The organism is Labrys okinawensis, from assembly GCF_002982075.1.
In the GTDB taxonomy this organism is placed as follows: domain Bacteria; phylum Pseudomonadota; class Alphaproteobacteria; order Rhizobiales; family Labraceae; genus Labrys; species Labrys okinawensis_A.
On record NZ_PUEJ01000002.1, the window covers coordinates 676,775 to 734,445 of the forward strand.

Sequence of the window (57,671 nt, forward strand, 5' to 3'; positions counted from 1 at the left end):
CCCCTGGAGGAACTGACTGAGCGCGTCGGCCGGCTCTGCGGTGGTACGCTCAGGCAGATGGTGTTCGTCTCCGGCGGTTCGGAGGCGGTCGAATCAGCCCTGAAGCTCGCCTTGCAATATTTCGCGGCCCGTGGCGAGATGAGCCGGCGGCGCTTCATTTCGCGCGAACGCTCGTGGCACGGCAACACGCTGGGCGCGCTGGCGCTTTCGGGTTTCCGCGAGCGCCGCCTCTCCTTCGAGGGCGCACTCGTCGATGTGCCGCGCCTATCTCCCGCCAACATCTATCGCCCGCCCGCCGGTGTGGCGCCGGAAGATGTCGGGGCGGCCTGCGCCCAAGAACTCGAAGACAAGATCCTGGAACTCGGCCCCGACAAGGTCGCCGCCTTCGTGTTCGAGCCGGTGGTGGGCGCGGCCGGCGGGGTGGTGCCGGCGCCGCCGGGCTATGCCAGGAAGGTGCGCGAGATCTGCGACCGCCATGGCGTTTTGATGATCGCCGACGAGGTGATGTGCGGGGCCGGGCGCTGCGGCACCTGGCGGGCGCTCGAGCATGACGGCGTCTTTCCCGACATCATGACGGTGGCCAAGGGTTTGGGCGGGGGCTATCTGCCGCTGGGGGCGGCCGTCTATTCCGACAGGGTGGCCGAGCCGATCAACGCGGTCGACGGCGGGCCGCAAACCGGACACACCTTCACCGGCCATACCACCGCCTGCGCGGCCGGGGTCGCCGTGCAGCGCATCGTCGAGCGCGAGGGGCTGGTTCAGCGCGTCGCGGTGAAGGGCGAGGAGTTCAAGCGCACTTTGGCCGATGCCCTCCATGGCATTCCCTATGTCGGCGACATCCGGGGGCGCGGCTTCTTCACCGGCATCGAGATCGTTGCCGATCGCGACAGCAAGGAACCTTTCCCGGCCGAGAAGGCGCTGTTCCTCAAGATCCGCGCGCGGGCCTTTGCCAATGGGCTGATCTGCTACCCTTCCGGCGGCAATGTCGACGGCATCAAGGGCGATACCGTGATCCTGGCGCCCCCCTACAACGCCACTGACGGCGAACTGAGCGAGATTGCCGGGCGCTTTGCCGTCTCCCTGCGGCAGGCGCTGGCGGATATCGGAGCGTAGCGGTGCGGTTTCGTCATTGCGGGCGTCGCGCAGCAATTCAGAGATTAGAGAGCGCGATGCTCCGGTCTCCGGGATTGCTGCGCGACGCTCGTAATGACGGATAAGTCGATTTCGATGCATGTTGATACCAAAACACTCACCATAGGAGCCGCCATGGCCAACAAAGTCATCATTTCCTGCGCGATCACCGGCTCGATCCATACGCCCTCCATGTCGCCGCATCTGCCGGTGACGCCGGACGAGATCGCCGCCTCGGCCATCGGGGCGGCGGAAGCCGGGGCGGCCGTTCTGCATCTGCATGCGCGCGATCCCAAGACGGGGGCGCCGACGCCCGACGTGACCGTCTTCGAGCAATTCGTGCCCCGCATCCGCGAGGCCACCAACGCCATTATCAACATCACCACCGGCGGCTCCGCCCGCATGAGCATCGAGGAACGCCTGAAAGGGCCGGCGAGCCTTCAGCCGGAAATGTGCTCGCTCAATCTCGGCACCATGAATTTCGGGCTCTATCCGATGCTGGACCGGCCGCGGGAATGGAAGCACGATTGGGAAGTCCCCTATCTGGAGGCGACGCGCGGCGGCATGTTCAAGAACACGCTGGCCGATATCGAGCACATCCTCACCACCATGGGCCCGCTCGGCACGCGCTTCGAGTTCGAATGCTATGATATCGGCCATCTCTATACGCTCGCCCATTTCCTCGACCGCAAGCTGGTGACGCCGCCGCTCTTCGTGCAGACCGTACTCGGCATTCTCGGCGGCATCGGCGCCAATCCCGACAGCGTGGTCGACATGCGCCGCACGGCCGACAAGTTGTTCGGCAAGGACTATCAGTGGTCGATGCTGGCGGCCGGCCGCAACCAGATGCCGCTCGGGACCATGGCGGCGGTGATGGGCGGCCATGTCCGCGTCGGGCTGGAAGACAATCTGTGGATCGGCAAGGGCGAGCTCTCCACCTCCAATGCCCAGCAGGTCACCAAGATCCGCACCATCCTGGAGGAACTGGGCCTGGCCATCGCCACCCCGGACGAGGCGCGTGCCATCATCGGCGTCCGGCCGCGCTGATGCTGATCCGCTCCGCCGCGCCGGGGGATTGCGATGCCGTCGCGGCGATGGTGGGCGAGCTTGCCGCCTTGTTCGGCGTGACGGCCGGCACGACGGGTGACATCCTGCGCGCCGAGGCCTTCGGGGAGGCGCCGCGCATCGGCATCGTCGTGGCCGAGGCGACCGAAGGCGGCCTGGCCGGCTATCTCGTCCACCAGGACAGCTTCTCGACCTGGCGCGGCGCCAATGGCGTTTTCGTGGTCGATCTTTATGTCGCGCCGCCATGGCGCAATGATCGCATCGGCATCCGCCTGCTGGCGGAGGCGGCCCGCCGCGGGCGTCGGCGCGGCGCCCGCTTCATGCGCCTCGACCTCGATGCCGGGAACGAGGCGGGACTGCGCTTCTACCGGCGGCACGGCTTCCGCACCCTCGACCATGATCGCTTCCTGGTGCTGGACGAGCCGGGTTTCATCGACCTGGCCGAGACGAGCGGAGCGTGAGCAATTCCGGGATTTCCGGTCTGCACGACCAGCCCCCATTTCCTCGAGATTTTCGAGTTGAGGGCCTCGGGGAATGATTTTGGTACCTAAAGAGGGCTATGCGCCATAATGCCGCCCGCAAATTCTTCCATCAGGCCGCAACAGCCTCTAGAGCAGAGCGTAAACAGTGAAACGTTCTTTGCTCCGATCCCTCGTTCGATGCGTGTTTGCGCGTCTTGATCATTCCACCGAAGCGTAAATCGCTCTAGTTTCGCGCCATGTTTCGTTCGCTTTCCCGTTTCCTGCTGCTGTACAGCCTGCTCCTTACGCTTGTAGCCGCCCCGATGGCAGCGAAGGCGCAGGACGCCGAGGCGCTGACCGGTTTCCAGGCGGGGCTGGCCCTCGACAAGAAATCCCTCGACGACATCGCCACCCAGCTCGCGACCATTACCGACAGCGGCGACGAGGCACTGAAGTCCCTGCAGGATCTGCGCGAGACGGTCAGCAAGAGGCGTGTCGATCTCGCCGCGCTGCTCGGCAGCATCATCCCGGCCCGCGACAAGGCCAAGGCGGCGCTCGACGCCTTTCCCCCGCAACCCAAGCCGGTCGACCCGCCTGAGGCCAAGGCCACGACCGATGCCCGCAAGGCCGCTACGGAGCTGCTCGCCAAGCTGAACGACGTGGCCGCCGAAACGCAAAAGCAGATCTCGCGCGCCGACCAGCTCGGCAACACCATCGTCGTGCGCCCCTTCAACAACGCGCTGGCCAAGGAACAAAAGTCCCTCGATGACGTGGAAGCGGCTCTGACCAGCTTCCCCGCCGACCAGGAGAAGGCCTCGAAGACCCTGGATGAGCTGCGTGGTGCGGTCGATACGGCCGTCACCAATCTGTCGGCACTGCAGGCGAAGGTCTCGCCCCTGCTGGATCAGTCCAAGGCGAGACTGGCGCAGCTCGGTGAGCCCGACCCGTCGGAAAGCGCCGATATCGCCGAGACGCGCGCGACACAGAACGATCTGCAACAACAGCTGAAGGATGTGATCAAGCGGGCGGGAGATCAGTCTTCGAGAGCGGCGGGCTTCTCCACCAGCATCATCGAGCTGCAGCGCGAACAACTCACGGGCCGCCTGCTCAAAAGCGGTAGCAGTCCCTTTTCGGCCGAGTTCTGGATTCCGGTCCTGAAAAACCTGCCGAGGGCAGGGGAGCTGGCGAGGAACGCCTTCTCGGATCACAGCAGCTATCTGGTGTCGAAGGTCAATTCCACCAGCATCGCGATCTTCCTGCTGACCATCGCCGCGGGCTATGCCGTCACGCAGTTCCTGCGCCTGCGCATCCTGCGCTGGCGCGCCCGCCTGCCCCGCAGCAAGCGAGCCTCGCGGCGCTATGTCGCCTCGCTCGATGCCGTGCTCGGCATTGTCCACATCATGCTCGGCGTGCCGGTCGGGATCGCCGTGACGGTGCTGGCTTTCGGTTTTTCCGGGCTCCTGCCGGAGAGGGTGCTCGCCGAATACGGCTCGAACCTGATCGTCGCCTCCTCGATCGGCTTCGGCCTGTGGGCCCTGGCGCAGGCGGTGCTGGCCGAGGGCCATGCCGAACTGCGGCTGTTGCCCCTGAGCGACTGGGCCGTCCGCCGCATCGGGCGGCGCATGGGATGGCTCGCGGTGGCGCTGGGCCTGTCCATTCTCCTGAACGGCATCATCGAGCATCTCCACGCCGATCCTTCTCTCAGCGTTGCTCGCGAAACGATTTCGGCCGTCCTCTATCTCGCCATCATCGTCTCCCTGCTCATCCGCATTCGCAACGCACCGCCGACGGTGGTGGACGGGCGTGCGCTGCCGCCTGACGAGGATCTGACGGGGCTCGACATTCTCCGGCCGATGGGCTGGCTCGCCGTGCTGGTGATGGCCGTGTGCCTTGCCATCGGCTACAGCACGCTCGCCGTGGCGGCGGCGATCTTCCCGTTGCTCGTCCTGTGCGTGGTGGCTGCAAGCTATCTGCTCACCACGCTGGTCGATTCGGCCCTGACCGAGCGGCTGATCTCGGATGTCGACCGCCGTCGCGCGGTGGCGAGCACCATCGGCGTCACCTCCAAGCAGGTCACCTTCGGGGCGACACTGCTTTCCGGTGTCCTGCGCTTTCTGATCATCGCCTTCGCGGTCGGCAGCCTCGGCCTGCCCTTCGGCCTTTATTCGACCGATATGGCGCCGGCGATCCAGCGGGCCTATTTCGGCTTCAAGATCGGCGAGCTGACGATCTCGCCCTCGTCGATCATCAGCGGCGTGATACTGTTCATCGTCATCTGGGCGGTGATGCGCCTGATCAGGGGCTGGCTCGGCAATACGCTGTTGCCCCGCACTTCTCTCGATTCGGGTGTTCAGAACTCGATCGCCACCATCGTCGGCTATCTCGGCTTCATCCTCGCCATTTCGGCGGGGCTGTCCGAGATCGGCCTGAGCTGGCAGAATATCGGCATCGTCGCCGGCGGTCTGTCCGTCGGCCTCGGTCTCGGCCTGCAGGGTATCGCCGGCAATTTCGTCTCCGGCCTGATCCTCCTGGCCGAAAGACCGATCCGGGTCGGTGACATCATCGCCGCGGCCGGCGAGGAAGGCTATGTCCGCCGCATCAGCGTGCGCTCGACCACGCTGGAAACCTATGATCGCGCCACGCTGATCATCCCCAACTCGACCCTGATCACCGGCTCGGTGAAGAACTGGGTCTATGGCAATACCTGGAGCCGGCTGCGCATCGCCCTGACCGTGCTCTACGACAGCGACATCGATGCGGTGAAGGCGGCCATGCTGGCCGCGCCGGAAGACGATCCGCGTATCCTGCCGACGCCGAGGCCCCAGGTCTACATGACCTCGATGGATGCGGGGCTCGAATTCGAACTCATCGTGATGGTCGCCAGCATGGAGACGCAGGTCGCGGTGAAGAGCGACCTGCTCGCCCGTATCTTCAAGAATTTCAAGGCCAAGGGCATCCGCCTGCAGGGCCAGGGCGCCGCGGCGCCCCCGCAGCGGGTGATCCTGTTCGAGCCCGAGCTGCAGGCAGCGATGACCGCCAAACTGCAGGGCGACAAGCCCGAGGCGGAGGCTCCTGCCTCGGAGCCGGCCGCCAAGCCTTCAACCCCGCCGGCTGCGGCGGGATCCTGACCGTGGAGAACTCGATGTTGCGCATGAGGGTGGCTGCGGCCGCTTTTCTTGTCTTGGGCGTTACCTTGGGATTGGGCGGCTGCGCCCTCACGCAAAAGCCCGAAACCGTTTCCTATCAACGCCGGCCCGTATCCTTCAATCCGGCACAGGCCCGGGACTGGCTGACCCAATACCGCCAGAGCAAGGGCCTCACCGCGGTGGCGCTCGATTCGCGTCTGACGGCCTTCGCCCAGAACCAGGCCAATGCCATGGCCTCGGCCAACCAGCTTTCCCATTCGGTCGGCGGGAGCTTTTTTTCCCGGGTCAAATCGGCCGGGCTCGACGATTCCAAGATCGGTGAGAACGTCTCCTATGGCACCTACACCGAGCTCGATGCCATGAAGCAGTGGAAGAACTCGCCCGAGCATGACGAGAATCTGCTGATGCCGGGCGCCACCCGCTTCGGCATCGCCATTGCCAGGGCCGGCGAGCGGGTCTATTGGGCCATGGCGGTCGCCGGCGAACCCAGTCGGCCGGAAGAGGCGCAGGCCTTTGGGGCCGGTGCGGTGGTACGCGTGGTACGCCGGCCTACGCGCGTGAAAAGCTCCGGAGGCCTCTTCGGCGGCCTGTTCGGGGGGTGAGTGCGGCATGAACGAGCTGGACAAGCAAGACTACGACATCGCCGCGCGCGATTTTCGCTGGGAGCTGCCGGCTCGCTACAATATCGGCGTGGATGTCTGCGACGTCTGGGCCAGGCGCGATCCGGACCGGCTGGCCATCCTGCGCCGGCTTCCCGGCGGCGGCAGCGAGCGCATCAGCTATGGCGCCCTGCGCGAGGCCTCAGACCGCTTCGCCCTGGCGCTGAAACGTCTGGGTATCCGCAAGGGCGACCGGGTCGCGATCCTGCTGCCGCAGTCGCCGGCAGTGGTGATCGCCCATCTCGCCGTGGCCAAGCTCGGCGCCATCTCCCTGCCGCTTGCCGTATTGTTCGGCCCGGACGCGCTGAGCTTCCGCCTGCGTGATTCCGGCGCCAAGGCCGTGCTGCTCGACGAAAGCGGGCTCGCCAAGCTCGGCGAGATCGAGGCGAGACTGCCGGATCTGGAGACGGTGATCAGCGTCGACGGGGCAGGCGGCGGGGCGCTCGACTTCCATAGTCTGATCGCCGGGGCCACGGGGGACCTTGCACCGGTCGCCTCGACCCCCGACGACCCGGCGATGATGATCTATACCTCCGGCACCACGGGACAACCCAAGGGTGCCGTGCATGGCCATCGCGTGGTACTCGGCCATATTCCGGGCCTGCACTTTGCCCATCCGGGCCTGGGTCAGCCCGACGACGTGATGTGGACGCCGGCCGACTGGGCCTGGGCGGGCGGCCTGCTCAACGTGCTGCTGCCCAGCCTGGCGCTGGGCGTGCCGGTGGTGGCCGGCCTGCATGCCAAGTTCTCGGTGGACGAGGTGCTGGGATTGCTCTGGGACTTCAAGGTCCGCAATGCCTTCCTGCCGCCGACGGCCCTGCGCATGCTGCAGGCGGCGCATCGGCCCGGCCAGGTCTACCGCACCCATCTGCGCTCGATCATGTCGGCCGGCGAGACGCTGGGGCCGGGCACCTATGGCTGGGCCGAAGCCGCTTTTGGCTTTCCGGTCAACGAGCTCTACGGCCAGACCGAATGCAATCTCGTGCTCGGCTCGTGCCACGAGCTCGGCGTGTCCAGGCCCGGCGCCATCGGCAAGCCCGTGCCCGGCCATCGCGTGGCGGTGGTCGACGAAGAGGGCCGGGAGAGCCCGACGGACGAAATCGGCGAGATTGCGGTGCGCGCGCCCGATCCAGTGATGTTCCTGGGCTATTGGGGCAATGCCACCGCCACCGCGGCGAAATATCGTGATGGCTGGCTGATGACCGGCGACAAGGCGCGCCGCGACACCGACGGCTATGTGCATTTCGTCGGCCGCGGGGACGACATCATCACCTCGGCCGGCTATCGCATCGGCCCCGGCGAGATCGAGGACTGCCTGATGCGCCATGCCGCCGTCGCCATGGCGGCCGTCGTCGGCATGCCCGATACCTTGCGGACCGAGATCGTCAAGGCCTTCGTGGTGCTCAAGCCGGGCTTCGCGGCATCGGACGCCATGACCGCCGACCTGCAGCTCTTCGTGCGCGAGCGCCTGTCCGCCCACGAGTATCCGCGGGTGATCGCCTATGTCGACGCCCTGCCGCTGACTTCGTCGGGCAAGATCATCCGCCGGGCCCTGCGCGAGCTCGACTGAGGGTAGCACTTCCGGGGGCATCGGCATCCTGCCCGTTCTTGGAAATACTGCGTTCGCGGGAAGGGACGGGCGGGCGGGACGCCCGTGCACCCGGATACGCCGCTCCAAACAAAACCGGCCGGGGAAACCCCGGCCGGCGCAACGCGTCAAGAAGCTCTTCAGGGATCAGCGGCGGTCGCCGAGCAGGCGCAGCAGCATGATGAAGAGGTTGATGAAGTCGAGATAGAGGGTCAGCGCGCCATGGACGGCGAGCTTCTCGCCTTCGTCACGGCTGAAGCTGTGCGCATTCTCCACATAGAGCGACTTCAGCATCTGGGTGTCGTAGGCGGTCAGGCCCGCGAAGATACCCACGCCGGCGACGCTGATGATGAAGGTCAGCATGCCCGAGGGGAAGAACAGGTTGACCAGGCTGGCGAGCAGCAGGCCGACCAAGCCCATCATCAGGAAGGCGCCGAAGGCCGACAGGTTACGCTTGGTGGTGTAGCCATAGAGGCTCAGGGCACCGAAGCTGGCGGCCGAGATGAAGAAGACGCGAGCGATCGAGCCATGCGTGTAGACGAGGAAGATCGTCGACAGCGACAGGCCCATGAGCGCCGAGAACACGTAGAACAGAACGCGCGTCGTTTGAACCGAGCGACCTTCCGTTCCCATGTTCATCCAGAACACCATGCCAAGGGGGGCGAAAGCGACGACCCACTTGAAGGGGGAGTTGAACAGGAACATGCCGAACGAGTTCAGCTCGACGATCTTGCCCGCCTCGTTGACCACAATTCCCGATGCCATGTAGGCGCCGAGCGCCACCAGGCCGGTAATGGCCACGCCGAGGGTCATGTGGTTGTAGACCGCGAGCATGAACGCGCGCAGGCCCTGATCGATCGCCGGTGCTCCGGCGCGGACGTCGCTGACGGTGCCGGCCGAGAAACGAGGATCATTGAAAGCCATGTGTCTCTCCAGATGCGGCACATGCCGCAAAAAGCTTGTTCTTATGTAGTGCTTTCCATTGAAACAGTTAAGTGAATTGCTTGCAATGTTGCCGGCATGCCACCGTGGGGTGGTCGATCTTCATCGCCTGAACTTCGGCTGAAACGCTTGTCATTCCAAGCGCCTGGCATCCGGGCCTATAGGCTTCGCAGATGCGTGGCCGGTTTCTGGCGCAGGATGCGCCAGGTGCCCGCCAGCCCGAACAGGATGGTCAGCGCCAGGGCGCCGAAGGCGGCCCCGAAAGCCGGCCCGGCCAGGAAGGTGAAGCTGAAATTCATCAGATAGGTCACGATCAGCCAGGCGCAAGCGGTGCCGGCGACCACGCCGAACAGGCCGGTGGCAAGGCCGAGCAGCCCGTATTCGAGGATGAAGGCGAAGAGGATGCGTCCACGCGTGGCACCCAGGACCTTGAGGATGACGGCGTCGTAGAGCCGGCTGCTCTGCCCGGCGGCCAGCGCACCCGCCAGCACCAGGATCGAGGCGACGAGGGCAATGGCGGCGGCAGCCCGGATCGCCATGGCGAGCTGGCCGGCAAGATCGGCGAAGCTCTGCAGGGCATCCTTGATGCGCACGGCCGTCACCATCGGAAAGGCGTCGGCTACCTGCTTGAGCAGGCCGAGTTCGACGGCATCATCCGCCCCATGCGGGAAGGTGAGGGTGGCGATGTCGGTCACCGGCGCGCCCTTGAAAGTGTTCGGCGAATAGACCAGCACGAAATTGATGCCGAAATTCTGCCATTCGAGCTTGCGCAGGGCGCCCACCTTGGCGGTGATGTTGCGGCCGAGCACATTGACGGTGATGTCATCCCCGACAGCGAGGCCAAGCCCGTGCGCGACCTCCTGCTCGAGCGATACCAATGGCGGGCCGGCATAATCGGGAGCCCACCACTGGCCCTCGACCACGCGCGAGCCGGCCGGCACCGCGTCGGTGAAGGTGACGCCGCGATCCCCGCTCAGCACCCAGGCGATGTTCGGCGGCGGCTTGATCTTCTCGGCCGGCACGTCCTTTACGCTGACGATGCGGCCACGCAGCATGGGAACGCGCTCGCTGGTCGCCTGCGGGGCGGCCTGCTTGAGGAAGGCATCGAAGCGAGGTGCGTCGGCGCGGCGGATGTCGACGAAGAAGAAGCTCGGCGCCTTGTCGGGAATGGCGGCGGAGAGCTGGTGGCGGATATTGCCGTCGACCAGGGTGAGCGCCACCAAAAGGCAGAGTCCGAGCCCGAGCGACAGCACAACGGAAGGGGTGGCGGCGCCGGGGCGGTGAATGTTGGTGACGGCCAGGCGCAGCGGCGTCGAGTGCGGGCGGGGCAGCCGGCGGGCGAGCGCCATCAGGAGGCTTGCCACCACGCGCAGGAGGACGAAGGCGCCGAGCGCGGAGGCGACATAGACCAGGGCCACCTTGCGATCGGCGGCGAAGAACAGCGCCAGGGCGACCAGGGCGGCGACGGCCAGGCCGGCCAGGATCAGCACGATGGGGGCCGGCCAGCGCCGTGTCGGGGCGATGGCATCGCGGAACAGGGCCGATACGGAGATATCCCTCGCCCGCCCCAGCGGCAGCAGCGAGAAAGCCAGCGCCGTGAGCAGGCCGTAAAGGGCGGCGAGCGCCAGGCCCGCCGGATTGAGCACCGGCGTGATCGGCAAGGGCAGGTAATCGGCAAAGCCATAGGCCAGGATGAAGGGCAGGGCGGCGCCGGCGGCAAGGCCGATGACGATGCCGAGGGCGGCCAGGAGCAGGGTCTGGGTGAGATAGATGCCGGTGACAAGATTGGCGCCGGCTCCCAGCGTCTTCAGCGTGGCGATGCTGTCGCGCTGGCGTTCGACGAAAGCCCTGACGGCATTGGCGACGCCGACGCCGCCCACCAACAGGGCCGTCAGCCCGACCAGCGTGATGAACATGGTGAAGCGCTCGATGCCGCGCCGAAGCTCCGGAGAGGCGTCGTCGCGGGTTCTCACCTCCCAACCGGCCTGGGGGAAGGCCTGATTCGCCCTCTGGCGAACGGCATCCGGCGAGACATCGGGCGGCAGGACCAGGCGATAGCGCCAGCGGATCAGCGACCCCGGCTGGATCAGCCCGCTCTCGCGCAGCGCGTCCAGAGTGATCATCAGGCGGGGACCGAAGGAAATGCCGCCGGCGATCTTGTCCGGCTCGCCGATGAGGCGATCGGCCAGGGTCACCGTCAAATTGCCGATGGTGACGGTAGCGCCGGGTTGCAGGCCGAGCCGGGCAAACAGGGCGGCATCGGCCGCGGCATCCGCCCGGCTGCCCTGGCTGCCGATGGTGGCGGACAGTGCCCTGCCCTGGCCGAACTCCACCGCGCCGAGCAGGGGATAGGCCGGGTCGACCGCCTTGATTTCGACCAGGGCGGTCTGGCCGTCCGGCGTGCGCGCCATGGCCCTGGTGCTCGCCGCGATCGAGAGCCGGCCCTGCTTTCCGATGAAGGCGAGCTCCTCGGGGCTAGCTTCGCGCCCCACCAGCGTGAACTCGATGTCCCCGCCATTGATCACCCGGCCCTGGCTGCGCAGCCCGTCCGACAGGGCGCTGGAGATGGCGTCGACCCCGGCGATCGCCATGACGCCCAGGGCGAGGCAGGCCAGGAAAATACCGAAACCGCGGATGCCGGCGCGCAATTCGCGCAAGGCAAAGCGCAGCGGAAGGGGAAGCGAAGCGAGGGACATCGGTGATGTTGAGCGGAAGGACAAGGCCGAATCAAGGCAAGGTGGGGGTGCGCCCCGTCTACCGCAAGCCGCGCGTTACGATATTGCGCGAGCCGGTGGCAGACATGATATAGCCTTCATCATGACCATGACCTCGCCAGTCGCGCTGACGGAGCGCCAATGCACCCTGATCGCCAGGGCACTGGCAGAGCCGCGGCGCTACCAGATCCTCAAGGAAATCGCCGGCCAGGGCGGCTCGGTGGCCTGCGCCTGCATGCAGCAGAAGCATGAGGTCACGCCGGCGACCTTGTCCCATCACATGAAAGAGCTCGAGAATGCCGGGCTCATCGAAATCGTCCGAGAGGGCAAGTTCGCCACGCTCGTGCTCAAGCGCGAAACGCTGGATGCCTATCTGCGCGAACTGGCCAGCCTGTAAGGCAGGGTGAGGCGCGGCACCGTCGAACGCCCATAAGCGCCGCTCCACTCAAATCTGCTTACGAAATTTTCCATCGGCCGCTCTTGTTTCGTTTCGATGATTATCTAAGTATCGAAGCATTGTCACTCGAACCAAGAGATATTCGATGAGCAGATTGGCAGGTAAGGTCGCCGTGGTTACAGGTGCCTCGAAGGGCATCGGTGCGGGTATTGCGAAAAGCCTGGCGGCCGAGGGCGCCGCCGTCGTGGTGAATTATGCATCGAGCCGGGATGGAGCCGAGAAGGTCGTCGCCGAGATCACCGCCAAGGGCGGCAAGGCGATCGCCGTCAAGGGCGACGTCTCCAAGGCGGAGGAGGTGAAGGCGATCTTCGCGCAGGCCCAGGAGGCCTATGGCCGGCTCGACGTCTTGGTGAACAATGCCGGCGTCTATGCCTTCGCACCGCTTCAGGAGGTGACGGAAACCGAGTTCCATCGCCAGTTCAACACCAATGTGCTCGGGCTGCTGCTGGCCAGCCAGGAGGCCGAAAAGCACTTCGGTCCCGAGGGCGGCAGCATCATCAACATCGGATCGGTTGCGACCGACGTCAATTTCCCGGCCACCTCGGTCTACACCGCCACCAAGGGTGCGGTGACGTCGATCACCCGGGTGCTGGCCAAGGAACTCGGCCCCAAGAAGATCCGGGTGAACTCGATCAACCCCGGCATGGTGGAGACCGAAGGCGTACATGCGGCCGGCTTCATCGGCGGCGATCTGGAGAGCCAGACCGTGGCCCAGACGCCGCTGGGACGCATCGGCCAGCCCGGCGATATCGCGCCCGTCGCGGTCTTCCTGGCCTCGGAAGAATCCGGCTGGGTGACCGGCGAGGTGCTGGCCGTCTCGGGCGGAGTCCGATAGGCGCCTGAACAGCCGAGGGCGGAACGCTGGTGAGAGCGTTCCGCCGGTCTCGTGACCAGGCGATACTCCAAAGCGTTTTGCGATTTGGCGGAATCGCCAGGAACCACAAAGACGCGTTCAATCAAAGAGTTAGAGCAATGCCGCGTTTCCGTCTAAACGCGGCATTGCTCTAGGGGCCGGTTCGCAAGGCCCGGCTGAAGGCGGTCGCGGCTCGCTCGATCAGTTCGGCGTGAATGGCCTGCCGTGATCGTCCGCCGCCGTCCGAGCAGATCGGATCCCCCACTTTCTGTGCCTCGGCGCTTTCCGCCGCGCCCGGCCTGCACAGCGCGAACATGCTGTAATGGCTCGCGTCCGCGATCGTCTCATAGGTCGTGACGGGGATGGCTTTTGCGATCCCGGCGGCCTGTGCGGTCAACGGGATGTTTGCGGCCGGGCCGAGATTGAGGAGGGCCACGGGAATGTCGACGCTCGAGAAGCTCTCGGAGTCGAAGACATCGACCGGAGCCGGGTCGATCGCCATGGCGAAGCGGATGCGCCGGTCGCGGCCATCCCGGCCGGCCGATCGCAGATCCAGGGCGTGAAGGTCGACGCCGCTTTCCCGGATCCAGCCGCAAAGGGACGGATTCAGCCGATCCGTATCGCAATACGCGGCCAGGCGCTTGGGATCGATGCGCGCCCCGGCCAGCGCCAGGGCCGTGTTGCCGCCCATGGAAAGGCCGAGGACGCCGATCTCGCCGGCATTCAGGTGATCCTTGAAAAAGGGCTCCCTCGCCACAGCATCCAGGCTGTCGCTGATATCGGCAGGCCTGAGCCAGAGCTTCATCGTCTCCGCCGCGGATCTGTTCGCCCCGCTATTGCCGGGATGGGTGGGAGCCGCCACCACGAAGCCGCGTTCTGCCAGGGGCGCTGCGATCCAGCTCAAGGCCTGGGCACTGCCGGCCAGGCCCGCTCCGTGGGAGAGAAGAACGAGCGGGAATTTTCCCGGCGCGATGGCGGCATCGCGCCGCGCCGACGTTCCCGTAAAGAACATGCCGCCGCCGAGCATGACAGGCTCGCCGCCCGGCTGCGCGGGATACCACACGGTCACGTCCAGATCGGCGCCGCGTTCCTTGGAAGGAGCGGCAATCCGACGAACGCCGACGCCATCGGCGGCCAGCGCCTGCTTCGTCGGCTGCGCGACGCAAAGGGCGACAGCCCATAATATGATCCATGCCTTCATCGAAACTCCTCCCCATGCTGCGCGCCTGCGACTGCATCGCGATGCGCGACACAGGCATGGCTCGCTGCGGGAGGAGACCTCGATCGCGTTCCGCTCCGCCCGGAACGCGTTGCAGGAAGCGAGGCCGGGCCATGGCGGGGCGGAATGTCTGGGGTGATGTGTTCCTCAGTCCCCGCCGGTCAGCCGCTTCAGGCCGGCCCGGGTTTCGGGTTCGTTCGGGATCAGGCGCAGGGCCGCCTTGTAGTCCGCGATCGCCTCCTCGCGCCGGCCCAAAGCTTCGTAGATATGGGCGCGGGTGTCGAGGATGGCGCCTTCGTTGGGCGCTGCCTTCACCGCGGCCTCGGCATCCGCCAGACCCTCTTCGGCGCGGCCGAGCTTGAAGAGGGACCAGGCCCTCAGATTCAGCGCCATGGCATCGTTACGCCCGCCCTTGATGGCGAGATCCACGTCCCGGAGCGCGCCCTCATAATCGTCGCGCTCAGCCAGGACGATGGCGCGCAGCAGCCGGGCATCCGCATTGTTCGGATCAACGGCAAGAACCGCGCTAGCTCGATCCTGCAGGTCATCGATGTTGGCCATCGCGGCGCTCTGGCCATTCGTGCTGAACTGCCAGACCTGCGAACTCGTGTTGCCAAGCCCGAAGGCCAGGGCGAGCAATGCCAGGCTGGCGAGTGTGAAGGCAAGACGGCGGGGGTCCTGGAAGGGGCCTATGCGCCGGGTGATGAGCACGGCGGCGGACAGGCCACCGAGAAAGCCGCCGAAATGGCCGGCATTGCTGATGCCGGGATTGAGCAGCCCATAGAGGAAGTTGAGGCCGGCCCAGAAGGCGGCGTTGGTCATCAGGGCCCGGCCGAAGGCGTCGCCGCGCCGCGCGCCATAGAACACGATGGCGCCGAGCAGCCCGAAGATCGCCCCGGAGGCGCCGAGGGAAAACGTCTCGCCCCATAGCACCGAGGCGAGGGCTCCGGCAACGCCGCCGACGGCGTAGATCACGAAGGCCCGCAGCCTTCCATAGGTCCGCTCCACCATCGGCATGACCTGCAGCAGCGAGAACAGGTTCAGCGCCAGATGCGGCAGGCTGCCATGCAGGTAGGGCGCGGTGAACAAGGTCCATATCCGCCCCTGAGTGAAGGGAACCTGGCCGCCGATGCCGAGCGTGTAGAGGATCCCCTGCGAAGGCTGCCAGAGTATCCGCCCCAGATTCTGCGGCGAACCCGTCAGCCAGGCCGTGAACAGCACGGCCAGCAGGTAGAGCCCGGCGCAAACCGCGGCCAGGGGATATGCCAGGGGCATCGGCCCGAACAAAGCCCGATGCCAGAGAGGCGGCTGCCGGGAGCTCACGCCGCCGCTCGGCGCGAGCCCGGTGACCCGGTTTCCTCGAAGAGTTCGGCGAGCTTGTCGGTCATCACGCCGCCGAGTTCCTCGGCGTCGACGATGGTGACGGCGCGTTTGTAGTAACGCGTGACGTCATGGCCGATGCCGATGGCGATCAGTTCGACCGGCGAGCGCGTCTCGATATCCTCGATCACCCAGCGCAGGTGGCGTTCCAGATAATTGCCGGTATTGACCGACAAGGTGGAATCGTCGACCGGGGCGCCGTCCGAAATCACCATCAGGATGCGTCGGCTTTCGAAGCGTCCGAGCAGGCGCTGATGCGCCCAGGCAAGCGCCTCGCCGTCGATGTTCTCCTTCAGCAGCCCCTCCCGCATCATCAGGCCCAGGCTCTTGCGGGCCCGGCGCCAGGGTGCATCGGCCGATTTGTAGATGATGTGGCGGAGATCGTTGAGGCGGCCGGGCGAGGTCGGCTTGCCCGCCTGCAGCCAGCTCTCGCGTGACTGCCCGCCCTTCCAGGCCCGGGTGGTGAAGCCGAGGATCTCCACGCGCACGCCGCAGCGCTCGAGCGTGCGGGCGAGAATGTCGGCGCAGGTCGCCGCCACCGTGATCGGCCGTCCGCGCATCGAGCCCGAATTGTCGATCAAGAGCGTCACCACTGTGTCGCGGAAATCGGTGTCGCGCTCGCGCATGAAGGAGAGGGCGGAGGTCGGATCGATGATCACGCGCGACAGCCGGGCCGGATCGAGCATGCCTTCCTCGAGATCGAAATCCCAGGAGCGGTTCTGCTGCGCCATCAGGCGACGCTGCAGCCGGTTGGCCAGGCGAGCCACCACGCCCGACAGGCTGGAAAGCTGCTTGTCGAGATAGGCCCGCAGGCGATCGAGTTCCTCGGGATCGCATAGATCCGCCGCGTCGACGATCTCGTCGAAGCGGGTGGTGAAGGCCTTGTAGTCGCTGGCCCGCCGCTCATTGTCGCGGTGCTCGGGCGGCCGCCAGGGCTGGGCCGCCTCCTCGGCATCGCCGGTCTCGGTATCGTCGGGCAGGTCGGAGGAGGGCGATTCGGCGTCCTGCGTCTCGCCGTCCTGAGATTCCTCGTCCTCGCTCTCGGTCTCCTCGAGCTTCATGGCTTCGGAATCGTCCTGGACCTCGCCCTGGTTTTCCTGGTTCTCGCCTTCCTGCTCGCTCTCGGCGTCGTTCTCACGGTCGTCGGAATCGTCCGTATCGGCCTGCGCTTCCTCTGACAGGCCCATATGGGTGAGAAGGTCGTTCATGGCGCGGGCGAAGGCGCGCTGGTTCTCGATCACGCTGTCGAGGCGGGCGAGGTCCTTGCCGGCCTTTTCTTCGATCAGGGGGCGCCATAGATCCACGAGCTTGCGCGCCGGTTCGGGCGGGGCGAGGCCGGTCAGCTTCTCGCGCACCATCAAGGCGAGGGCGTCTTCGACCGGTGCTTCCTCGCGGACGCGGATGTCCTCATATTTGCCGCCGCGGAAATAGCGGTCCTCGAGCATGGCCGTCAGGTTGTTGGCAACCCCCGCCATGCGGCGCGAGCCGATCGCTTCGCAGCGGGCCTGCTCGACGGCATCGAACACGCTGCGGGCCTGGTCGTTCTGCGGGGCGTGGCGGCGATGCACCGCGGGGTCGTGGCAGGCCAGCCGCAAGGCCATCGCATCGGCCTGGCCGCGCACGATCGCCGCGACATGGGCGTCGAGCTTGCGCGGCGGCTCGGCCAGGCGCGCCTTGTCGGCCATCAGCATCGGCTTTTCCGAAGCGAAGGTCACCTCGAGATCCGGCTTGCGGGCGATGGCGCGCAGGGCGCCGGCCACCGAACGCTTGAAGGCTTCGTTGGGCACGTCCTTGGGTTTTTCGCCGGGCTTGCGGTTCGTCGTGGTCATGATGCCGTCAATCCTGGGAGCGCGGACGTCCTCGTCCGCTCTTCCTCTCCTGCGAGCGTGGTATTTCCAGGAGCGGATCGCCCGACACTCACTTGCGTGTCGTAGGGGCGTCCGGCTCCCGAGTTACGTCAGCGCGACGTTTACCGAGCTTTCGGCCAGCTCCGCGCCGAAGGCACGCTGGTAGAACTCGGCCACCAGGCTGCGTTCGAGCTCGTCGCACTTGTTGAGGAAGGTGACGCGGAAGGCAAAGCCGATATCGTGGAAGATATTGGCGTTCTCCGCCCAGGTCAGCACCGTGCGCGGCGACATCACGGTGGAAAGGTCACCGTTCATGAAGGCGTTGCGGGTGAGGTCGGCGACGCGCACCATCTTGTTGACGATGTCGCGGCCGTTCGGGCTCTTCTGGTAGTGCTTGGCCTTGGCCAGCACGATGTCGACTTCCTTGTCATGCGGCAGATAGTTCAGCGTGGTGACGATCGACCAGCGGTCCATCTGGCCCTGGTTGATCTGCTGGGTGCCGTGATAGAGGCCGGAGGTGTCGCCCAGGCCTACCGTGTTGGTGGTGGCGAACAGGCGGAAGGCCGGGTGCGGGCGGATCACGCGCTTCTGGTCGAGCAAGGTGAGCCTGCCGGAGACCTCCAGCACGCGCTGGATCACGAACATCACGTCGGGCCGGCCGGCGTCGTATTCGTCGAACACCAAGGCGATGTTGTTCTGCAGGGCCCAGGGCAGCATGCCGTCGCGGAACTCGGTGACCTGCTTGCCGTCCTTGAGGACGATCGCATCCTTGCCGACGAGGTCGATACGCGAGACGTGGCTGTCCAGGTTGATGCGGACACAGGGCCAGTTGAGGCGGGCGGCAACCTGCTCGATATGGGTCGACTTGCCGGTGCCGTGATAGCCCGTCACCATCACGCGGCGGTTGTGGGCAAAGCCCGCCAGGATCGCCAGGGTCGTCGGCTTGTCGAAAAGATAATCGGGATCGAGGTCCGGAACGTGGTCGGAGGACTGGGAATAAGCCGGTACTTCGAGATCCGTATCGAAACCAAACAGCTTTTTGGCCGAAACCATGATGTCCGGCAGATTGGCCGGTGTCGTTGCGTCAGTCATTATGCCTTCCTTGGCTGGCGCCAGGACGGCGCAGCCGACAATCAGTTCCAGCGGGCCGGAGACAGGGGCCCCGCCGAATTTCCCAGTCTCGCCAGGCGGGCATGGGCAGTCCGGCGTCGTTTCCATAGCGTTTTGCGATTTGGCGGAATCGCCACGAATCGCAAAGACGCGTCGAACCAAAGAGTTAGAGCAAAATAGCGTTTCCGTCTAAACGCGCTTTGCTCTAGGTCTGGCGGAGATTCCCGGGATTGGAACGCGCTCCAAGCCTGGAAACCTCGCCGGTGTTTCGGGGCTCAGCAGAGCCCGGCGCTACGCAGCGTATTATAGGCCTGGATGATCCCGCGCAATTTATCTTCGCTGGACCGGTCCCCGCCATTGGCATCGGGATGGAGGCGTTTGACCAGCGTCTTGTAGCGCGCCTTGATTTCCGGGCCGGTGGCCGTTTCCGGCAGATCGAGAGCGTCCAGGGCCTTGCGCTCCAGCAATTTTAGCCGCCGCCTCTCCGGTTCGGGCGCCCGTTGCGGGCGGCGGAAACCGTGATCCTCATCGAAGAAACCGAAGCCGTCATGGATCTCGGGACCGGGTTGCGGCCCTTCGCCGCGCTTCTTGGCCCAGGGATTGACGCCCATCGTCCAGGTCGGGCGATGGCCGGTGGCGGCGTCACGCTGATAGGCGCTCACCGAGTCGTCCGGCAGGCCGGCGAAATAATTGTAGGTCTTGTTGTAGTCGCGCACATGTTCCAGGCAGAAATGCCAGAACTGGCCTTCGCGATTGCGCCCCTTGGGCGCGCGAAATTCGCCGGCGTTCCGGCAACCGGCATGTTCGCATAGCCGTACGCTCGCCGGCTGGACCTCCTCGGCCCTTGGGCGCACCCGGATGCGATCAAACAAGGGCGAGTCCAGATCCATAATGACACACTATGCGAGGGTGAACACAAATGGGCAAGCACGAGCTTGGGCGCAAGAGCGTTTTGTAATTTGAACGAATCCCGTCAAATCGCAAAGACGCGTTGAACCAGAGAGTGAAAGCAGACAAGCATTCTTACCTGAAAGCGTTTTGCGCTGGGGTTAATGGAGGCGAATGCCGCTGCAGACTTTGAAATATGGGGTCTGCCGACCCGAAAAAGAAAGAGGCCGCCCAAATGGCGGCCCAAGTCTTAGGGAGGAAACGCCCAAGGAGGGCAGTGGGGGAGCGCAAAGGCGCGTCCGCCACGTCCCTAAAGTGATCCTGATCGGTTTATTTCGCAAGTGCGAAATGAAATTAATTTTCAAAACCGGCCCGAAATCGGGCCGGTGTTGTAAAAATGCGACGTTTGCGCGGCTGGCCGGCTTTTTTCAGCGGCGTGCAGGCGCTTGCAGCAATTTTTGTGCTGCAATGCCGAAGGCGATCCCGAGCGTTGCCCACAGCACGGCGTGGATGCCGAGAGAGGCGATGCGGAACTTCCATAGCACCGTGGCCGAGAAGTCCGCCGGGATGTCGTTGACCGACGGCAGGATCTGCATGGCGACCACCATCACGACGAGATAGGCCGCCGCTGCCACCAGGTTGGCGTTCCAGCGGCCGAAGCTGGCGGCGAGCCGGTTCGCGGTACCCAGGGCCGCCGCCATCGTCACGATCGATAGCAGAATCAGGCCGAAATAGAAGGCGGTGCGCAGGCCGATGGTGTCGGGATTGCCGACCGCCGGCGGATTGGCGGGATATTTGATCTGCGGCACCACCATGATGGCGGCAAAGCCGATGACGGCGATCAATCCGGCGGTCGCGCGCGGGCTAAGGCTGCCGATCCGCCCCTGCGCGAAGGCAAAGATCAGGGCAAAGATGCCGCCGAGGGCCGCGCCATAGACGACCATGCCGGTGACGAGCCCATAGCTTGACTGGACCGGACGGCTGACCGGCTCTTCCTCATGGTCGTGGGCCGTGGTCGTCTGCGCCGCACCGGCAGCGGTACTCGCAGCGGGCGCCGGCGCCGACGCGTGGCTTTCCTCGAAAGCGATGGCAGCGTCGACCTGAGGCTCGCCGAAGACCCAGGCGAAGCCAGACGCAAGCAGTCCGGCCAGGATGCCGATCAGCATCCCCCGGATCAAAAGCGATCTAACCATGTCGTGTGCCTATGCGCCCTAGTGGCAGGGGAAGCCGAGCAGATGGCGGGCGTCATGCACGAATTCGTGGATGTAGACGCCGGGAACGAGCGAGGTCGCGCCCTGTTCGGCGCCGACGAAATAGATGGCGAGCACAGCCAGCAACACGGTGAAGAGAGCCCAGGGCAGAATCTCCCGAACCGGGATGGCGATCGGCTGCTGGGCGACGGGTGCCAGAGTTGCGGTGGTCATGAAAAGCTCCTTGGGATTACGCGTCCCGTTACGAGTCATGCTGCCTTGGAAGAGGTCTGACTTCCGGACGGCGCCGAGCGCCGCCGTTCACAGTGGCGCGACCGTGCCGGAATTCCACCGGCTTCCCACCCTTGGCAAAGCTCTTCCATAAGAGCCCAAGTCACGGATATGTCAATATTCTGGAAACGACATTAAGCGTGGTCCCGAATGGTTGCGCGACTTTTCGGGAGAGATCATGCTTCCCAAGTCTCGGGGAATGCCGTCATGACGCCACGCCTGATCCTGCTGTGCCACGGGGCGACGCCTGCGCTGCGCGCGGCGGGCTTCCCGCTCGACGAGGCGCTCGATGCGCGGGGAATGGCGGCGGCCCGCGATCTGGAAGGGCGTTTCGCCAAGGCGACCCGCATCCTGAGCAGTCCGGCGCTGCGGGCCCGCCAGACGGCGCAGGCCCTCGGCCTCGAGCCCGAGATCGACGAGGCCCTGCGCGAATGCGATCATGGCCGCTGGGCCGGGCTCGGCCTGGAGGCGGTAGCCGCCGCCGAACCGGAGGCGCTCGGGGCATGGCTGACCGATCCGAAGGCCTGCCCGCATGGCGGCGAGAGCATTGCCGCCTTGATTGCGCGGGTCGGCGCCTGGCTCGATGGCGGGCGATTCGAGGGATACACGCTGGCCGTCACCCACGCCTCGGTGCTGCGCGCGGCGATCGTTCATGCCCTCGGCACCGAGCCTTCCTCTTTCTGGCGTATCGAAGCCGGTCCGCTGGCCACCGCCGATCTCAGGCCCTCCAGACGCGGTTGGTCGCTGCGCCTCGGGGCATAGAACGACCCGGCAGAGCTCCTCCTGCTTTTTCGTCATTGGCATGTCGCCGGGCCTTTTGTAGACACGGCTCTCACGGGTTTGTCGCCCAAACAGGATTGATGTCATGCGCGTTGCAATGATCGGTACGGGTTATGTCGGCCTGGTGACGGGGGCCTGCCTTGCCGATTTCGGCCATGTCGTCACCTGCGTCGACAAGGATCCGGCCAAGATCGAAGGCCTGCTGGCCGGCCGTATGCCGATCTACGAGCCCGGTCTCGACGATTTGGTGGCCCGCAATGTGCGCGAGAAGCGCCTGTCCTTCACCACCGAGCTTGCCCCCGCCGTCCGCGATGCGGCCGTGGTATTCCTGGCCGTCGGTACGCCCTCGCGCCGCGGCGACGGCCATGCGGATCTGTCCTATGTCTATGGCGCTGTCAGGGAGATCGCCGCGGCGGTCGAAGGCTTTACGGTGGTGGTCACCAAGTCGACCGTGCCGGTCGGCACCGGCGACGAGGTCGAGCGTCTGATCCGCGAGGTCCGGCCCGACGCCGACGTCAGCGTGGTCTCGAACCCCGAATTCCTGCGCGAGGGTGCGGCGATCGAGGATTTCAAGCGCCCCGACCGCATCGTGGTCGGCACGGATGAGCAGCGTGCCCGGGAGGTGATGGCCGAGGTCTATCGCCCGCTCCATCTCAACCAGGGTCCGCTGCTGTTCACGGCGCGGCGCACCTCCGAACTGATCAAATATGCCGCCAACGCCTTCCTGGCGACCAAGGTCACCTTCATCAACGAAATCGCCGATTTGTGCGAGAAGGCCGGCGCCAATGTGCAGGAGGTGGCGCGCGGCATCGGCCTCGACAACCGCATAGGCTCCAAATTCCTGCATGCCGGGCCGGGTTTCGGCGGCTCCTGCTTTCCCAAGGATACACTGGCGCTACTGCGCACCGGCCAGGAATACGGCGTGCCTCTGCGCATCGTGGAATCGGTGGTCGGCGTCAACGATGCCCGCAAGGCCGCGATGGCGCGCCGCGTCATCGCGGCCCTCGACGGCAACATCGCCGGCAAGACGGTGGCTTTGCTCGGCCTCGCCTTCAAGCCGAACACCGACGACATGCGCGACAGCCCTTCGATCCCCATCGTTCTGGCGTTGCAGGACAAAGGCGCGAAGGTGCGGGCCTATGACCCCCAGGCGATGGAGGAGGCCCAAAAGATCCTGAGCGATGTCGACTATCGCTCCAGCGCCTATGACTGCCTCGACGGCGCCGATGTCGGCGTGATCGTCACCGAATGGGACGAGTTCCGGGCGCTGGACCTCGATCGGGTCAAGCGCCTGCTGATGCAACCGGTGATCGTGGATCTGCGGAATATCTACAGGCTCGACGACATGAAGCGGCATGGCTTCCGCTACGAGAGCATCGGGCGCGAGGGAACGGCGCCCTGAGCCATGGCGGGAGCGGCCAGGCACAGGATTGGAGTGTCGATCTTCAGATCGACGGTCTTGGAAATGCCACCGGCTTGGGCAATGATAGCCGGCAGCGAGCTTTGACCGACCCAGGCAATCGCTTCCGCCAAGCGCAGGCGACAGAAATGACGCGCCTGTTGCGGATATGCACCAAGTCCCAACTCACGGTTGCAGGGCGCCGATCTTGATTGGATCAAAGCGCTAAGAATTATCATACTATAGAATTCACACGGCGATTCGACCGCGATTCCGGCCGGTGGAGCGCTGAACAGGATCTCCGAACCTGCCCTGGCGGCGCAGGCTGGGAAATCCTGCAGGATTTCCAGACGCCAGCTGCAGTGCCCGCGACAAGGTCATAGGCCGCGCGGGCGGCTTGGCTGAGGCGCTTTGCTTGCGAGGATGTTCATGTCGAGGTTGCGTCGCAAATTGAGTCGGCTGGCCGCCGGCGTGCTGGTATTGACGGCCGTCGAGGGGGCGGCCAGCGCGTTCGCCCAGCAGATGCCGGCCATGCCGGTCACGGTGGCCAATCCCGTCAAACGCAAGATTACCGAAGCGCTGGAATTCACCGGGCGGTTTCAGGCCTGGCCCCAGGTGAACATCACCTCGCGGGTTACCGGCTATCTCGACAAGTCGAGCTTCGTGGAGGGTTCCCTCGTCAAGGAGGGCGATGTGCTGTTCGCGATCGATCCGCGTCCGTTCCAGGCCGCGGTCGACCAAGCGGCCGCCCAGGTGAAGATCACGCAGACCCGGATCGACCTGACCAAGGCCAATCTGGCGCGCGCCGAGGCGCTGAAGAAGAGCGGCAACGTCACCGACGCCACCTACCAGGCCAACCTCCAGGCCTATCAGGAAGCGGCCGCCTCGATCGATTCGGCCAATGCGGCGCTGGCGACCGCCAAGCTCGACCTCAATTACGCCACCATCGCCGCGCCGATCTCGGGCAGGATCACCCGACAGCTCGTCTCGCGCGGCAATCTCGTGGTGGCCAACTCGGCCTCGCCCTTGGCGTCGATCGTCGCCGTCGACCCGATCTTTTTCTACTTCGATCTCGACGAGGCGAGCTATCTTGCCTATCAGCGCGCCTCCAAGGGCAAGCTGGATAGCGGCGGTAAGGATCCCACGCTGAAGGTCGAGATCGGCCTGTCGGACGAGAAGGGGTTCTCCCACAAGGGCACGCTCGACTATATCGCGCCTCAGGTCGACGCGCAGACCGGCACCGTCACGGCCCGCGCCAAGGTCGACAATCCCGATGGCTTCCTCACGTCGGGCCTGTTCGGGCGCATCCGCATCACCATCGGCGAGCCCTATGAGGCGCTGGTCGTGCCGGATGTGGCGGTGAGCCAGTCGGCACAGGGACGCACCGTCATCGTGGTCGGCGCCGACAAGATCGCCAATCCGCGCGTGGTGGAACTGGGCCCGAAATTCGGCAGCTTCCGCGTGATCAAGTCGGGCCTCAAGCCGGAGGACCAGGTGCTGATCAATGGCCAGATGCGCGCCCGCCCCGGCGGCGAGGTCGTGCCGCAACCCACCAAGCTGGACGTGCCTGAGACGCTCGTTCCCGACCCGAACTGATCGGGAGCGCAGCCCATGAAATTCGGCCATTTCTTCGTCGACCGCCCGATCTTTGCCGCCGTCGTCTCGATCGTCACGGTGGTGATCGGGCTCGTCTCCTATGTCGGCCTGCCGATCGCGCAGTTCCCGCAGATCGCCCCGCCGACCGTGGTGATCAACGCCACCTATCCCGGCGCCAACGCCCAGACCATCGCCGAGACCGTGGCCGCGCCGCTGGAGCAGTCGATCAATGGCGTGGAGGGGATGATCTACCAGACATCCCAGGCCACCAATGACGGTTCGCTGCAGATCACCGTCACCTTCGCCACCGGCACCGATCTCGACATCGCCCAGGTGCAGGTGCAGAACCGCGTCTCCTCCGCCGAGCCGCGCCTGCCGGCCGAGGTGCGCGCGCTCGGCATCACGGTCAACAAGTCCTCCTCGGACTTCCTTTTGATCGTCACGCTCTACTCGCCGGATAATTCGCTGAACGATTATGGCATCTCCGATTATGCCATCCTCAACGTCAACGACATCCTCGCCCGTGTCGACGGCGTCGGCTCCACCTTCTCCTTCGGCCTGCGCGAGCCCTCGCTGCGCGTCTGGCTCGACCCGAACCGCTTGGCCGGTTTCGACCTGACGGCGGGTGACGTCGTCCAGGCCCTGCGCGAGCAGAACGTACAGGTGTCCGGCGGCACGCTCGGCGCCCAGCCCTCGCCCAGCAACACCACCAGCGAGATCACGGTCACCACCCAGGGCCGTTTCCAGGATGCCGAGCAGTTCCGGAACGTCATCATCAAAGCGACGGACAGCCGCCTCCTCAAGCTGAAGGACGTCGCGCGTGTCGAGGTCGGCGCCAAGCAGTACAGTTCCAACCTCTATCTCGACGGCCAGCCCACCGTGGGCATCGCCGTGCTGCAGCGGCCCGGATCCAACGCGCTCGCCACCGCCGACCGCGTCAAGGCCAAGATGGACGATCTGGCCAAGGCCTTCCCGCCGGGGCTGAAATATTCCATCGTCTACAACCCCACCGAATTCGTCTCGGCCTCGATCGAAGCCGTCTATGAGACGTTCTTCGAAGCGATCGTGCTGGTGGTGATCGTCGTCTTCATCTTCCTGCAGTCCTGGCGGGCGGCGATCATTCCGATCATCGCCATTCCCGTCTCGATCATCGGCACCTTCGCGGTGATGGCGGGCCTGGGCTTCTCGCTCAACATGCTCACCCTGTTCGGGCTGATCCTGGCGGTGGGCATCGTGGTCGACGACGCCATCGTGGTGGTGGAGAATGTCGAGCGCAACATCCATGACGGCATGACGCCGAACCGGGCCGCCCATGTCACCATGGACGAGGTCGGCCGCGCCGTGATCGCCATCGCCCTGGTGCTGTGCGCGGTGTTCGTGCCCACCGCCTTCATTCCCGGCATCTCCGGCCTGTTCTACCAGCAGTTCGCGGTGACCATCGCCGCCGCAACGGTGATCTCGGCTTTCAATTCGCTGACCCTGTCGCCGGCGCTCGCCGCTCTGCTGCTCAAGCCGCACGATCCCGAGCACCGGAGCCGCTTCTTCCTGTTCCGCTGGCTCCGGGCGGCGGGCAACGGTTTCAATCGCGGCTTCGACAGGCTGTCGCGCGGCTATGGCGGCACGGTGGGCTTCGCCGCCCGGCACAAGCTGCTGTTCCTGCTGATCTATGGCGGCCTGCTCTTTGCCACCTGGCACGTCTACACCAGGGTGCCGACCGGCTTCGTGCCGGACTCCGACCAGGGCTATGCCATCGTGGTGGTGCAATTGCCCGACGGCGCTTCGCTGGAACGCACCGATGCGGTGGTGCGCAAGGCCCAGCAGATCGCGGCGGGCAGCCCGGGCGTCGCCCATGTCATCGGCGTCGCCGGTTTCTCGGGCGCGACCTTCACCGCCGCCTCCAATGCCGCCACCATCTTCGTGCCGTTCAAGCCGTTCGACGAACGCCTGAAGGAAGGATTGTCGGCGCAGGCCATCGTGGGTGAACTGCAGAAACGCGTCTTCGCCATCGAGGAAGGCTTCGTCTTCGTCATTCCGCCGCCCACCATCCAGGGGCTCGGCACCGGTGCCGGCTTCAAGATGCAGGTGCAGGATCGCGGCGGCGTCGGGCCCGAAGCGCTGATGCAGGCGGCCAATGCCCTGATCGGCAAAGCCAACCAGACGCCGGGACTCACCCAGGTCTACACCACGCTTTCCAACAACGGTCCGCAGCTCTTCGTCAATGTCGACCGCGTCAAGGCGCGCATGCTCAACGTGCCAGTTGGCAGTATCTTCGAGGCGCTGCAGGTCTATGTCGGTTCGGCCTATGTCAACGACTTCACCCGCCTGGGGCGTGCCTTCCAGGTGAATGCCCAGGCCGAGGGCCGCGATCGCCTCAACAAGGAGGATCTCTCCCGCCTCAAGGTGCGCAGCAGCACCGGCGCCCTGGTGCCGCTCGGCTCGCTGATCTCCTTCGAGGAACGCACCGGCCCGGATACGGTGATGCGCCACAACCTCTATCCGGCCGTCTATATCAGCGGCTCGGGCCTGCCCGGCGTGTCCTCCACCACGGCGCTCGACTTGATGGAGAAGGCGGCCGCCGAGGTATTGCCGCCGGGCGTCGGTTTCGAATGGACCGAGATCGCCTTCCAGGAGCGCTCGGTGGGCAACACGATCTATTTCGTGTTCGGCATCGCCGTGCTGTTCGTCTTCCTGTTCCTCGCCGCCCAGTATGAAAGCTGGTCGCTGCCGCTCGCCATCATCCTGATCGTGCCGCTGTCCATTTTGGCGGCGCTGCTCGGGGGCATGGCGCGCGGCCTGCCGATCTTCGGCGGGTGGTGGTTCAAGGTGATGGACAACAACATCATGACGCAGATTTCCTTCGTCATGCTGATCGGCCTCGCCGCCAAGAACGCCATCCTGATCGTCGAGTTCGCGCGCCAGCGCGAGGACCATGGCGACACGCCCTGGCAAGCCGTGGTCGAAGCCTGCCGGCTGCGCCTGCGCCCGATCCTGATGACCTCCTTCGCCTTCATTCTCGGCGCGGTGCCGCTGATGATCGCCACGGGGCCGGGCTCGGAACTGCGCCAGGCGATCGGCACGGCCGTCGTCTTCGGCATGAGCGGGGTGACCTTTCTCGGCCTCTTCCTCACACCGGTTTTCTACGTCACCATCCGCCTCATCGTGCGCAAGCTCTTCCGCGAGAAGCCCAAGCCCTCGACGGTGACGCCTGCGACGATGAACGAGCCGGAAGGCAGCTAAGAGGGTAAGTTGGTGGCGTTCGAATGCAATCAAAGGGGCTTTCGCCGCCCCTTTGATTGACTCGTCGCACGGTTTTGCTCATTCTCAGCCGCACGGAACGGTTCGGCGGCATCGCCGCGGCCCGTTCTGACGATACTCAGATGTACGTGGGCCCCGGCAGCTTTGCCGCACCGGGGCAGTTCATCCGGCCTGGGTCTCGATGGTGGAAGATTTGCGCCAGCGTCGCCCAGACGTGTGGTGGCGTGCGCTTTGCGCGCGTGATCTTTGCCATTGGGACTTCCAAGTGTTGCGCCTCCTCGGAGGTGCCGAGGTCGCGGTGAACAGGATGGATGACAAGCCCTTCATAGCCCTTCGCCTGGTCGGCATTCCCCATCTCACGGTGACGGGAGAGGGGGTGTTTCCCGCCAAGGGTTATGTATTGGTCGCCATGCTGCTGCTGGCCGGCAACCGGCGCATGAGCCGCCAGGCTGTCGCTGCCCTGCTCTGGGACGATGCCCCCGAGGAAAAGGCCCTCACCAATCTGCGCCAGCTTCTCGTCCGCATCCATCGGACATGGCCCTATGCCGATCCGCTGGTGGAGACCAGCGGTCCTCATCTGGCGGCCGGCCCCGGTGCGGACCGTACCGATCTCCACACGATCCTGCGTCTGGCGAAGTCGGGCGTGTTGGCCGAGCGGGTACAGGCTGTCCTGCTCGCCAAGGGCGATTTTCTCGACAGCATCGATTCCGGCGGAACCGAATTGTCGCAGTGGTTCCGCAGCGAGCGCGAACGCTTCCGCCGCATCGTGCTGACTCTGGCCTCCGAGGTCCTGGTCGAGATGACCCGCTATGGCCGCGCGCCCGAGCGGGAAATCGATCTGATCGGCGAGGTGATGCTCACGCTCGAGCCGGAACGGGAGGAGAGCTACCGCGCCCTCATCGAAGCCTATGGCCGCAACGGCAATATCCCGGCGGTGCACCGGGTCCACGCCGGCCTGACCGACATGCTCCATCGCGAATTCGGAGCGGAGCCCCGGCCCCAGACCCTGGCCACCTTGCGCCGTGTCCTCGCCAGCGCGCCGCAGCCGCGCGTCCAGGTGACCGGAGAGGCATCCCATGCGGTCGACGAGCGGCCGGTCCTGGCGAGTTCTGCCGCGTCTCGCCTGCCTGGCTTGCCGCGCGTGGCGCTGTTTCCGCCGCGCCCGATACCGGGCCGCACGCTCGATCCCCTGCACCGGGCCCTGATCGAGGACGTCGCCAACGACCTGTCGCGCCACCGCACCTTTGCCGTGCTGGCTCCGCATAGCAGCTTCCATGTCGCCGATACGGGCGAGAGCAGGCGTTTCGCCAGCTTGCGCAGCGCCTATCTGATCACCGGCTTCATGGTGCCGGCGAGCGAGCGCATGGCGCTCCGGCTGACGCGCCAGCCGGACGAGGAGATCGTCTGGGCTGCCGAGTATCTGGTATCCCCCGAGCGGCTGGCACTTTCCTTCCGGTTGATCACCCGGCAGATCGCCGCCACCCTCGCCAACGAGATCGAGCGCGACCAGCTCGATCGCGCCCGCGCCGACCCCAAGCCCGCCGCCTATTGCCATTATCTCGAAGGACAGGCCCGGCTGCACAGCTTCGACCTTGCGCGCCTGCGCCGGGCGCGCGCCGAGTTCAAGCTGGCCACCGAGGAGGACGGGGATTTCGCGCCCTCGCGCGCCCGCATCGCCCAGACCCTGCAGCTCGAATGGCTGATGCTGGGCGGAACCGATCCGTCCCTGCTCAACCAGGCCCGGGCGGAAGCGGATCTGGCGATGAAGATCGATCCCGGCCACGGCACCGGCCACTGGATGTCGGCGGTGGTGGCGCTCTATCAGCATGATTTCGACTATACCGCCGAGAAATTCATGGAAGCGGAGGTTCTCAATCCGCATTCGGCCGATCTCCTGGTCCATCATGCCGATGCGCTCTCCCATCTCGGTGAACCGGAACTGGGCTGGGAGCGTTTCCAGCGGGCCCTGGAACTCAATCCTTTCCCGCCGGACTATTATTGGTGGTTCGGCGCCAGCATCGCCATCCGCCGCCGGCGCTTCGAGGAGGCGATCGAACTGTGTGCCCGGATGGAGAACGACGAATCGGCCATCCGGGTGCTGGCCATGTGCCATGGCTTCGTCGGCGATACCGCGATGGCCCGCCATTACGGGCGGCGGGTCATGGACACCTATCCGGGCATGACCGCCCTGGATCTGGCCAGCCTGGCACCGGATCGCCGCCGGGAGGATATCGAGTTCTGCGCCCAGGGCCTGCGTCTGGCGGGACTTTCCTGAAGAAGGGCCGGCTGCGTGATCGGGATCCAAGAAGAGGCTGGCCGGCTGGCCATGTGCCTGTAGTTTCGAGCGATTACCTTCCTTAAATGTATTCTCGTAGCGCGATGCTCGATATTTTCTTGCGTCGGGCTCTGTTCAATTGCTTTATTTTGAAAGTTGAAATGTATTCGTTTTTTAATTTCCAAGATTATCCGCGGGATTGGATATGTTGATGTCAGATGGCCCTATCGTCATCATTTCATGAATCAGCTTCTTCGTGGCAGGCGATGTGATATTCATGATTCCGTTTCTGCGTGACTCGGGCGTGAAGTCTGGTCCTGAAATAGATTGGACTTGTTGACTTGGACATGTTCGACGAACAAGTAGTAGATGCGGCGCATATGTCGAGCCTGACCTGAAGGTTCTCGTCTCGAGCCACGAGATTTGTGATGAGAACGACAGGATATCTGGCAAGTGGTGGCAGCATGCAGGGAATGCTGGGCCAGACTCCCCAGGCGAGGATAGTCGAATGGACTCCAACGGCAACATTGTTCTTCATCTGGTAGGCGTACCGCATGTAGCCAAACCGATGAAGGGCGTGTTCCCGGCCAAGGGATATGTTCTCGCTGCGATGCTGTTGCTTTGCGGGGGCCGGCGAATGAGCCGGCAGACCATTGCCGCCTTGCTGTGGGACGATGCTCCCGAAGAGAAAGCCCTCACCAATCTCCGGCAATTGCTGGCCCGCATCAACAGGTTCTGGCCCCTGGACCAGCCCCTGATCGAGGCGGAGGGCTCCAATCTGATGGTCGGACCCGGGGGGCGGTACAGCGACCTCGCTCAGATCATGACGCGCCGCAAGTCCCAGGTCCTGGCAGAGCGCGTGGCTGCTGTCCGGCTGGTGAGGGGAGATCTGCTCGATACGCTCGACACCGGCGGGCCCGAGCTGTCGCAATGGTTCCGCAGCGAGCGCGAGCGCTTTCGCCGCCAGGTCCTGGGGCTGGCGGGCGAGGTGCTCATGGAGATGACGCAGTTCGCCCGCGCCAAGAAGAGCGATATCGACGAGATCGGCGAGCGCATGCTGGCGCTGGAGCCGGAGCGGGAGGAGAGTTTCCGCGCGCTGATCGAGGCTTACGGCCGGATCGGCGATATCGAGGAGGCCGGCCGTGTCTTCGACGATCTGAAAAAGATGTTGCGCGAGGAATTCGGCATCGAGCCGAGGCCGGAAACGGCGGCCACCATGCGGCGTATCCTGGCGAATGCGCCCCGCCCCCGGCTGCAGGTCGTCTCCGAGACAGAGGTTTCGGCGGTGCGCGATCAGGCGGCCCGGCCGCCGGCCTTGCGCAATCTGGCGGGGCTGCCGCGTGTCTCCCTGTTCCCGCCCCAGCCGCGGCCGGGCGAGACCCTGCATCCCCTCTATCGCATGCTGATCGAGGATGTCGCCAACAGCCTGTCGCGGCATGCCACCTTCGCGGTGACGGCCCCCCATAGCAGTTTCGACGTGGCCGATAGCGGGGATCGGGAGAGGCTGGCCGCCTTGCGCTCAGGCTATCTCGTCACCGGCTTTCTGGTGCCCGGGAGCCAGAAGATGGCCTTGCGGCTGACGAGAAATCCCGGCGACGAGATCATCTGGGCGACGGAATACCAGGTGGAACTGGAGAATCTGGCGGTTGCTTTCCGCATGATCTCGCATCGGATCGCGGCGACGCTGGCGAGCGAGATCGAGCGGGACCAGCTCGAACGCCTGCGGGCCGATCCCAAGCCGCTCGCCTATCGGCACTATCTGGAAGGGCACCTCCTGTTCAAGAATTGCGACCTGCCGCGTCTGCGGCGCGCAAGAGTGGAGTTTCAGAAGGCGGCAGCGATAGACAAGGACTTCGCCGGCGCAAGAGGGGCGGTTTCCAACGCGCTGCAGCTGGAATGGCTCATGCTGGGGGCGAACGATCCGTCACTCCTGATGCAGGCGCGTCACGAAGCCGAGGCGGCCATCAGTATCGATGCGGGCAACAGTGTCGGCCACTGGATGTCGGCGGTGATTGCTCTGCATCAGCGCGATTACGAGAAGGCCGCCGAGCAATTCCTGGAAGCCGAGACGCTCAATCCCAATTCGGCCGACCTGCTGGAATCGCATGGCGATACCCTGGCGCATCTGGGCGATCCCGATGCGGGTTGGGAGAGGTTTCAGCGCGCGGTCGAACTCAATCCGTTCCCGCCCGACCGCTATTGGTGGGGCGGGGCCACGATCGCCTATTTTCGCGAGGACTTCGAGGGGGCGATCGACATGTGCGGCAAAATGGAGAGCGATCAGTCCGTTTTGAGGATACTCGCAATATGCCACGGCAATCTCGGCAATAAGGAAGCCGCCAAGAACTATGGGGCGAGGCTGAAGGACATGTATCCCGGGATAACCGCGGCAGACGTTGTAAAGCTCACGCCGGACAAGAAAGGAAACATGAAAGAAATCATTGTGCGTGGGCTTAGAGTGGCTGGGATAAACTAATTCGCAGGATGCTTCTTCTTAATTCCGCAATAAGAAAACTTAAAACCATAAACTTGTTCGAGAGAGGGTAGCATGGCTGGAATAAGACGAGATCGAGATCATATCTACATCATTGGCGACAGGGGCGTCGGAGTCTTCCTGATTAAGATGAGTCCCATCCGTATCGTTCGGATTCCGGACAAGGAGGTCCGTCGCTTTGGGAAAGAGAACAATTGCGACGGCTATGCGGCAGTTGCCGCCCTTTGCTGGCGGGTGATTGCCGATCATCGTGCCGCCAATGGCGATGGCAAGCCACTCGAACCTGAGAATATCGTCGGTATTGCCTCGCTCGCCGAGGCTGGCGCGGAATTGAGCAATCTGGAATTTTCCTTCGGTACGAACATGTCGGCTTCGGCGATCGAGGCCATTCGAGGCCGGAACCGGTCCCTGAAGATGGCGCTTTGCTATCTGACTCAGAGGACTGGCAACAATCTTCAGGATGCGGTCCTGCTGGATGACAGTAACGCCGATGATTTTGCCTGCTAGAGCATTTTCCCAGGGAGTTTGGCAAGTTTCGTGAGTGGGAAGTGCGCCAGGACAAAGATCTGAAGGCAAAGCGCGTTTCTGAGAGGGCGCTCTTTTCCTTAGTTGTTTTGAATTCTGATGTCGCGGTGCCGAGTTCGTGGAAGTATGAGGTGAACCTTGTATAACCCTCGCTATTTCCGGGAGGAGCGCGTCGAGGTGCTGCACGCCTTGATGCGCGATCATCCGCTGGCGACGGTCGTCACCCATGAGCGGGGGCGCCTGCAGGCCAATCACATCCCCCTGTTCCTGGTGGCCGACAAGCGGCGCAAGGGTGTGTTGCGGGGCCATATCAACCGCAACAATCATATGGCCGTCGATCACGACCCGGCCTTGGAGGTGCTGGCGATTTTCCAGGGACCGATGCACTACATCACGCCGAGCTGGTATGTCGACAAGATCGAGGGGGGCAAGGCCGTGCCGACCTGGAACTATGTCACCGTCCATGTGCATGGCCGCTTGAGATCGACTGAGAATCCGCGCTGGCTGCGTGAGCACGTCACCGCCCTGACCGATCTGGTCGAGGCCGGACGGCCTCGGCCCTGGCAGGCCGAGAGTGCGCCGCCCTCCTTCATGAAGGGACAGATCAAGGGCATTATCGGGCTGGAGATCACGATCACCAGCATCGAGGGCAAATGGAAGCTCAGCCAGAACCGGCCGGAGCCCTATCGCGGCAGCGTCGTCCAAGGCCTGACGGCGGAGGGCGATCTTGTCATGGCCGATCTCATGACTAATGCCATCAAATAGCCGGCTCAACGATTGAGGACAGCCCAGCCATGAAGCCGGCATCCGCTTTCCATCATCCGCCTCTCGCGCCCTTCGGCATCACGCGGGTGGGCGACCTGACAGAGCTTGACATTGTCGGCATTCCTGTCTGGTCGGCCGCCCGGCCCAATGCCCGCTCCATCGCCGTGAGCCAGGGCAAGGGGCTGACGCATGAGCAGGCGCGCATATCCGCGATCATGGAGGCGGTGGAGGGAGCCGTCGCCGAACAGACCAAGGCCCTGATCGCCGAATTCGGCACGGCGGAGGAGATGGCGGCCCGCGGCCGATGCCTGGTGCCGCTGGAGGGCCTCGCGCGGTTCCGGGGCGAAGCCTATGACGAGCAGACCCAGCGCGCCTGGGTGCGTGGCGTTGCCCATGGCAGCGGGAGGCCGGTCTTCGCCCCCTATGAACTCATCGGGCTCGACATGCGCGAGGCATTCCCCTGGGATCGGGATGCCTTCCATATCAGTTCGGCCGGGCTTGCCGCCGGGCCGAGTTTCGAATTCGCCGCCTTGGCCGCCTTGCTCGAACTGGTCGAGCATGATGCCACCACCTTCTCCGACGCCTTCGGTCACCTGGAAGCCACCTCGCGCCAGTTGCGCTGGCAGGCCGGCGTGCATGCGGGACTGGACGAGGCCGTCGCCAGGGTGCGCGCCGCCGGGCTGGAGCCGCGCTTCTTCGACAAGACCAACCGCCTCGGCCTGCCGGTGGTCAGCGCCGTGATCATCCGGCCAGTGGTGAGTGAAGCGGGCGGTGGGGAGCGGTTTTCCGGGGGCGAGGCCTGCCGGCTCGATGCCGGAGCCGCTGCCCTGGCAGCCTTGCTGGAGGCGGTGCAATCGCGGCTCACCACTATTGGCGGGGTCCGCGACGATCTCGACCCGGATTTCTACGAGACAATGGACGATGTCCTGCCCATGCCGGATCCGGCAGCGCCTTGCCTGGCCGAATTCGCCGAGCGACATCGCCGGCCGCCCCTGCTGCATGCGGGAGAGCGGATGCATGCGGCGCAACTCGATGCTGTCGCAGCCAAGCTCGCGGAGGCGGGGCATACCGACATTTTTCTTTTCGATCTCCCAGGGCCGGTCGCGGGTGTGCATGTGGTGCGCGCCTTGGTGCCGGGCCTCAAGACTTTCGTGGAGGACGGCGTGTCCGATATCGGCCTGGAGGATCTGACCGGAGCGATGGGGTGGCGGTGACGCCGGGGCGCAACGGCGCAGGCGCGAAGCGGGAACGGAAGACAGCCCGTCCTTGGCCCGCTGATCGGATCGAAGGAGGTTCGAAAATCGCGAATTGCTGCAATTCACCGGTGGCAGGCAGTATGTTTCCACGAAATCTCCAGCGGAGATTTACAAAAGCCTTATTGCTTCAGTGTACTGATTTTATTTCTGCGTGAAAATTTTTTGTACTATTCAAATTTACGTGGGAAAAATTTTATTTAGATCAAGAATTTTTCAAATTAAATTGCATCTTACGTAAAGATTTTTGAACATAATTACTGTTATGTTCTTTGATTGCGCGGCGGTGGGTGTGACGCCGGTGTGACTTGAGGCGGGAGTTTCCGGCCAATTCATTGACTTGAATGGATTTTGTAACAAAGTGACGCCACGGTTCACGAACTTGGCGATGCTCGCGCGAGCTTCTCACGGGCGCGGGCCGGCTTTGTTCGGATCGATAGTGCCAGGCCTTATTGGGGAGCGGGCGCAGTTCTCGTCCGTCAACCATGCAAAGGGAGCTGGGATCGACGAATGGATGCTGAGCGGGACATGATCGTTCATCTGGTCGGCGTGCCTCACATGGCCAAGCCGACCGAAGGGGTATTTCCGGCCAAGGGCTATATTCTCATCGCCATGCTGCTGCTCGCCGGCAGCGGCCGCATGAGCCGGCAGGCGGTGGCGGCCCTGCTTTGGGATGATGCGCCCGAGGAGAAGGCGCTGACCAATCTGCGTCAGTTGCTGGTGCGCATTCACAGGTGCTGGCCCTATGAGGAGCCCCTTGTCGAAACCAGCGGTTCCCATCTGGTGGCCGGGCCCAGTGCGCGTCGCTCGGATCTGGCGACCATTCTGGCCCTGCAGAAATCGGCCGTGCTCGCCGAACGGGTCCAGGCGGTCCTGCTGGCCAAAGGCGATTTGCTCGACACCATCGATACCGGCGGCGGCGAACTGGCGCAGTGGTTCCGCGGCGAGCGGGAGCGCTTCCGTCGCCTCGTGCTGACATTGGGAGCCGACGTTCTCCTGGAGATGACCCGCTTCGGGCGCGCGCCCGAGCGTGAGATCGATATCATTGGCGAACGCATGCTGGCGCTGGAGCCGGAGCGCGAGGAAAGCTTCCGGGCGCTGATCGAAGCCTATGGGCGGAACGGCAATATCGATGCGGTCAACCGCACCTTTGATGCACTCACGAATATGTTGCGCCGAGAATTCGGTAGCGACCCACGCCCGGAGACTTTGGCAATAATTCGACGTATTGCAGCAAGCATTCCCCGGCCGAGACCGGAATTGATATTCAGCGATCAGGACAGCCTACAAGGGCCGCCGGCGTCTGAAGTATCAGCGGTTCGCAGCCTCGCTGGGTTGCCGCGCGTAGCATTGTTCCCTCCTATGACGGTGTTGGGGAACCAACTGCACGTACTCCATAGGGCCTTGATTGAAGACGTAGCGAATAATCTATCAAGACACCGTACCTTTGCCGTCATTGCACCTTACTCGAGTTTTGAAGTTGCTGACGCGACTGAAGAAGAGCGTGCAACAAGGCTGAAGGTCCAATATGCGATATCGGGATATATTCTTCCCGGTGTTGATCAGCTCGCGCTCCGGCTTACACGCCATCCGGGAGCAGAGATCATTTGGGCGGCTGAATATGACGTATCAGTCCAGCGTATGCCTGTGACTTTCCGCTTGGTTTCACGGCAAATCGCCTCGACTCTTGCTCAAGAGATCGAACGCGATCAATTGGATCGTGTAAGAGCCGATCCGAAACCAATGGCCTATCGGCACTACTTGGAAGGGCAGATCAAACTACAAAACTTCGATCTCGCGAGACTTCGGAAGGCAAGGTCTGACTTCAAACAGGCACTCCAGATCGATAAGAGCTTCGCTCCGGCACATGCGAGGATTGCACAAACGCTGTACAATGAATGGCTCATGCTAGGGGGAACGGATCCATACATCCTTAATCAGGCCAAAGCCGAGGCGAATTCTGCAATATCCATCGATTCGGGTGGAGGCATGGGGCACTGGGTGGATGCCGTCGTTGCCCTTCATCAACGCGATTTCGACCATTCCATGGAGAGGTTCCGAGAAGCCGAAGCGCTAAATCCTCATTCCGCCGACATGCTGGTCCTTTACGGAGATGCTTTGTCGCATATGGGGGAGGCGGATGCAGGATGGGAGCGTTTTCAGCTTTCGCTGGCACTCAATCCATTTCCGCCCGACTTTTACTGGTGGTGTGGGGCTACGATTGCTTGCCGGCAACAGAATTTCACGACTGCAATCGACCTTTGCAAGAATATGAGCAGTGACGAATCCGTATTAAGAATTTTAGCAAGCTGCCATGGCTTGTTGGGCAATGTTGCAACCGCCAAACAGTATGGCAGGCGCTTGGCGGAAATGTATCCCGGCATGACAGCGTTGGATATGGCGAGATTGGCGCCTGACAAGCGGCAGGAGGATGTCGCCATGATGGAAAGAGGACTAAGAACAGCAGGCCTCAGCTGACTGTAATCCTTATTTTCGCGTTTGTGTTTGCTGCTGTTTCGATTGTCCCAAGTGGAGGAAATGGAATGTCGGGAGAGAAACTATACATAATCGGGGATAGAGGCGCGGGGGTTATTCTCCTGAAAACCAACCCGCTACGGGTCGTCGAGGTAAGTGATGATGAGATCACCAGATATAGCAAGGCGATCGGTGAGGATGGCTATGCGAAAGTAGCTGCTTCTCTCTGGCGCCTGGTTTCCGACATTAAGAGTGGACAGGAGTCCGGAGGGGGCGTCGACGCTACGAGAGCTGTTGGTGTGCAGTCGCTCGTTGAGTCCGGCATACAGCTTACCGACGTCGATTTCGTGTTTGCTGCCAGAGCCGGTGTTGCCGCAACCCGGCGGCAGGCCATTCCGCAGGGTGCAAGGACAGAGCAGGGACAAGGCTCTCCACAATCTCAGCAGGCCCAGCAGGGGGTGGCAGTACCGGAGTCTCAACAAGCCCAGCAGGGGCTTGCGATGCCGGAATCGCAGCAGGCTCATCAGGGACAGGACGCTCCGGAGGCTCAGCAAGGCCTTGCCGTACCAGAGTCGCAGCAAGCTCAGCAGGGCCATGATGCACCCCAAGCCCTGAATGCTCATCAGGGGCAACAGGGCCATCAGGGGGTCTATCCCCCGCTTCAGAATGCACTTAAAGAATTGTTCGGCGATGCCGGAACTGACCTGAAAAGAGCAGTGCTGTCGGACGAACCCAATAAGTGATGTTGAAACTCGATTGGGAATTGGACTCTCCTCAACAAGCGGAATCGACGGTGCTCGAGGAGGGAGCCGCCGATCCACCACAACTGCCTATTCCTGCGTTGCTGAAAGCTTTCGGCATTAGCCGTATCGGCGATCTGACGGAGCTCGACGTCATCGGCGTGCCGGTCTGGTTCGCGGTGCGGCCAAATTCGCGTACCCTTGCCGTTAGCCAAGGCAAAGGATTGAGCCACGAACAGGCGCGCATCTCTGCGATCATGGAATCGGTCGAGAGTTCGGTCGCTGAGCAGACCCGTGAATTGATCTCGGCATTCGGCAGTATCGCAGAAATGCGTGAGCGCGGTTTCTTCTTGGTCCCTTTGGAGCGTATCGATCGCTGCCGGGGCAATGCGTTTTCGCTAAATGTTCAACGCGCGTGGGTCCCAGGTATCGAGTATCTCACCTCGCGACCAACCCATGCCCCTTATGAACTCATTGGCCTGGACTTGAGGACGACATTTCCTTGGGATCATGTGAGCTTTCACATGAGCTCGACCGGATTGGCAGCGGGACCCTCCTTCGAGTTCGCGGCATTATCGGCGCTGCTGGAAATCATTGAACGCGATGCAACGGCGCTCAATGAACTTTTTGGTATTAGGAAGGTATTCGCTCAGCCAATTCAATGGCAGAGAAACATAAATCAGAGCCTTGATGTCGTGATGGATAGGCTCCACGCGGCCAATTTGGATGCTCGCCTCTACAAGGTCGTAAGCAAGGTGGGCCTGCCAGTCGTCACAGCGACGATCACCCGCCCCGTTCTCGATGAAACAGGAACCGGCGTACGGCTCTCCGGAGGGGATGCGTGCCGGATGAGCGTGGCAGAGGCGGCTCTGGCTGCACTGTTGGAAGCTATTCAATCTCGCCTGACGAATATCGCGGGCTCCCGCGACGACATGGATGCAGGCCAGTATAGATCGGTTGGAAGTCGGCTTCCGGCGCTTTCGAAGGAGGCCGTTGCTCTGTCAGATCTCTCGCGTGAAGACCACAGGGGGGCTTTTCGCACGGCTCGGGAGTGCCTTGACGCCGTAGTCGAAAAATTAGCCGATGCCGGATATCCGGAAATCTATCTGTTCGACCTTCCTACGAATATGAGCGGCGTCCATGTCGTGCGGGCGATCGTCCCGGAGATGAAGACAGCCGCCCGGGGCGGCATCATCAAATGCAAGCTCAGCGATCTCGGTATCTTTTGATCGAGTGAAACCGTCATGACCACCATCCTCTTCACCGGCCCCAGCCTTCACGGCGTCGATCCTGCTCTGCTCGAGGGCTTCACGGTGCGTCCGCCGGCGGGGTGCGGTGATGTACTGGCGGCGGCGATGACGGGGGCGGTGGCGATCGGCCTCATCGACGGCGTGTTCGATCACGCGCCCTCGGTCTGGCACAAGGAAATCCTCTACGCTCTCAGCGAGGGCATCCCCGTCTATGGCGCCGCCTCGATGGGCGCGCTGCGCGGGGCCGAATGCGCCGCCTTCGGCATGATCGGCATCGGCCGGATCTTCGAAGACTATGCCAGCGGGCGCCGTGTGGCGGATGCCGATGTCGGCGTGGCGCATGCGCCGGCCGAGTTCGGCTATGCGCCGCTCAGCCTGGCCCTGGTCGATGTCGAGGCGACGCTGGAGGCCATCGCGGGGGCCGGAGCGCTGCCGGCTGTGAGCTGCGAGGCCCTGCTGGCCGCGGCGCGGCGCATCCATTTCAAGGAGCGCACCTGGCCGGATGTCGTGGCCCTGTCGGGGCTCGCCGATGCCAACGCGGTCGAGGCGGTACTGGAGCGCCACGCCGTCAGCCAGAAACAGGCCGATGCCCTGGCCTTGCTCGCCCGCATGCGGGCCGATGCGGGCAAGCCGTTCGCCAAGCCGAATTTCACCCTGTCGCAATCGGGCTTCTTCGCCGTGCTGCGCCAGCGGGTGGAGGAGAGGCTGGAGGCGGAGGCGAACGAAGTTTGAGAGCAGCGGTCGAGATGTTTGACTCACGCGTCATTGCGAGCGTAGCGGAGCAATCCAGGTGCTGCCGCGGCCGCGTTTTCCAACTCTGGATTGCTTCGCTACGCTCGCAATGACGGTACTTGATCGGCCTTCTTGGGAGAGCTGACACGTCCTATGGAAGTGCCCTGGGTGGCGGCCGGATGAGGAGAAAACCCCCTACGCCAGCTGCCCGTGGCAGTGCTTGTACTTCTTGCCCGAGCCGCAGGGGCAGGCTTCGTTGCGGCCGACGCGGCCCCAGGTCGAAGGATCGTCGGGATTGCGGTCTTCCGGCGCCACGATGCGCTGGGCCGGGTTGTCGGCCGCGGGGAAGGGCGAGCTCAGCTGGGCCGGCGGGAAGCCGGAGCCGGCCAGGCCCGAGCCCATCTGGGCGAACTCGTCCTCGCCGGTGAGCGGGTCGATATGCTGGCCGAACATCTGCGGCAGCGCGGGCTCTTCCGGCTGCTGCATCACCTGCAGGCGGAACATGGTGCGAGTAACCTCCTCGCGCCAGCGGTTCATCAGGTCGGAGAAGAGCTGGTAGCCTTCCGACTTGTACTCGATCAGCGGGTCGCGCTGGGCCATGGCGCGGAAGCCGATGACCTGGCGCAGATGGTCGAGCGTGACGATGTGGTCGCGCCACAGATTGTCGAGTGTCTGCAGCAGGACGGCCTTCTCGACCTGGCGCGTCACCTCCTCGCCGAAGCCGGCGGCCCGCTCGGCGGCGTGCTTGTCGGCCGCCTCGGTGATGCGGTGGGTCAGCTCCTCGTCGGCGATGCCTTCTTCCTTGGCCCAGTCGGTGATCGGCAGATCGAGATTAAGCACGTCGTTCACCGATTTGTGCAGGCCTTCGGTGTCCCACTGCTCGGGATAGGCATTCTCGGGCACATGGGCGCGCACCAGCTCGTCGATGACGAGATGGCGGAAATCGGCGATGGTCTCGCCGACCGAATCCTGCGCCATCAGTTCGCGACGGTGCTCGAAGATCTCCTTGCGCTGATCGTTGAGCACATTGTCGTATTTCAGGATGTTCTTGCGGATGTCGAAATTGCGCGCCTCGACCTTCTGCTGCGCCTTTTCGAGCGCGCGGTTGATCCAGGGATGCACGATCGCCTCGTCCTCCTTGAGGCCGAGCTTCTGCAGCATGCCGTCCATGCGCTCCGACCCGAAGATGCGCATCAGGTCATCCTGCAGCGACAGGAAGAAGCGCGAATGGCCGGGATCGCCCTGGCGGCCGGAACGGCCGCGCAGCTGGTTGTCGATGCGCCGGCTTTCATGGCGCTCCGTGCCGATGATGTAGAGGCCACCGGCGGCGAGCGCCTTCTCCTTCAGCCTGGCGACCTGGTCCTTGATCCGGGCCTCCGCCGCTTCGCGCTCGCCCCCTTCGGGCAGATCGGCGAGCTCGACCTTGATGCGCATGTCGGCATTGCCGCCGAGCTGGATGTCCGTGCCGCGGCCGGCCATGTTGGTGGCGATGGTGATGGCGCCGGGCACGCCGGCCTGGCTGACGATGAAGGCTTCCTGCTCGTGGTAGCGGGCATTCAGCACGGCGAAGACCTTCTCCTCGGCCGTGCCCTGGTCGCCGTCGTAGAGCGAGGCAAAGGCGTTCGGGTCGGAGAAGTCGCGCTGCTTGTAGCCCTGGCCGACGAGATAGGCGGCCAGCGTCTCGGACTTTTCGATCGAGGTGGTGCCGACCAGGAGCGGCTGGCCGCGCTGGCGGCATTCCTCGATCAGGCGCACGATCGCCTTGTATTTCTCGTCGACCGTCCGGTAGACCTCGTCGTCGTCATCGATGCGCTGCACTGGCCGGTTGGTCGGGATCTCGATCACTTCGAGGTTGTAGATGTCCATGAACTCGTCCGCCTCGGTGGCGGCCGTGCCGGTCATGCCGGCGAGCTTGGTGTAGAGGCGGAAATAGTTCTGGAAGGTGATCGAGGCCAGGGTCTGGTTCTCGGGCTGGATCTGCACCCGCTCCTTGGCTTCGAGCGCCTGGTGCAGGCCTTCCGAATAGCGCCGGCCCGGCATCATGCGGCCGGTGAACTCGTCGATGATCACCACTTCGTTGTTGCGGACGATATAATCCTTGTCGCGGGTGAACAGCTTGTGGGCGCGCAGGGCCTGGTTGACGTGGTGGACGATGGTGACGTTGGCCGCGTCATACATCGAGCCGTCGCGCAGCATGCCCGAGCCCGCCAGCATCTGCTCGACGCGCTCGTTGCCCTTCTCGGTGAGGCTTACCGTGCGCTGCTTCTCGTCGAGCTCGTAATCGTCCTTGTCGAGCTGGGGCATCAGTGCGTCGATGGTCTGGTAGAGCTCGGGACGGTCCTCCAGCGGGCCGGAGATGATCAGCGGCGTGCGCGCCTCGTCCACCAGGATGGAGTCGACCTCGTCGACAATGGCGAAGGCGTGGCCGCGCTGCACCATCTGCGCCATGTCGTATTTCATGTTGTCGCGCAGATAGTCGAAGCCGAACTCGTTGTTGGTGCCGTAGGTGATGTCGCAGGCATAGGCGGCGTGGCGTTCCTCGTCGGTGAGGCCGTGCACGATCACGCCGGTGGTGAGGCCGAGGAAGGTATAGATGCGACCCATCCATTCGGAGTCGCGGCTGGCGAGATAGTCGTTGACGGTGACGACATGCACGCCCTTGCCGGCGAGGGCGTTGAGATAGACCGGGGCCGTTGCCACCAGGGTCTTGCCTTCGCCCGTCTTCATCTCGGCGATGGCGCCCTCATGCAGCACCATGCCGCCGATGAGCTGGGTGTCGAAATGGCGCTGGCCGAGCACGCGCTTGGCCGCTTCGCGCACGGTGGCGAACGCCGGCACCAGGATGTCGTCGAGGCTCTTTCCTGCGGCGAGCTGGGCCTTGAACTCGTCGGTGCGGGCCCGCAGGGCCTCGTCGGAGAGCGCTGCCACTTCCGGCTCGAGCGCCGCGATGGCGGCGATTTTGGGTTTGTAGGCTTTCAGCCGGCGATCATTGGAGGAGCCGAACAGTTTCTTGGCGAGCGAGCCGAACATAGAAGGCCTTCAAATCTTCGCGCCTCGCGGCGGCGTGATACCTGACCGGAGAGGGGCTCCGGCCATCGTGTCAACCCCGGCCGCGAAAGCCGGGGAACGGAAACCGGACATCGCCGGGCGACGTCCGATGTGAGGCAACCCGCTTCCAATCGCCGTGCGCTATGGCACCAGCATGGCGGCATGCTCCCGATACGGCAAGGTGGGCGCAGTCCGATGCAGCGGGAATCAGGCTGCCTTATGAAATTGTGTGAACCGACGGCTGTAACGCCGGCGCCCCGGTTCGAAGGGTTTGCCGGCCGGACTCACTTAAGTATTGGGGTTTGGGGTGTCAATCGACCTTAGGGTCTACCATACCGGTTGACCGGTGCATTTGGCTGAAAAATCCGTAATTTTTTGCCGTCACGCGGCGGTGGCCCGGTCATTCGGCCCGACGCGCCGGTCTCGTCACAGTTTTGACGACAGGCCTTCCTAAAAGGCGGGCCAGGCGCTGGCTATTCGGCGACATTGACCTTGCTTTTCTCCTGTCCTATCAGCGCTGCGAAGGCGTTCGTCCCGGGATCAGGAGCAATGCGGGCCTGTTGCCGAAACAGCGTCCGTCCGGAGCCTGACCGCTTCCGGGTCCGCCCCCGCTCTCGAGGAACCTGCCCATGATGTCACTTCGCCGCGCGCGTCCAGCCGCGACCCTGCTCGCCAGCGTTGCCTTCCTGGCCTTCGCTGCCGCGCCTTCCAACGCTGAAGACGCGGCGAAGCCCGCCGCCACTCCGGCTCCGGCAGCCCAGCCGGCACCTGCTACGCCCGCGGCGCAGGCGACCCCGACCATCAGCGTGGACGGACAGCCCATCACCCAGGACGATCTCAACGCCGTGGAGCAGGAGATCGGGCCGAGCCTGTCGCCGCAGCTCTCGCCGGCCAAACGGCAGGACATCATCATCAACGCCGCCATCAATCTGCGCGTGGCCGCCAATGCGGCCGAGCAGCAGAAGGTGCTTGATGAAGCCGAGGTGCAGAAGAAGCTCGCCTTCTACCGCCAGCGCATCCTGATCGACGCTCTCGTCGCCAAGGCCGTCAAGGAGGCCGTGACCGAGGACGCGATCAAGAAGGCCTATGACGAGCAGGTCAAGCTGATCCCCGCCCAGGACGAAGTGCATGCCCGCCACATCCTGGTGGCGAGCGAGGACGACGCCAAGAAGGTCGAAGCCCGGCTGAAGGCGGGCGAGGATTTCGCCAAGGTCGCCAAGGAAGTCTCCAAGGATCCCGGCTCGGCCGAGCAGGGCGGGGATCTGGGCTGGTTCACCAAGGACCGCATGGTAAAGGAATTCGCCGAGGCCGCCTTCGGCATGAAGCCCGGCGAGGTCTCCCAGCCGGTGAAAAGCCAGTTCGGCTATCACATCATCAAGCTCGAAGAGCGCCGCCCGCAGGCTCCGCCGGCCCTCGATCGCGTCAAGCAGCAGATCTCGGACTACCTGACCCAGAAGACGCAGCAGGAAGTCTTCGCCAAGCTGCGCGCCGCCGCCAAGATCGTGCAGCCGCCTCCGGCGCCGGCCGATCCCGCGGATGGCGGCATGCAGCTTCCCGGTACGGATGATCCGGCGCAGACCAGCCCCGCGCCGGCCACGCCCGCCCCGGCGGCTCCCGCCCAGTAAGATCCGGTGTGCCGGCCTCCAGACCGGCACTGACTTCACCGATTGTGCCGATCCCATTCCATCGATGGATCGATGGAACTGAGGAGATCGGCGCATCCCATTGAGGAACCCATGGCCAAGGCTGCTCCGCTGTCCCCGCTCGCTCCCGCTCGTTTTCCCGACTTGCCGCCGGTGGCGGGTGTCCGGATGGCAACGGCCGAAGCCGGTATCCGCTACAAGGGCCGCACCGACGTGCTGCTCGTCCTGATGGACGAGGGCACGCAGGCGGCGGGCGTTTTCACCCGCTCCAAATGCCCCTCGGCGCCGGTCGACTGGTGCCGCGCGGCACTCAAGGATGGCAGCGCCCGGGCCCTGGTGGTCAATTCCGGCAATGCCAATGCCTTCACCGGCAAGAAGGGCGCCGAGGCCGTGGCCCTTACGGCGGAACTCGCCGCCGAGGCGGCCGGCTGCCGGCCCAGCGAAGTCTATCTCGCCTCGACCGGCGTGATCGGCGAGCCGCTCGACGCCGGCAAGTTCCGGGGCGTCTTGGCCGAGACCGCCGGCCGCGTCTCGCCCGGTGCCTTCGAGGATGCCGGCCGGGCCATCATGACCACCGATACCTTCCCGAAGGGGGCGACCGCCACCGTCGATTTCGGCGGCGTGCCGGTGACGATCAACGGGATCGCCAAGGGCGCCGGCATGATCGCGCCCGACATGGCGACCATGCTCTCCTTCGTCTTCACCGATGCGCCGATCGCCGGAAACATATTGCAGGACCTGCTTTCCAGGGGCGTCGTCGACAGCTTCAACGCGGTCACCGTCGACTCCGATACCTCCACTTCCGACACGCTCCTGCTGTTCGCCACCGGCAAGGCCGGCGGCGCGCCGGTGACTGATGCGGCCGATCCGCGCTTGGCCGATTTCGCCAGGGCGCTCGACAGCGTGCTGCTCGATCTCGCCCAGCAGGTGGCGCGGGACGGCGAAGGCGCGCGCAAATTCGTCACCGTCGAGGTGCGCGGCGCCACCTCCAAGAAGGCGGCCCGGCGCATCGGCCTGTCGATCGCCAATTCGCCCCTGGTCAAGACGGCTGTGGCCGGCGAGGATGCCAATTGGGGCCGCGTGGTGATGGCCGTCGGCAAGGCCGGCGAGGAGGCCGACCGCGACCGGCTCGCCATCTGGTTCGGCGACATCCGCGTGGCCGTCGACGGCGAGCGCGACCCGTCCTATGACGAGGCCGCGGTCTCTGCCTATATGAAGGGGCAGGCGATCACCATCGCCGTCGATATCGGGCTCGGCGATGCGAGCGACCGGGTCTATACCTGCGACCTCACCAAGGAATATGTCGCCATCAACGGCGATTACCGCTCGTGACCAAACGCCTGCTTCTCGTCGCCGCCTGCGCGCTCGTCGATGCCGACGGGCGCGTGCTGATCTCGCAACGCCCCGAAGGCAAGGCCCTGGCGGGGCTCTGGGAGTTTCCGGGCGGCAAGCTCGAGCCCGGCGAACGGCCCGAGGAGACCCTCATCCGCGAGCTGCACGAGGAACTCGGCATCGAGGTGAAGGAGGAATGCCTGGCGCCGCTCACCTTCGCCAGCCACGGCTACGAGGATTTCACGCTGCTGATGCCGCTATGGATCTGCCGGCGCTGGAAAGGCACGCCGCACGGGCGCGAGGGCCAGGCGGTGAAATGGGTGCTGCCGAAGAAGCTGCGCGACTATCCCATGCCGCCCGCCGATGAACCGCTGATCCCGATGCTGATCGACATGATCCCGGCGCGGTAGGTCGATCCCGGGCGGCCGGGGCGATCAGACATCCTTCTCGCCATATTCCTTGACGCCCAGGGCATCCGCCAGCCGGGTCTTGGCCGAACCCGGTTTCAGCGGCTTCTGCTGGCCGGCAGCAGGAGCCCAGCCGGAGATCCAGATGATCTCGAAGGTGGCGCGGATGCGCCCGTCCGGGTCGGAGAAGCGCTCACCATAGATCTCGGCCATGCGCAGCATGGTGGCGCGTCGGGTGAAGGCCTTGCGGCGCTGGACCAGCATGTTGGCGGCCCCCATCGCCCTCAGATCGGCCATCAGGGCGAAGGCGTTGTCATAGCGCACGGTGAGAACGTCGCTGTCGGCGACGGGCAGGGCGAAGCCGGCCCGCTGCAGGAGGCCCCCCATGTCGCGCACATCGGCGAAGGGGGCCACGCGGGGCGAGACGCCTCCTTCCGTTTCCAGTTCGGCCTCGGAAAAGGCAGCCCGCAACTCCGTGAGCGTGGAGCCGCCGATCAGGGCGGCCAGCAGCAGTCCGTCCGGCCTGAGGGCGCGGCGGATCTGGCTCAGCATGCCCGGCAGGTCGTTGACGAACTGCAAGGCGAGGGCAGACAGCGCAAGATCGATGCTTTCGGGCTGAAGAGGCAGCACCTCGTCGCCGATGGCGACGTCCTGCCAATCGGCGGCGAGGCGCGGGCGCACCGCCTGCGCCAGCACAGGCGAGAGCGGGCCGATCTCCGCCGCCCGTTCGAACGGACGCAGTATCACGGCAAGACGGTCGGCCATGTCCTCGGCGACGTGGCGCAGCAGGAAGTCGGCGGGAGCGGCCGCGGCGCGCCGGCGGTGCAGGGCGAGCGCTTGGGGATCGAACAGGAAGGGCGTGGTCATGCCCGCTATGTAGGACATTCGGGCTTGCTTTTCATCAGCAGGATGCGCCTATCCGACTATGACGCCATGGCTGGGACCGCGGACGTCCCGTCCGCTCGGCTTTTCCTGCGAGCGTGATGGTTCCAAGAGCGGACGGGATGTCCGCGGTCCCAGCCGTGATGTTTCCTAGGCTCGATTTGAGATTTCCATGCTTCTGCCCATCGATGACCCCTTCGATCCACGCATCGAGCCGTATCGCGACATCCGCGAGCGTGACCTCAAGGGCCGGGGCGGGCGCTTCGTCATCGAGGGGGAGGTGGTGCTGCGCACGGCGCTGCTATCAGGGCGTTTCGCCATCGAATCCCTCCTGATCGCCGAGAACAGGGTGGAGCCGCTCGCCGACCTCATCGCCAAGGTACCGTCCGGAATTCCGGTCTACCGGGCCTCGCGCGGTGTTCTCGACGGCATTGCCGGCTTTCCCATGCATCGCGGCATCCTGGCCATGGGAGTGCGGGGCGAGGCGAGCACGCCCGGCGAGCTGCTCGCCGCCGCACCGGCAAACGCCCTGTTCATCGGCCTTTCGGCCATCGCCAACCACGACAATATGGGCGGTATCTTCCGCAACGCTGCTGCCTTCGGCCTCGACGGCGTGCTGATTGACGGCGCCTCCTGCGATCCGCTCTACCGCAAGGCGATCCGCGTCTCCGCCGGCGCGGCCCTGGTGACGCCCTTCGCGCAGGGCGGCGACATCGGCGACCTCTGCGATGCCTTGCTCGCCGCCGGTTTCGAGGTGCTGGCCACCAGCCCCGCAGGGCGGGAGCGCCTTGCCGAGATCGAGCCGGCAGGCCGGCAGGCCGTGCTGTTCGGCGCCGAGGGACCGGGCCTGCCCGAGCGCATCCTGAAGCGGCTGCGCACCATCCGCATCGACATGAGGGGCGGCTTCGATTCCCTCAATGTCGCCACGACGAGCGGCATCGTGCTGCATCATCTGGCCCGGTGAGACGTCCGACCGGCTCAAGAACTCTGGATTGCGAGGATGCCGATTGCGGCCAAAAGCGCCGGGAACGTGACGACGGTGCCGATCTTCAGGAACTGCCAGAAACCAACATGTATGCCCTCCCGCCGCAAAGCGTTCAGCCAGAGGATCGTGGCCAGCGATCCGGTGATCGACAGGTTGGGGCCAAGGTCAATTCCAATCAGGATCGAGCCTGACAGAGCGGGCGAGGCGTGGATCGACTGAACGACGTTTCCTGCAACCAGGCCGGCTGGAAGGTTGTTGACGAGGTTGGCGACGATGGCGGTCAGGACGCCGGCGGCAGGTGCACCGAGCTGAGGATACATGCCCGTCAGGTGGCTGACGGAGTCGGCCAGCATTTCGAGGAGGCCGCTCGTCCCGAGCGCTTCGACCACCACGAACAAGCCCGCCACCAGTGGAATGACGCTCCACGAAATGTCTTCGAGCGCTTGCGTGGGGAATTGGCGCTTGATGATCGATACGATCGACAGGGTGAGAATCCCGCCGGCGAAGGTGGGCCAACCCAGATCGAGGTGGAGCGCCGAGGCGGTGATCAGGCCGATGGCCGTCACTGTCAGCCCCAGTCCCGCCACCTTTCCGGTGAGGGAAAGGCTTGTGCCCGGCACCCGAGTAGCCAGCGTTTCGGCCGTCAACGCCGAGCGCTGGTTCCACAAAAGCGCGGCAAAGGTGATTGCAATGGCAAGCGCTGAAGGAAGTGCGAAGGTCGACAGCCAATCGGCGAGAGCGGGCATATGGCCTCCGCTGAATATCACCAGATTGGCAGGATTGGAGATCGGCAGCACAAAGCTGGCTGCGTTTGCCGTGAATGCGCAGATCAGGAGATAGGGGAGCGGATCCTTGACCTTGGCCGCTCGGCAGGCGGCATAAACGGCAGGGGTCAGAACGACGGCGGTTGCGTCGTTCGACATGAAGATCGTCACCAGAACGCCGACCAGATAGGTCAGGGTGAACAGCTTGAACGGGGAGCCTTTCGCATGGTTGGTGGCTATCAGGGCCAGCCAATCGAACAGGCCTTCCTGTCGTGCCAACTCGGCGATCAGCATCATGCCGATCAAGAACAGATAGACGTCCAGGCCCTTGGCGATGCCCGCCCACGCGTCGAGCAGGGGGATGGCGCCTGCGCCGGTCAGCAGCACTGCCGCCAGGACGGCCCAGACCGCCTCTGGCCACCTGAAGGGGCGGATCAGCAACGTCAACGCCGTCAGGGTTGCAACGGAAAGGCTGAGAATCGGGGCAGAAACTTGAAAGACCATGGGGACTGTGTGGGGGCTCCGGGGGCGCACGAAAGCGATTGCATTTCACCCGCCTCTTCGATCGTATATGTGCTGAACATCGAGGGGGCTAGAGCAAAACGCGTTTAAGCGTGACGCTTATTTGCTCTCAATCTTAGGTTCGACGCGTCTTTGCGATTCGAGGTGATTCCGTCAAATCGCAAAACGCGCTCGCGGAAATCGCCGCGTCATGCCCGCCGGGTGCTCGGCATGGCGTGTCGTTGAAAAGACCTGATCGCGGGAGCATTCGTGACGTCCTCTCCACCCTCCGAGTTTCGTCGCTCCCTCATCGCCCTGTCGATCTTGAACTTCTTCCTTGCCGATGCCCGCGATGGCTTGGGGCCCTTTCTCGACGGTTTCCTTGCAACCCGTGGCTGGGAGCCGTTCACGCTTGGCGTGATAGCGACGATCGGGGGTGTGCTGGCAATGCTGACCACGCCTGTGTTCGGCGCACTCGTCGATGCCTCGCCCTACAAGCGGACACTGATCATCCTGCCCGTCACCTTTGTGACGATGATGGCTCTGTGGACACTGGCGAGCCCCAATGGCCTTTCCGTCTTCGGGGGACAGTCCGCAACGGCCATCGTCGGCGCTGTCATCGGTCCCGCGCTCATGGGCCTGACGCTTGGGCTTGTCGGCGAAGCGCGCTTTTCCCGCCAGGTATCCCGAAACGAATTCTGGAACCACACGGGGAATGTTGCCTCCCTGGCGGCGATCTATGCGGGAACGCTCCTGTTCGGCCTCCACGGCGTGGTAGGGCTCATGCTGTTTGCCGCCCTTGCCACGATTGCGGCGACGCTCGCCATCGAGCCGAAATTGATCGACCATCAAGTTGCACGCGGGCTGGTGCACCACGAGGAAGCGGAGGTCCCTTCCGGATTTTCAGTGCTGGCCGGCAGCAAGGGGCTGATCTTGCTCAGCCTGGTGCTGATGATCTTTCATTTTGGCAACGCTCCCATCAGCCGCCTGATCGCCCAGGCTTTCTCCATTCAGCTCGGCACTCCTTTCAGGACCACCGCGATCACGACGGGCGTTTCCCAGCTGTCGATGATCGGCATGGCGCTGATGGCGCCCTGGCTGATCGGACGGTTCGGCCTTGCCGCCATATTCGTCGTTGCCCTGGCAGCCTTGCCGATCCGCGGCGCGATCGCGGGGACCTTCTCGTCCTTTGCCTTCATCTTCCCCGTGCAAATTCTGGATGGCGTGGGAGCCGGCCTGATCGGTATTGTCACGCCCATCGCCGCCGAGCGCATTCTCTCTGGTAGCGGCCGCTTCAATGTCGGGCTTGCCGCCGTCATGACCGTGCAGGGTATCGGGGCCTCGTTGAGCAATGTCATCGCCGGCTGGCTCACCGATTTGGGCGGCTATGGTTTAGCCTATTGGGTTCATGGCAGCGTGGCGTTGGTGGCGCTGGCGCTGTTCGTGTGGGGACGCCACGACATCGCGCCACGCATGCCTTCTTCGGCCGCGGCGGCCGACTGGCCGCCGCGAAGCGCCGAGGAAACGCCTGCCTGATAGCGGCCGCCTCAAGAAGGAGCCGAACCGGGGCCTGCCGAGTGGCCAGTCGGCAACATCGAAGTGCCAGCCGGCCGCCATCCGCGATCTCGTCAGTCCCTGACGAGATCGCCCAGCATGTTGGCCGCCACGGTGAGCTTGGCCAGGGTGAGTCCTCCAGCAGCGATTTCCTCCACCGAGCGACGGATGCGCGCGGCTTCCGGATGGGCCTCGAGCCAGGCCTCCGTCGCCGCCTGGCCGGATAGGCCGGTCGCCAGCATGTCGGCGACCAGGCGCCGCTCGGCGGCCGCGATCTGCTCGATGGCCCGGTCGATGGCCAGGCGCTCGAAATAATCGTTGGCGGGCACGGCGCGGGCCGCTGCCACGACCCGATCGAGCTGGAAATTGGCTTCCGCGGCATAGAAGGTGGCCGCGGTGTCGCCGATGGCCCGGCCGGTGCGACCCGCCACCAGCACGATGTCGGGCGCCGAGACCAGCGGATCGAGATTGGCCATCCGGCCGGCGAGGTCCTCGGGCACGCCGCCCTCGATCAGCTCGCGGGTGCGCTTGAGGCGGGCCGCCTGCATCGCCTCCGGCAGGGTGGTATCGAGCCCGATGGCGATTTCGTGGACACCGGCGCCGAAGCGGGCGATCACCGCCTCCAACCCGGGCGAGAAGTCGACGTTGCGCACGAACCAGACCACGCGCGAGAGCAGCAGGTCCTGCAGGAAGCCGTAAAGGCTGAGCTGGAGCTGCCCGTCGATGCGATTGTCGAGGGCATCGATGGCATCGTAGAGATAGCGCAGGCCATAGGATTCATCCACGGCGGCGAACGCCATGGCGATGGCGGTGACGTCGGCATCGGTCTCGTCGCTGAGGCGCACCACGCAGGCCGGGCCGCCGCGGTTGATGATGCCGTTGGCGAGATTGGTGGCGATGATCTCGCGCCGCAGCCGGTGGTTCTCGACGGCGTCGGGGAACCGGTTCTGCACCTCGGGCGGGAAATACACCGTGAGCTCGCGGGCAAGATAGGGATCATCCGGCACGCTGGTGACCAGCAGGTCGTCATAGAGCGTCAGCTTGGCATAGGCGAGCAGCACGGCGAGCTCCGGCCGTGTCAGGGCCTGGCCGCGGCGGGTGCGCTCGGCGATGGCGACGTCGTCGGGCAGGAACTCGACGGCACGGTCGAGCAGGCCGCGCTGTTCGAGCGACTGCATCAGGCGGGTGAGGAAGCCGGTCTCGGCCACGCCCTTGCGTTCGGAGAGGGAGAGCGCCAGCGTCTGCAGATAATTGTTGCGCAGCACCAGCGAGCCGACCTCGTCGGTCATCGCCGCCAGCAGGACGTTGCGATCGGCCTGCGTGAGGCGCTGGTCGCGCTCCGGCCGGGCCAAGGCGATCTTGATGTTCACCTCGACGTCGGAGGTATTCACGCCGGCGGAATTGTCGATCGCGTCGGTGTTGAGCTTGATGCCCTTCTGCGCCGCTTCGATACGGCCGCGCTGGGTGGCGCCGAGATTGGCGCCCTCGCCGATCACCCGGGCCCTGACATCGGCGCCGGTGATGCGGATGGCGTCGTTGGCGCGGTCGCCGACCTGGTCGTCCGTCTCGCTGGAGGCGCGTATATAGGTGCCGATGCCCCCGAACCACAGGAGATCGGCACGGGCCTTTAGGATTGCCGTCATCACCTCGGTGGGCGTCGCCTCGGCCTTGTCGAGATCGAGCAGCGCCCGCATTTCCGCCGAAAGCGGAATGGCCTTCAGCGAACGCGAGAACACGCCGCCGCCCCTGGAGATCAGCGTCTTGTCGTAATCCTGCCAGCTCGAACGCGGCAGGTTGAACATGCGCAGCCGCTCGGCATGGCTGCTGACCGGATCGGGCGAGGGATCGATGAAGATGTCGCGATGGTCGAAGGCGGCGACCAGCTTGGTGGCCGGCGACAGCAGCATGCCATTGCCGAAGACGTCGCCCGACATGTCGCCGACACCGACGGCGGTGAAAGGATCGACCTGGATGTCGGTGCCGAGCTCGCGGAAATGCCGCTTCACCGCCTCCCAGGCGCCGCGGGCGGTGATGCCCATCTTCTTGTGGTCATAGCCCTGGCTGCCGCCGGAAGCGAAGGCGTCGCCCAGCCAGTGATGCTTCTCGATGGAGATGGCGTTGGCCGTATCGGAGAAGGTGGCGGTGCCCTTGTCGGCCGCGACCACCAGATAGGGGTCGTCGCCGTCATGGCGCACCGTGTTGTCCGGCGGCACGATGTTGTCGCCGTCGAGATTGTCGGTGAGTTCGAGCAGCGAGCGGATGAAGATGCGATAGGCTTCCGTTCCCTCGGCCAGCCAGGCGTCGCGATTGGCCGGCGGCGGCAGGCGCTTGGGCACGAAGCCGCCCTTGGCGCCGACAGGCACGATCACCGCATTCTTGACCTGTTGTGCTTTGACAAGACCCAGAATCTCGGTGCGGAAATCCTGGGGGCGGTCCGACCAGCGCAGGCCGCCGCGCGCCACCTTGCCGAAGCGCAGATGGATGCCCTCCACCCGCGGCGAATAGACGAAGATCTCGTAGAGAGGCTTGGGAGCGGGCAGGCCCTCGACCTTGCGGCATTCGAACTTGAAGCTGATCACCGGTCGGGGCTGGCCGTCCGGGCCGACCTGCCAGAGGTTGGTGCGCACGATCGCCTGCACCAGATTGGTGAAGCGGCGCAGGATGCGGTCTTCGTCGAGCGAGGAGACCGATTGCAGCTGCTCTTCGATCTCGCCCACGATCTCGGCTTCATGGGCGGCGCGTTCGGCATCTGTGGCCGTCAGCCGCGGGTCGTGGCGGGCGCGGAACAGGGCCACGATGCTGGCGGTGATCTGCGGGTTCTTGCGCGCCGTTTCCCACATATAGTCCTGGCTGAAGGGCGCGCGGATCTGACGCAGATAGCGCGACAGGGCTCGAATCGCCGAAATTTCGCGCCAGCCCAGCGAGGTGCGCAGGACGAGGGCGTTGTAGCCGTCGGATTCGGCATAGTCGCCGACCACCGCCATGATCGAGGCCTCGAGGCGGTGCTGGAAGTCGATGCCGGGCGGGATGGGCTGGCCGTCGCTGGTCTCCACCGTCATGTCGTGGAGCCAGACTGGCGCCGGTGCCGGCTTGGCGGTGGGGGTGATCTCGTAGGTGCGCTCGTCGACCACGCGCAGGCCGTGGTTCTCGATCACCGGCACGCGATAGGACAGCGACATCGGCGCGCCCTGCGAGAAGACCTTGAGGCCGCAGCGCGAGGGCGTGTCGTCCTCCTCCAGGCGATAGGCCAGGATCGCCACGGGGCGGGCGGGCGTCAGCTTCTCGATCACGCCGATATCGGCGATCGCCTGGGCGGTGGAGAAGGTCTCGGGATAGCCGCCGGTAAAGGCATTGGCATAGCGGTTGCCGAGCAGGCGGGCCCGCATGCCGTCGGTGGTGCCGGCCAGCGCCGCCCTGAGCTTGTCGCCCCAATTGGTGGCGATGGCATTGATGCCGGCTTCCAGCACCGAACGCTCGATGAAGGGCGTATCCCCCTCGTAGCGGCCGATGATGTAATGCACGCGCGCCAGCGGCCCTTCGGGGAAAGCCGCATAGGACGCCGACAGGCGGCCCTTATAGGCGTTGGCCAGATAATTGCCGATGCCGATGCGCACGTCGGTGTCGTATTTCTCGCGCGGAATGAAGACGAGGATGGAGACGAAACGGTCGAACTTGTCGGCCCTCACCAGCGCGCGCAGGCGAGGGCGCTCATAGAGCAGCAGGATCTCCATGGCGAAGTTGTAGAGCGTCTCGGAATCGACCTGCACCAGTTCGTCGCGCGGATATTCCTCGAGAATATGCAGGATCGCCTTGCCCGAATGGCTCTGCGGATCGAACCCGGCGCGCTGAAGCACCTGGGCGACCTTGTGGCGGACATAGGGGATCTGGCGCACCGAGCGCGTATAGGCCGCCGAGGTGAACAGGCCGACCACGCGCAATTCGCCCTCGACCTGGCCGTCCGGCGTGTAGAGCTTGACGCCGATATAATCCATGCGCACGCGCCGGTGGACGCGGCTGTTCACATTCGCCTTGGTGACGATCAGGATCGTCGGCTCGCGCATGAATTCGCGGATTTCCGGCGTCATCACCACCAGTTCGTTGCCGCGGCGCAGGATCTTGACTTCGGGATCCCGGAGGATGCCGAGGCCCTCGCCTTCGCTGACCTCGTCGGAGGCGTCGCTATCGGTGGAGAAGCGATATTCGCGCAGGCCCAGGAAGGTGAAGTTGTCCGAGCAGATCCATTGCAGGAGCTGGTTGGCCTCGGCGATCTCGTCGACAGGCAGGGGCGGGGGATTGGTACGGAAGGATTCGATCGCCTGCTCCACCCTGTCGCGCATGGCGCGCCAGTCCGTCACGCAGGCCCTGACGTCGTTGAACACCAGCGTCAGCCCGTCGATTAGGCCCTGCCTGTCGGCGTCCGAATCGATGCGGGCTATATGGATGTGGATGAGACTCTCGCGCACGCCCTTGCTGCCTTCCGGCACGGCGTCGCCGAAGAATTGCACGAGCTTGCCCTGGGCGTCGCGCTCCAGCGCGATGATGGGATGAGCCACCAATTGAGCCTCGATTCCCCGCTCCGAAAGCTCGGCCATGGTGGAATCGAACAGGAAGGGCATGTTGTCGTTGAGGATCTCGATGACCGAAATTTCACGGCCATCGGGCATGTCGGGATTGACGACGCGAATATCGGCATGGCCGGGCGTGCGGCGCTGCACGTGATCCCAGGCCTGCTCGGCCAGGAAGGCGAGCGAGGCGGCGTCATGGGTGGCGAGATCTTCGAGCGTGGTTCGGCCGAAGAGCACCTCGGCGAAAGTGGGAGGGGTCTTGCCTGGCTGAAGGCTCCTTGCCGCCTTGTGGATCAGGGCCGCCCGGGCTTCGTCGTCGCGCCACGCCATCTCGTTCATCCCTTCTTGCTGCGCCGTCTGCATGCGGCGCTCTGTGGAATTGCCGGACCCGCTTGTCGACGGGCCGGAGATTCCAAATCGGCCGAATACCGTGCCGGCCTTCCCAGAACGAGAATTTCTCGCCCTGGGAAGGCCGACCTTGCCCGGTCGACAGGCCTCCGTGACCATAGCCGAAATTAAGGCCGCTCAAAGTCCAGGCGCGACGGAAATTGCCAAATTGCGATGACAATATCGAGAAAGAGAACGGCGCATTGTTAACGGGGTTGCCTTTAGGGCAGATCGGCGCCACACAGGCCGCTGAAAATGGTAGTTTCTCCGCCGTACCACGCAATTTTTGCGATTTGCGATTTGACGGAATCGGCAAGAATCGCAAGAGGCATCGCAACAGGGGCTGGAGAAAACGGGCGTTTCCGCCGGAACGTACTTTTCCAGGACGCAGCCAGGACACAGGCAATGAGCGCAGCAGGCACGGGTTCGTCGGTCGATCCAAAGGAGATCGAACGCTTCGAGGCGATGGCGGCCGATTGGTGGAACCCGCGCGGCACCATGCGGGCGCTGCACCGCTTAAACCCCGTGCGCCTGCGCTATGTCAGGGATCAGATCGCCGGGCATTTCGGCCGTTCGCCCATCGCCCTCGACGGCCTGAAAGGCCTCCGGCTTGCCGATATAGGCTGCGGTGCCGGACTGCTCAGCGAGCCGTTGGCCAAGCTCGGGGGCGAGGTGGTCGGCATCGACATGGCCGCGACCAATGTCGAGATGGCCCGGGCCCATGCCGCCCGCTCGGGCCTCACCATCGATTATCGCGTCCTGCCCGCCGAGAACCTCGAAGCGGCCGGGGAGCGCTTCGACGTGGTGCTGGCGATGGAGATCGTCGAACATGTCACCGAGCCCGCCGCCTTCCTGAAGACATGCGCCGCTATGGTGAAGCCCGGCGGCCTCCTCTTCGTCGCCACCATCAACCGCACCATGAAGGCCTATGCGCTGGCCATCGTCGCCGCCGAGAAGGTGCTGGGCTGGGTGCCATCGGGAACGCATGACTGGAACAAGTTCGTCACGCCGGCGGAGATCGGGGGTGCGGTGACGCCGGAAGGCCTCGCCGAGCTCGACCTCTCCGGCGTGATCTACAATCCCCTGCTCGACGAATGGCGCCTCAGCCGCGACACCGACGTCA

At 64.5% G+C, this 57,671-nt stretch carries 40 protein-coding genes and 1 riboswitch (2 of these 41 running past the window's edge); of the genes, 27 read left to right on the forward strand and 13 right to left on the reverse strand.

Annotation, left to right across the window (positions count from 1 at the left end):
• From C5L14_RS06745 to C5L14_RS06770, 6 genes are all read left to right on the forward strand, one after another.
• Positions 1-1,113, forward strand: the 3' portion of a protein-coding gene (locus C5L14_RS06745) for an aspartate aminotransferase family protein (RefSeq protein ID WP_105861245.1). Its footprint begins 228 nt before the window's first position; the window shows 1,113 of its 1,341 coding nt (coding positions 229-1,341); its start codon lies off the left edge, out of view; its stop codon occupies positions 1,111-1,113.
• 153 nt (positions 1,114-1,266) lie between these two features.
• Positions 1,267-2,178, forward strand: a complete 912-nt coding sequence (locus C5L14_RS06750; protein ID WP_105861246.1) for a 3-keto-5-aminohexanoate cleavage protein — start codon at positions 1,267-1,269, stop codon at positions 2,176-2,178.
• Positions 2,178-2,657 (forward strand): GNAT family N-acetyltransferase, encoded by a 480-nt coding sequence (locus C5L14_RS06755; protein WP_105861247.1) that lies wholly within the window; start codon positions 2,178-2,180, stop codon positions 2,655-2,657. The genes C5L14_RS06750 and C5L14_RS06755 overlap by 1 nt, the downstream gene beginning before the upstream one ends.
• A 257-nt stretch (positions 2,658-2,914) precedes the next feature.
• A complete protein-coding gene (locus tag C5L14_RS06760) occupies positions 2,915-5,785 on the forward strand; it encodes a DUF3772 domain-containing protein (RefSeq protein WP_105861248.1) in 2,871 nt (956 codons plus the stop codon).
• 14 nt (positions 5,786-5,799) lie between these two features.
• Entirely contained in the window at positions 5,800-6,405 is a 606-nt protein-coding gene (locus C5L14_RS06765; protein WP_105861249.1) for a CAP domain-containing protein, read from the forward strand.
• Positions 6,406-6,412: 7 nt separating this feature from the next.
• Positions 6,413-8,032, forward strand: a complete 1,620-nt coding sequence (locus C5L14_RS06770; protein WP_105861250.1) for an AMP-binding protein — start codon at positions 6,413-6,415, stop codon at positions 8,030-8,032.
• 165 nt (positions 8,033-8,197) lie between these two features.
• Here C5L14_RS06770 and C5L14_RS06775 read toward each other — a convergent pair whose 3' ends face one another.
• Both C5L14_RS06775 and C5L14_RS06780 read right to left on the reverse strand, forming a co-directional pair.
• Positions 8,198-8,974 carry a Bax inhibitor-1/YccA family protein gene (locus C5L14_RS06775; protein ID WP_105861251.1) on the reverse strand — a complete coding sequence of 259 codons (777 nt, stop codon included), beginning with the start codon at positions 8,972-8,974 and terminating at the stop codon, positions 8,198-8,200.
• 176 nt (positions 8,975-9,150) lie between these two features.
• Positions 9,151-11,688: an ABC transporter permease gene (locus C5L14_RS06780; RefSeq protein ID WP_105861252.1), complete on the reverse strand. Its 2,538-nt coding sequence runs from the start codon at positions 11,686-11,688 to the stop codon at positions 9,151-9,153.
• 121 nt (positions 11,689-11,809) lie between these two features.
• On the opposite strand from C5L14_RS06780, the gene C5L14_RS06785 reads away from it, so the two are divergent.
• Entirely contained in the window at positions 11,810-12,103 is a 294-nt protein-coding gene (locus C5L14_RS06785; RefSeq protein WP_105861253.1) for an ArsR/SmtB family transcription factor, read from the forward strand.
• Positions 12,104-12,248: 145 nt separating this feature from the next.
• A complete protein-coding gene (locus tag C5L14_RS06790; RefSeq protein ID WP_105861254.1) occupies positions 12,249-12,998 on the forward strand; it encodes an SDR family NAD(P)-dependent oxidoreductase in 750 nt (249 codons plus the stop codon).
• 169 nt (positions 12,999-13,167) lie between these two features.
• On the opposite strand, the gene C5L14_RS06795 is transcribed toward C5L14_RS06790, so the two are convergent.
• The 7 genes from C5L14_RS06795 to C5L14_RS06825 form a co-directional block, all read right to left on the reverse strand.
• Entirely contained in the window at positions 13,168-14,217 is a 1,050-nt protein-coding gene (locus C5L14_RS06795) for an alpha/beta hydrolase family protein (RefSeq protein ID WP_105861255.1), read from the reverse strand.
• Positions 14,218-14,382: 165 nt separating this feature from the next.
• The gene (locus C5L14_RS06800) at positions 14,383-15,510 is read right to left on the reverse strand and encodes a rhomboid family protein (RefSeq protein ID WP_146126854.1); all 1,128 of its coding nucleotides are present in this window, start codon (positions 15,508-15,510) and stop codon (positions 14,383-14,385) included.
• 44 nt (positions 15,511-15,554) lie between these two features.
• Positions 15,555-17,444 carry a cobaltochelatase subunit CobT gene (gene cobT / locus C5L14_RS06805; RefSeq protein WP_105861257.1) on the reverse strand — a complete coding sequence of 630 codons (1,890 nt, stop codon included), beginning with the start codon at positions 17,442-17,444 and terminating at the stop codon, positions 15,555-15,557.
• A gap of 123 nt (positions 17,445-17,567) precedes the next feature.
• On the reverse strand, positions 17,568-18,554 hold the full coding sequence (gene cobS, locus C5L14_RS06810; RefSeq protein WP_105861258.1) for a cobaltochelatase subunit CobS: 987 nt from the start codon (positions 18,552-18,554) through the stop codon (positions 17,568-17,570).
• 293 nt (positions 18,555-18,847) lie between these two features.
• Positions 18,848-19,444: a J domain-containing protein gene (locus C5L14_RS06815; protein WP_342588399.1), complete on the reverse strand. Its 597-nt coding sequence runs from the start codon at positions 19,442-19,444 to the stop codon at positions 18,848-18,850.
• 444 nt (positions 19,445-19,888) lie between these two features.
• Positions 19,889-20,653: a CbtA family protein gene (locus C5L14_RS06820; protein WP_105861260.1), complete on the reverse strand. Its 765-nt coding sequence runs from the start codon at positions 20,651-20,653 to the stop codon at positions 19,889-19,891.
• A gap of 18 nt (positions 20,654-20,671) precedes the next feature.
• A complete protein-coding gene (locus C5L14_RS06825) occupies positions 20,672-20,884 on the reverse strand; it encodes a CbtB domain-containing protein (protein WP_105861261.1) in 213 nt (70 codons plus the stop codon).
• 30 nt (positions 20,885-20,914) lie between these two features.
• Positions 20,915-21,059, reverse strand: a riboswitch (cobalamin riboswitch).
• 89 nt (positions 21,060-21,148) lie between these two features.
• On the opposite strand from C5L14_RS06825, the gene C5L14_RS06830 reads away from it, so the two are divergent.
• The 13 genes from C5L14_RS06830 to C5L14_RS06890 all read left to right on the forward strand — a co-directional run bounded on the left by C5L14_RS06830 (position 21,149) and on the right by C5L14_RS06890 (position 40,480).
• On the forward strand, positions 21,149-21,703 hold the full coding sequence (locus C5L14_RS06830; RefSeq protein ID WP_105861262.1) for a histidine phosphatase family protein: 555 nt from the start codon (positions 21,149-21,151) through the stop codon (positions 21,701-21,703).
• A gap of 103 nt (positions 21,704-21,806) precedes the next feature.
• Positions 21,807-23,123: a UDP-glucose dehydrogenase family protein gene (locus C5L14_RS06835; protein WP_105861263.1), complete on the forward strand. Its 1,317-nt coding sequence runs from the start codon at positions 21,807-21,809 to the stop codon at positions 23,121-23,123.
• Between the two features lie 426 nt (positions 23,124-23,549).
• Positions 23,550-24,716 (forward strand): efflux RND transporter periplasmic adaptor subunit, encoded by a 1,167-nt coding sequence (locus C5L14_RS06840; RefSeq protein ID WP_181161051.1) that lies wholly within the window; start codon positions 23,550-23,552, stop codon positions 24,714-24,716.
• Between the two features lie 15 nt (positions 24,717-24,731).
• Positions 24,732-27,953, forward strand: coding sequence for an efflux RND transporter permease subunit (locus C5L14_RS06845; RefSeq protein ID WP_105861265.1), 3,222 nt, complete (start codon positions 24,732-24,734; stop codon positions 27,951-27,953).
• A gap of 325 nt (positions 27,954-28,278) precedes the next feature.
• Positions 28,279-30,246 (forward strand): BTAD domain-containing putative transcriptional regulator, encoded by a 1,968-nt coding sequence (locus C5L14_RS06850; protein ID WP_181161052.1) that lies wholly within the window; start codon positions 28,279-28,281, stop codon positions 30,244-30,246.
• A gap of 637 nt (positions 30,247-30,883) precedes the next feature.
• On the forward strand, positions 30,884-32,722 hold the full coding sequence (locus C5L14_RS06855; protein ID WP_181161053.1) for a BTAD domain-containing putative transcriptional regulator: 1,839 nt from the start codon (positions 30,884-30,886) through the stop codon (positions 32,720-32,722).
• Positions 32,723-32,794: 72 nt separating this feature from the next.
• Positions 32,795-33,247 (forward strand): hypothetical protein, encoded by a 453-nt coding sequence (locus C5L14_RS06860; protein WP_146126855.1) that lies wholly within the window; start codon positions 32,795-32,797, stop codon positions 33,245-33,247.
• A gap of 156 nt (positions 33,248-33,403) precedes the next feature.
• Complete coding sequence (locus C5L14_RS06865) at positions 33,404-34,030, forward strand: FMN-binding negative transcriptional regulator (protein WP_105861269.1); 627 nt, start codon at positions 33,404-33,406, stop codon at positions 34,028-34,030.
• A 29-nt stretch (positions 34,031-34,059) separates the two neighbouring features.
• The gene (locus tag C5L14_RS06870) at positions 34,060-35,244 is read left to right on the forward strand and encodes a YcaO-like family protein (RefSeq protein ID WP_105861270.1); all 1,185 of its coding nucleotides are present in this window, start codon (positions 34,060-34,062) and stop codon (positions 35,242-35,244) included.
• Between the two features lie 567 nt (positions 35,245-35,811).
• A complete protein-coding gene (locus C5L14_RS06875) occupies positions 35,812-37,761 on the forward strand; it encodes a BTAD domain-containing putative transcriptional regulator (protein WP_181161054.1) in 1,950 nt (649 codons plus the stop codon).
• Between the two features lie 65 nt (positions 37,762-37,826).
• A complete protein-coding gene (locus C5L14_RS06880; RefSeq protein ID WP_105861272.1) occupies positions 37,827-38,501 on the forward strand; it encodes a hypothetical protein in 675 nt (224 codons plus the stop codon).
• Positions 38,501-39,727 carry a YcaO-like family protein gene (locus C5L14_RS06885; protein ID WP_105861273.1) on the forward strand — a complete coding sequence of 409 codons (1,227 nt, stop codon included), beginning with the start codon at positions 38,501-38,503 and terminating at the stop codon, positions 39,725-39,727. Before C5L14_RS06880 ends, C5L14_RS06885 begins: the two co-directional genes overlap by 1 nt.
• A 15-nt stretch (positions 39,728-39,742) precedes the next feature.
• The gene (locus C5L14_RS06890) at positions 39,743-40,480 is read left to right on the forward strand and encodes a TfuA-like protein (protein ID WP_105861274.1); all 738 of its coding nucleotides are present in this window, start codon (positions 39,743-39,745) and stop codon (positions 40,478-40,480) included.
• A gap of 195 nt (positions 40,481-40,675) precedes the next feature.
• Here C5L14_RS06890 and secA read toward each other — a convergent pair whose 3' ends face one another.
• Positions 40,676-43,510 carry a preprotein translocase subunit SecA gene (gene secA, locus C5L14_RS06895; RefSeq protein ID WP_105861275.1) on the reverse strand — a complete coding sequence of 945 codons (2,835 nt, stop codon included), beginning with the start codon at positions 43,508-43,510 and terminating at the stop codon, positions 40,676-40,678.
• A gap of 647 nt (positions 43,511-44,157) precedes the next feature.
• On the opposite strand from secA, the gene C5L14_RS06900 reads away from it, so the two are divergent.
• From C5L14_RS06900 to mutT, 3 genes are all read left to right on the forward strand, one after another.
• Positions 44,158-45,153, forward strand: coding sequence for a peptidylprolyl isomerase (locus tag C5L14_RS06900; RefSeq protein ID WP_105861276.1), 996 nt, complete (start codon positions 44,158-44,160; stop codon positions 45,151-45,153).
• Positions 45,154-45,264: 111 nt separating this feature from the next.
• Positions 45,265-46,503, forward strand: a complete 1,239-nt coding sequence (gene argJ, locus C5L14_RS06905; protein ID WP_105861277.1) for a bifunctional glutamate N-acetyltransferase/amino-acid acetyltransferase ArgJ — start codon at positions 45,265-45,267, stop codon at positions 46,501-46,503.
• Positions 46,500-46,913, forward strand: coding sequence for an 8-oxo-dGTP diphosphatase MutT (gene mutT / locus C5L14_RS06910; RefSeq protein WP_105861278.1), 414 nt, complete (start codon positions 46,500-46,502; stop codon positions 46,911-46,913). Before argJ ends, mutT begins: the two co-directional genes overlap by 4 nt.
• A 24-nt stretch (positions 46,914-46,937) precedes the next feature.
• On the opposite strand, the gene C5L14_RS06915 is transcribed toward mutT, so the two are convergent.
• On the reverse strand, positions 46,938-47,795 hold the full coding sequence (locus tag C5L14_RS06915) for a methyltransferase domain-containing protein (protein WP_105861279.1): 858 nt from the start codon (positions 47,793-47,795) through the stop codon (positions 46,938-46,940).
• A 169-nt stretch (positions 47,796-47,964) separates the two neighbouring features.
• Between C5L14_RS06915 and C5L14_RS06920 the strand changes: the two genes are divergently transcribed.
• Entirely contained in the window at positions 47,965-48,756 is a 792-nt protein-coding gene (locus tag C5L14_RS06920; RefSeq protein ID WP_105861280.1) for a TrmH family RNA methyltransferase, read from the forward strand.
• Positions 48,757-48,770: 14 nt separating this feature from the next.
• Here C5L14_RS06920 and C5L14_RS06925 read toward each other — a convergent pair whose 3' ends face one another.
• Entirely contained in the window at positions 48,771-50,045 is a 1,275-nt protein-coding gene (locus C5L14_RS06925; RefSeq protein WP_105861281.1) for an arsenic transporter, read from the reverse strand.
• A 267-nt stretch (positions 50,046-50,312) separates the two neighbouring features.
• Between C5L14_RS06925 and C5L14_RS06930 the strand changes: the two genes are divergently transcribed.
• Positions 50,313-51,578 (forward strand): MFS transporter, encoded by a 1,266-nt coding sequence (locus C5L14_RS06930; RefSeq protein ID WP_105861282.1) that lies wholly within the window; start codon positions 50,313-50,315, stop codon positions 51,576-51,578.
• 92 nt (positions 51,579-51,670) lie between these two features.
• On the opposite strand, the gene C5L14_RS06935 is transcribed toward C5L14_RS06930, so the two are convergent.
• The gene (locus tag C5L14_RS06935) at positions 51,671-56,491 is read right to left on the reverse strand and encodes an NAD-glutamate dehydrogenase (protein WP_428832609.1); all 4,821 of its coding nucleotides are present in this window, start codon (positions 56,489-56,491) and stop codon (positions 51,671-51,673) included.
• Between the two features lie 462 nt (positions 56,492-56,953).
• Between C5L14_RS06935 and ubiG the strand changes: the two genes are divergently transcribed.
• Positions 56,954-57,671 carry the 5' portion of a bifunctional 2-polyprenyl-6-hydroxyphenol methylase/3-demethylubiquinol 3-O-methyltransferase UbiG gene (gene ubiG / locus C5L14_RS06940; RefSeq protein WP_105861284.1) on the forward strand. The gene runs 32 nt beyond the window's last position, so 718 of the gene's 750 nt are visible here — the first part of the coding sequence; its start codon is at positions 56,954-56,956; its stop codon lies off the right edge, out of view.

What these genes read in the sequence shown, in the direction of transcription:
- C5L14_RS06845 (WP_105861265.1), top strand. Translation starts at nt 24,732, where the DNA reads ATGAAATTCGGCCATTTCTTCGTCGACCGCCCGATCTTTGCCGCCGTC.
- C5L14_RS06840 (WP_181161051.1), top strand. Translation starts at nt 23,550, where the DNA reads ATGTCGAGGTTGCGTCGCAAATTGAGTCGGCTGGCCGCCGGCGTGCTG.
- C5L14_RS06770 (WP_105861250.1), top strand. Translation starts at nt 6,413, where the DNA reads ATGAACGAGCTGGACAAGCAAGACTACGACATCGCCGCGCGCGATTTT.
- C5L14_RS06755 (WP_105861247.1), top strand. Translation starts at nt 2,178, where the DNA reads ATGCTGATCCGCTCCGCCGCGCCGGGGGATTGCGATGCCGTCGCGGCG.
- C5L14_RS06820 (WP_105861260.1), bottom strand. Translation starts at nt 20,653, where the DNA reads ATGGTTAGATCGCTTTTGATCCGGGGGATGCTGATCGGCATCCTGGCC.
- C5L14_RS06890 (WP_105861274.1), top strand. Translation starts at nt 39,743, where the DNA reads ATGACCACCATCCTCTTCACCGGCCCCAGCCTTCACGGCGTCGATCCT.
- C5L14_RS06800 (WP_146126854.1), bottom strand. Translation starts at nt 15,510, where the DNA reads ATGCCCCTGGCATATCCCCTGGCCGCGGTTTGCGCCGGGCTCTACCTG.
- C5L14_RS06760 (WP_105861248.1), top strand. Translation starts at nt 2,915, where the DNA reads ATGTTTCGTTCGCTTTCCCGTTTCCTGCTGCTGTACAGCCTGCTCCTT.
- cobT (WP_105861257.1), bottom strand. Translation starts at nt 17,444, where the DNA reads ATGACCACGACGAACCGCAAGCCCGGCGAAAAACCCAAGGACGTGCCC.
- C5L14_RS06780 (WP_105861252.1), bottom strand. Translation starts at nt 11,688, where the DNA reads ATGTCCCTCGCTTCGCTTCCCCTTCCGCTGCGCTTTGCCTTGCGCGAA.
- C5L14_RS06785 (WP_105861253.1), top strand. Translation starts at nt 11,810, where the DNA reads ATGACCATGACCTCGCCAGTCGCGCTGACGGAGCGCCAATGCACCCTG.
- C5L14_RS06750 (WP_105861246.1), top strand. Translation starts at nt 1,267, where the DNA reads ATGGCCAACAAAGTCATCATTTCCTGCGCGATCACCGGCTCGATCCAT.
- C5L14_RS06925 (WP_105861281.1), bottom strand. Translation starts at nt 50,045, where the DNA reads ATGGTCTTTCAAGTTTCTGCCCCGATTCTCAGCCTTTCCGTTGCAACC.
- C5L14_RS06795 (WP_105861255.1), bottom strand. Translation starts at nt 14,217, where the DNA reads ATGAAGGCATGGATCATATTATGGGCTGTCGCCCTTTGCGTCGCGCAG.
- C5L14_RS06920 (WP_105861280.1), top strand. Translation starts at nt 47,965, where the DNA reads ATGCTTCTGCCCATCGATGACCCCTTCGATCCACGCATCGAGCCGTAT.
- C5L14_RS06835 (WP_105861263.1), top strand. Translation starts at nt 21,807, where the DNA reads ATGCGCGTTGCAATGATCGGTACGGGTTATGTCGGCCTGGTGACGGGG.
- cobS (WP_105861258.1), bottom strand. Translation starts at nt 18,554, where the DNA reads ATGACTGACGCAACGACACCGGCCAATCTGCCGGACATCATGGTTTCG.
- C5L14_RS06935 (WP_428832609.1), bottom strand. Translation starts at nt 56,491, where the DNA reads ATGGCGTGGCGCGACGACGAAGCCCGGGCGGCCCTGATCCACAAGGCG.
- C5L14_RS06900 (WP_105861276.1), top strand. Translation starts at nt 44,158, where the DNA reads ATGATGTCACTTCGCCGCGCGCGTCCAGCCGCGACCCTGCTCGCCAGC.
- C5L14_RS06825 (WP_105861261.1), bottom strand. Translation starts at nt 20,884, where the DNA reads ATGACCACCGCAACTCTGGCACCCGTCGCCCAGCAGCCGATCGCCATC.
- C5L14_RS06855 (WP_181161053.1), top strand. Translation starts at nt 30,884, where the DNA reads ATGAGCCGGCAGACCATTGCCGCCTTGCTGTGGGACGATGCTCCCGAA.
- C5L14_RS06850 (WP_181161052.1), top strand. Translation starts at nt 28,279, where the DNA reads ATGGATGACAAGCCCTTCATAGCCCTTCGCCTGGTCGGCATTCCCCAT.
- C5L14_RS06830 (WP_105861262.1), top strand. Translation starts at nt 21,149, where the DNA reads ATGACGCCACGCCTGATCCTGCTGTGCCACGGGGCGACGCCTGCGCTG.
- secA (WP_105861275.1), bottom strand. Translation starts at nt 43,510, where the DNA reads ATGTTCGGCTCGCTCGCCAAGAAACTGTTCGGCTCCTCCAATGATCGC.
- C5L14_RS06885 (WP_105861273.1), top strand. Translation starts at nt 38,501, where the DNA reads ATGTTGAAACTCGATTGGGAATTGGACTCTCCTCAACAAGCGGAATCG.
- argJ (WP_105861277.1), top strand. Translation starts at nt 45,265, where the DNA reads ATGGCCAAGGCTGCTCCGCTGTCCCCGCTCGCTCCCGCTCGTTTTCCC.
- C5L14_RS06790 (WP_105861254.1), top strand. Translation starts at nt 12,249, where the DNA reads ATGAGCAGATTGGCAGGTAAGGTCGCCGTGGTTACAGGTGCCTCGAAG.
- C5L14_RS06915 (WP_105861279.1), bottom strand. Translation starts at nt 47,795, where the DNA reads ATGTCCTACATAGCGGGCATGACCACGCCCTTCCTGTTCGATCCCCAA.
- C5L14_RS06860 (WP_146126855.1), top strand. Translation starts at nt 32,795, where the DNA reads ATGGCTGGAATAAGACGAGATCGAGATCATATCTACATCATTGGCGAC.
- C5L14_RS06775 (WP_105861251.1), bottom strand. Translation starts at nt 8,974, where the DNA reads ATGGCTTTCAATGATCCTCGTTTCTCGGCCGGCACCGTCAGCGACGTC.
- C5L14_RS06875 (WP_181161054.1), top strand. Translation starts at nt 35,812, where the DNA reads ATGATCGTTCATCTGGTCGGCGTGCCTCACATGGCCAAGCCGACCGAA.
- C5L14_RS06765 (WP_105861249.1), top strand. Translation starts at nt 5,800, where the DNA reads ATGTTGCGCATGAGGGTGGCTGCGGCCGCTTTTCTTGTCTTGGGCGTT.
- C5L14_RS06880 (WP_105861272.1), top strand. Translation starts at nt 37,827, where the DNA reads ATGTCGGGAGAGAAACTATACATAATCGGGGATAGAGGCGCGGGGGTT.
- C5L14_RS06870 (WP_105861270.1), top strand. Translation starts at nt 34,060, where the DNA reads ATGAAGCCGGCATCCGCTTTCCATCATCCGCCTCTCGCGCCCTTCGGC.